We start from the raw sequence: 57,671 nt of genomic DNA on the forward strand, positions 1-57,671 counted from the left end.
TCACCACCATCATGACCATGATCACGACCATCACCACCACCACGGCCTGTCCGATCATCATGACGTGACGGTGCAGTCGGTCTCGCTGCGCGGCGGCGAGCTCGATCCCAACCGGTTCTTCCCGTGGATCCAGTCGGTGACCCAGACCCAGGGGCCGAACATTCTGCGCCTCAAGGGCATTATCGCCTTCAAGAACGACCCCGAGCGCTATGTCGTGCAGGGCGTTCACATGATCATCGAGGGCGATCACCAGCGCGCATGGAAGGATGGCGAGGCCCGTGAAAGCCGGCTTGTGTTCATCGGACGCGAACTCGACCGCGACAAGCTTGAGAAGAGCTTCCGCGCCTGCGAGGCCAAGTCGTAATGCCGAGCGTCGCGCCCTTCGACATCGACGACCATGTCATCGCCGCCGCCTTTCTTGGCGGCGTGCCGTTTTTCGCCACCGCTTCCGGCACGATCCACAGGCTGGACGAGGGCGAGAAGGTCACCGAGGCTCATGACGGACTGCTGACCTGCATCCGTGATCCCTTCAGCCGCTCGCTGATCACCGGCGGCGAGGATGGCCGCGTGCTGCGCATCGGCGCGGATGGCGCGATCACAGAGCTTGCCAATGAGCCGCGCAAGTGGATTTCCGTCGTCGCCGGCGGCCCCCAGGGCGCGGTGGCCTATGCCGTCGGGCGCGAGTCGCGGGTGATCGTCGATGGCAAGACTGTGAATTTTCCGGAAGAGCGCAGCGTCGAGGGCATCGCTTTTGCGCCGAAGGGCTTGAGGATTGCCGTTGCCCGCTATGATGGGGTCAGCCTGCGCTGGGTCGGCGGGGCCGCGCCCGCGATCTGGCTGCCGTGGAAGGGGGCGCATCTTGGCGTGACCTTTTCGCCCGACGGCCGTTTCCTCGTGACCACCATGCAGGAAAACGCGCTGCATGGCTGGAAGCTCGACGGCAAGCCGAAGGACGGCTTTCGCGACATGCGCATGAGCGGCTACCCCGCCAAGGTCAAGTCATGGTCGTGGAGCCCGCGCGGAAAATGGCTCGCGACCTCCGGCGCGCCGGCGGCGATCGTCTGGCCGTTTTCCGGCAAGGACGGTCCGATGGGCAAGGGCCCGCTGGAGCTCGGCACCCGCTCCGATATTCTCGTCACCCAGGTCGCGTTTCATCCGAGCGAGGAAATGCTCGCGATCGGTTTTATCGACGGCATGGTGCTGGCGGTCAGGATTTCGGATGGCAAGGAGGCGCTGCTGCGCCGGCCCGGCAAGGGCGCGATCTCCGCGCTTTCCTGGGATGACGACGGCAAGCGGCTTGCCTTTGCCTCGGAAGCGGGCGATTGCGGTATTATCACGATCGCGGATTGAGACCGCTCAGCTTTTCTAGAACCTCTTCGGCAGAAACAGGTCGGGCGTAGAAAAAGCCTTGCGCGGCGTCCGCTCCGTGGGCACATATCCAGTCCGCCTGGGCCTGATCCTCGATCCCCTCGGCAACCGTCTTCAGCCCCAGAGCCCGACACAGGTTGATCGTGGAAACCACGATTTCCTCGCTCTGCCGGTCGCTGCCGACGCCGGCGATAAAGCTGCGATCGATCTTGACTCGGTCGAAGGGCAGTTCGCGAAGCTGCCTCAGGCTCGAATAGCCGGTGCCGAAATCATCGAGCACGACCCGCACGCCGCGCTCCTTCAGCTTGCGGATGCAGCGGCGCGTCGCCACGACGTCAACCACCAGCGCGTCCTCGGTGATCTCGATCTCAAGTCGCGCGGGCGGAAAGCCATGCCGCGAAAGCTGCGCGAACAGCTTTTCTGCGAAATCCTTGTCGGAAAGCTGGTGAGGCACGACATTGACGGCGATCGCCGGTGCGCCCGGCCAGCTTCTGGCATCACGGCAAGCCTGCTCGAGCACGGACTCGAACAGGTCCTGAATGAGGCCCGAGGCCTCGGCAAGGGAAATGAAATCACCGGCGCTCAGAAGACCGAGTTTTGGATGCCGCCAGCGCGCCAGAACCTCCACAGTGCCGACATCGCCTTTCTCGCAGCTTCGAATCAACTGGTAGAATGGCACGATCTCGCCGTTGGCAATCGCATCCTTCAGCTCGAGCTCCAGCATCTGATGATCGCGCTCGGCATGAATAATATCGGGATCGTAAACCACGAACCGCCGGCGCCCATCCTCCTTGGCCTTGTACATCGCGGCATCGGCCTTCTTCAGCAGCATCTCGCGATTCTGCCCGTCGCGCGGATAGACGGCGATGCCGATGCTCGCCGAGGGCGTCAGCGCGCGCCCCAGCAGCATCATCGGTTGCCCGACGGCGGCAAGCAGCCGCTCGGCGACCTGCCCGATCACCGCGTCGGAAACATCGCCATCGAGAATCGCGGCAAACTCATCGCCGCCAAGCCTTCCGAGAAAATCCTCCGGCCGCAGGCACTTCTTCAGCCGCTCGGCGACCTCCTGCAGCAGACGGTCGCCAGCCTCGTGGCCGAGATTGTCGTTGATCTGCTTGAACCTGTCGAAATCAATGAACAGCAGCGCAAATTTGTCGGACTTTCGGCGCGCGCGCGTGAGCCGCCTGTCACACTCCTCCTCAAAGGAGCGACGGTTCGGCAGGCCCGTCAGCGAATCCTGCCTGGCAAGCGCCAGCGCCAGCCGCTCGGCCTTGTGGCGCCGGTCGACTTCGGTGCGCAACCGCCGCGACCGCCGCCACAACAATAAAGCCAGAACTATGCTGGCCACCATCAACCCGGTGAACAGTTCGTCGAGTTCCCAGTCTTCATGCGCCCGGGAAAAATCGTGCAGGCGCTCGAAAGAATCCACCGCGATCAAAAAGACCATTACCGCCGCGCCGACAATGCCCATAATGAGCACATCGCTCAGATACTTCCTGTCGAACTTCGGCAACTGCAAAGGCGCGTTTCCTGCTCATCAAGGCGGACATGGCAAAGCTTGAACGTCACCACAGCTACGCCCAATATCGGCTCTGTCGGCCGCTTCGATCAGAAAGACTAGCAGAAAAACGAAAAAAGCCGCAGCATAAACCGCGGCTTTAATACCAATATCTTTAAAGGCTACATCAGGCGGGCAGAACAGTCTGGCCGAGATGGGTCAGTTCGCCCAGCATCTGTTCCAGAGCATTCTTGTGCTCGTGATGGCTTGCTTCGTCCAGCTCCTTGCGCAGCGTGGCGATACGATCCTCGATCGCACCGCTGGCCTCACCGACCGGGACGGCGGTCTCGGCCAGAAGCGTGCAGGATTTGCCCTGGATATCGGCAAAGCCGTGGAACACCAGAAACTGGAGTTCCTTGCCGTCATGGTTCTTGAACTTCACCAGACCCGGACGGATCGCCGCCATGGTGGGCGCATGGTTCGGCATGACCGTCATTTCGCCCTCGGAAGCCGGAATGACGACCGCATCCGTCTCCGTCGAAGCCAGAAGCTTCTCGGGGGTCACCAGTTCGAAAACCAACGTTTCAGCCATAGGGGGTCTACTTTCCGTCTTCAAAGATTACCGGTTGAACCGGGCGGCTTGCGCCGCCCCGCTTCAAGATCAAGCCGCTTCGGCGAGCTTCTTGGCCTTCTCGACGGCGTCGTCGATGGTGCCGACCATGTAGAAGGCCGCTTCCGGAAGGTGGTCGTATTCGCCTTCAACCAGACCCTTGAACGAGCGGATCGTGTCTTCGAGCGAAACCAGGATGCCCGGGGCGCCGGTGAACACTTCGGCCACGTGGAACGGCTGCGACAGGAAGCGCTCGATCTTGCGGGCGCGGGCAACCGTGAGCTTGTCCTCTTCGGAAAGCTCGTCCATGCCGAGAATGGCGATGATGTCCTGAAGCGACTTGTAGCGCTGCAGGGTCGACTGAACCGCGCGGGCCACCTCGTAATGCTCCTCGCCGACGATGATCGGGTCGAGCATGCGCGAGGTCGAGTCGAGCGGGTCAACGGCCGGGTAGATACCCTTTTCAGCGATCGAGCGCGACAGCGTGGTCGTTGCGTCCAGGTGGGCGAACGAGGTGGCCGGCGCCGGGTCGGTCAGGTCGTCGGCGGGAACGTAAATCGCCTGAACCGAGGTAATCGAACCCTTGGTCGTGGTGGTGATGCGCTCCTGGAGCGCGCCCATGTCGGTCGACAGCGTCGGCTGATAGCCCACAGCCGAAGGAATACGGCCGAGCAGAGCCGAGATTTCCGAACCGGCCTGGGTGAAGCGGAAGATGTTGTCCACGAAGAACAGAACGTCCTGGCCTTCATCACGGAAGTTTTCGGCAATCGTCAGACCGGAAAGCGCAACGCGGGCACGCGCGCCGGGCGGCTCGTTCATCTGGCCGTAGACCAGCGCGCACTTCGAACCTTCGGCCGAACCGTTGTTTTCGGCCGGATCGACGTTCACGTTGGATTCGATCATTTCGTGGTAAAGGTCGTTGCCTTCACGCGTACGCTCGCCAACGCCGGCGAACACCGAATAACCGCCGTGCGCCTTCGCGATGTTGTTGATCAGTTCCTGAATCAGAACGGTCTTGCCAACGCCGGCGCCGCCGAACAGGCCGATCTTGCCGCCCTTGGCGTAAGGCGCCAGCAGGTCCACGACCTTGATGCCCGTGACCAGGATTTCCGCTTCGGTCGACTGATCGACATAGGGAGGCGCTTCCTGGTGGATCGCGCGCTTGGTCTTGGTCTTGATCGGACCCACTTCGTCAACCGGCTCGCCGATGACGTTCATGATGCGGCCAAGCGTTTCGACGCCGACCGGCACTTCGATGGGCGAACCCGTGTTCTTGACTTCCTGGCCGCGGACCAGACCTTCGGTCGCGTCCATGGCGATCGTGCGCACTTCGTTCTGGCCGAGGTGCTGCGCGACCTCGAGAACCAGCCGGTTGCCGTGGTTGTCGGTCTCAAGCGCGTTCATGATCGGGGGCAGGTCGCCGTCGAAAGCGACGTCAACGACGGCGCCGATAATCTGCGTCACTCTACCGATAGAGGCCTCAGCCATGATAAAACCCTCTTTTCAAGCTCTTACAGCGCTTCCGCGCCGGAAATAATTTCGATCAGTTCCGTGGTGATCTTTTCCTGACGCTGACGGTTATAGGACAGCGTCAGCTTGTCGATCATCTCACCGGCATTGCGCGTGGCGTTATCCATCGCGGTCATCTTCGCGCCCATCTCGCCGGCAACATTTTCCAGAAGCGCCCGGAAAACCTGCACACGGATGTTCAGCGGCACGATATCGTCAAGGATAGCCTCGGCGCTCGGCTCGTATTCGTAAAGCGCCGCACCCTCGCGCTCTTCCGCATCAGCGGGCGGAGCGGCGGGAATGAGCTGGAGCGCGGTCGGGACCTGCGAGATCACCGACTGGAACTCCGAATAGAACAGCGTGCAGACGTCAAACTCGCCGGCTCCGAACATCTCGATGATGCGGTTGCCGATATCCTCGGCATTTTCGAAACCGATCTTGCGAACGTCACGCAGGTCCTTGCGCTCGACAACGAGGTCGGCGAATTCGCGGCGCAGCGCGTCATAGCCCTTGCGGCCGACGCTGAAGATCTTGACCGTCTTGCCCTCGGCAATCAGCTTGCGGGCATGCAGGCGGGCATGACGAGCGATCTGCGCGTTGAAACCGCCGCAAAGGCCGCGCTCGGCCGTGCAGACCACCAGTAGATGGACGTTGTCCTTGCCGGTGCCCTTCATCAGCGCGGGCACTTCCTCGCCCTCGCCGACAGCCGCCGTCAGGTCAGCCATCACGGTTGCCATACGCTCGGTGTAAGGCCGCGCGTTCTCCGCGGCCTCCTGGGCGCGCCGCAGCTTCGCCGCGGCGACCATCTGCATCGCCTTGGTGATCTTCTGCGTCGCCTTCACCGAGGCAATGCGAAGCTTCAGATCCTTCAATGAAGCCATGGGTGTTCAGTCCCCGTCTGGTGTTACTCGGCCGAAAAATTCTTGGCGAATGCTTCGATGGCGGACTTCAGCTTGGCCTTCAGATCGTCGCTCAGCGCCTTTTCGGTGCGGATCGCCTCGAGAACGTCCTTGGCTTCGCCGCGCATATGCGACAGCAGGCCCGCCTCAAAGGCGCGAACCTTGCCAACCGGCAGCTTGTCGAGATAGCCGTTGACGCCGGCGAAGATCACCGCAACCTGCTCTTCCGTCTTCAGCGGCGAGAACTGCGGCTGCTTGAGAAGCTCGGTCAAGCGCGCGCCGCGGTTCAGCAGGCGCTGGGTGGCGGCATCGAGGTCGGAGCCGAACTGGGCGAAGGCGGCCATTTCGCGATACTGGGCAAGCTCGCCCTTGATCGAGCCGGCAACCTGCTTCATCGCCTTGATCTGGGCCGACGAACCAACGCGCGAAACCGACAGACCGACGTTCACGGCCGGACGGACGCCCTGGTAGAACAGGTCGGTTTCAAGGAAGATCTGGCCGTCGGTGATCGAGATCACGTTGGTCGGAATGAACGCCGAAACGTCGTTACCCTGGGTTTCGATAACCGGCAGAGCGGTCAGCGAACCGGCGCCGCGCTCATCGGAGAGCTTGGCGGCGCGCTCGAGCAGACGCGAATGCAGGTAGAAAACGTCGCCCGGATAGGCTTCGCGGCCCGGCGGACGACGCAGAAGCAGCGACATCTGGCGGTAGGCAACGGCCTGTTTGGAAAGGTCGTCGTAAGCGATCAGGGCATGCATGCCGTTGTCGCGGAAATATTCGCCCATGGCGCAGCCGGCGAACGGCGCAAGATACTGCATCGGCGCCGGATCGGAGGCGGTCGCGGCGATCACGACCGAATATTCCATCGCGCCACGCTCTTCGAGCGTCTTCACGAACTGGGCAACGGTCGAACGCTTCTGGCCCACGGCAACGTAGACGCAGTACAGCTTGTCGGCGTCCGGGCCGTTGTCGTGGATCGGCTTCTGGTTCAGGAAGGTATCGAGAATGATCGCGGTCTTGCCGGTCTGGCGGTCACCAATGACGAGCTCGCGCTGGCCGCGGCCAACCGGGATCAGGGCGTCAATCGCCTTGAGGCCCGTGGACATCGGCTCGTGAACCGACTTGCGCGGAATGATGCCGGGCGCCTTGACGTCGACGACAGCGCGGGTATCGGAGTTGATCGGGCCCTTGCCGTCGATCGGGTTGCCGAGCGCGTCGACAACGCGGCCGAGCAGGCCGGGGCCGACCGGAACATCAACGATGGCGCCGGTGCGCTTGACGACGTCGCCTTCCTTGATCTCGCGGTCGGAGCCGAAGATAACGACACCGACATTGTCGCTTTCGAGGTTGAGCGCCATGCCGCGAACGCCGCCGGCGAACTCGACCATCTCACCGGCCTGGACGTTGTCGAGACCGTAGACGCGGGCAATGCCGTCACCAACAGAAAGCACCTGGCCGACTTCAGAGACTTCCGCCTCGTCGCCGAAATTTTTGATCTGCTCTTTCAGAATTGCGGAAATTTCCGCGGCCCGGATATCCATCAGCCAACCTCTTTCAGTGAAAGCTTAAGTTTGGAGAGTTTCGTGCGCAGCGATGTGTCGATCTGACGCGAGCCCACCTTGACGATCATACCGCCAAGAAGAGACGCGTCCTCGGTGATGTCGAGGGCAACATCCTTGCCCGTCACATCCTTCAGCGCAGTCTTCAATTCCTGTTGTTGTTCTTTCGACAGGGCATGGGCCACCGTCACCTCGGCCGTCACCTCGCCCCGATAGGCCGCGACCGCGCCGCGATAGGCGGCGATCATGCCCGGCAGGACAAACAGACGGCGATTTTTCGCCACGACCTTGACGAAGTTGGCGACATAGCCGCCGATCTTCGCTTTTTCGAGAACGGCCGTCATCGCATTCAACTGCTCCTCAGCGCTGAATGCGGGGCTCATGACCAGACGCCGGAAGTCATCGCTATCCTTGAGCATCTTGTCGATCTGGTCGAGATCGGCGCCGACGGCGTCAATCTTGTCTTCTTCCTTGGCCAGTTCGAACAACGAAGCGGCATAACGCTCCGCGACGCTCGAAACAGAATGGGATAGGTCCGCCACAGGCACAGATTCCCTTTTTTAAAACCGGCAGCAACGGCGGTTGTGGCCGTCGTTGCTGCCCCTTAGAACTTTACAATATCCCCAGGAGAACTGCGGTGATCAAACCCGCCTTTCCCGATAGTCGGGGTCCGTCTAGCACAGGTAATAGCGACTCGCAACACGATCAAAGCCCCTTTGAGGCATTGGCGCGCGTTTCTTGTCACAAACTCCGAAAAGCCCTGTAAAAACGAGATTTTACAGCAACCACAGAAGCACATTTATTCCCCGAAACGGAAACCGTGCCGCAGCGACACATGCAGGAGGCAAATGCGCCGCGCCTGCCGCTTACCCGGTCACGCTATGCCCAGCCAAGACCGTAGAGCAGCATGAAGACCCCGGCCACGGCCTGGCAGGCCAGGAATATACCGCCCTTGATGGACCGGCTCTTGAGCGTCGCCATCCACAAAAGCCTTGTGAGAAACCCGAATATCAGGGCGAGACCGAAGGTGCGGTAGATCATCGGCTGATCGAACAGCAGCGCCATCAGCGACATGGCCGCATAGGTGCCGCCGATCAGCGAGCGGACATGGATCGTTTCGCCATCTTCGACCTTGTGGCCCGAGAACCCGGTCAACGCCATCAGGCGCAGCGGCGCCAGCGCCACGATCAGCCCCCAGATCAGGATCACCACCGCCATGAACAGGGCGACCTGACCCACGAAGCTCTCCGGCCAATAGAAACTCATTACACACCCTCCAGTATTGCGGGACGCGCGCCCGCATCCCTTTGGGGATCATTATCTAGAGAAAGCTCTGCGGGTCAATGTCGACCTGCACCTTTACCGAGCCGCGCGCCCGCGGCCCGTTTTCGAGCATCGCCGCCAGAAACGACTGCATGTCGTCGCCGCGCGCGCCATGCACCAGCAGCCGGAACCGGTAGCGGCCCCGGATCAGGGCAAGGGCCGCCTCCGCCGGCCCAAGCACCGAGATCGAGCGGCTTTGCGGGGCCGCGGCCCGGAGCGCGCGGGCATGCGTCTCGGCCTCGCCGCGCGTTTCCGCCGAAACGATCACTGAAGCAAGCCGTCCGAAAGGCGGCAGGCCGCTTTTTTCGCGCTCGCCGATCTCCCGGGCATAAAAGCCCTCCGCCTCCCCGGAGACGATCGCGCGCATCACCGGATGGGCGGGCTGATAGGTCTGGATCAGGCCGTGGCTCGTGAGCCCCGTGCGCCCTGCCCGGCCGGTCACCTGGGCGAGCAACTGGAAGGTCCGCTCGGCCGCGCGCGGGTCGCCGTTTGCAAGGCCGATATCGGCATCGACGACGCCGACGACCGTCATCAGCGGGAAATTATGCCCCTTCGCCACCAGTTGCGTGCCGATGACGATATCCGCCTCGCCGTTTGCCACTGCCTCCAGCTCCAGCCTGAGCCGCTTGACGCCGCCGGAGAGATCGGAGGACAGAACGATGGTGCGCTTTTCGGGAAAATGATGCTCGACCTCCTCGGCGATGCGCTCGACCCCCGGCCCGCAGGCGACCAGATGGTCGAGCGTGCCGCATTCCGGGCAGGCCTCGGGCACCGGCTCGGCATGGCCGCAATGGTGGCACATCAACTGTCCGCGAAACCGGTGCTCCACCAGCCAGCTAGAACAATTCGGGCACTGGAACCGGTGGCCGCAGACCCGGCAGAGCGTGAGCGGCGCATAGCCCCGGCGGTTGAGGAACAGCAGCGCCTGTTCGCCGCGCCCGACCGCGCCCTCCACCGCCTTCAGCAGCACCGGCGACAGGAAGCCGCCGCGCGCCGGCGGATCGCGCCGCATGTCGATGGTCTTCAGGTCCGGAAGCGCCGCCTCGGCGAAACGTCCCGGCAAATGCAGCCGGTCATAGCGGCCGGCAAGCGCATTGACCTGGCTTTCGATCGAGGGTGTCGCCGAGGCGAGAACCGTCGGGATATCGCCGATCCGGGCGCGCACGACGGCCATGTCGCGGGCGTTATAGAACACCCGATCTTCCTGTTTGTAGGCGGTGTCGTGCTCCTCGTCGACCACGATCAGGCCGAGATCCTCGAACGGCAGGAACAACGCCGAACGGGCGCCGGCGACGACCCGGATGCGCCCCTCAGCCGTCTGCCGCCAGACCTTTTCGCGCATGCGCGGCGCAAGATCGGAATGCCACTCGCCGGGTTTCGACCCGAAGCGGGCCTCGAAGCGCTCCAGAAACGCCGATGTCAGCGCGATTTCCGGCAGCAGGATCAGCACCTGCCGCCCCTGTCTCAGCGTTTCGGCGATCGCCTCGAAATAGACCTCGGTCTTGCCCGAACCGGTCACGCCGTCGATCAGGGTGACGCTGAAGCCCTGCCCGACCGAGGATTTCAGCCTGTCGGCGGCGTCCCGCTGGTCCGCCGACAGTTCGGGTGGGGCGTAATCGGGATCAGCCGCGCCGACGGCGGGCGGCGGCGGCAGAAACACGGTCTCGAACACGCCCTGCTTCATCATGGTCTCGACCACGCTGGCGCTGACGCCGGCGGCGCGTGCGAGCCCGAGCCGCGTCCAGGAGAAGCCGTCCGAGGCCAGTTCCAGAACGCGTTGCCGCGCCGGCGTCATCCGCTCGGGCGTGGTGCCGGTCAGCCTGAGCCCCTCGACCATCGGCTCGGGTTCGAGCGCGGTCGGCGCGCGCACGGCCATGCGCGCGACAAGGCCCGGCGGCGTCAGCGTATAGCCAGCCACCCAGTTAATGAATTTCCGCATCGCCGGGCTGATCGGCGGGCAGTCGAAGACGTGCTCGATGGGTCTGAGCTTCTTCGAGTCCACGGCGCCGGTCTCATCGCCCTCATCCCAGACGATGCCGATCACCTTGCGCGGACCGACCGGCACCTGCACGACGGAGCCGGGTATTACCGCCATGCCATCGGGCACGGCATAGGAATACGGCCCCGCCACCGGCAGCGGCACCATCACCGGCACGCTGCGTGAAGTGGCAGGCGTTACAGGTTTTCCGAAAAGATCAAGCGAATCTGAAGTCATGACTGGCAAGCTTGCCTGCCGACGCCTGGAAAGTGAAGCGGCAAAGCAGATCGCGGCTCAGGCCGCCCCTTCCTCTGCCTCAGCCTTGGGTTCGGCCGGCGGCAGCGCGAAGTCCGCATCCGGATCCTTCGCCAGCGCATGCACCGTATGGTTTTCGAGCGCGGTCGTCACGTCGGCGGCGTCGCCGTGGAGTTCCTCAGGCATGATCATCTTGCCGATGGTGAAATCGAATCGGTCGCCCTTCTTGTTCAGAAGCTCGTGGAAGACCGTCATGTCGCGCAGTTCGGTCGACCATTTGGCGAACCAGTAGAACAGGCCGGAATTGCGCGCCTTCAGATGCACCGGCAGAATCGGCAGGTTGTATTTGCGGGCAAAGCCGATCGCCGAATTTTTCCACGGCCGCTCGTTGAGCTTGCCCTCGGCCCAATAGGCAATGCGGCCGGAGGGAAACAGCACCATCGCCTTTTCCTGCCTGATCGCGTCATTGGTGACCTGCAGGGTCTCGCGCGCCTTGAGTTTGCTCTTGAACTCCTCGCGCCACTCGACCGGGACGATCATCTCGACCAGGCGCGGATTGACGCGCACCGCATCGCGGTTGGCGAAGAACATCATGTCCGGGCGGCGTTCCTTCAGCAGGTCGAACACCGCCACGCCATCGGCAATGCCGGTCGGATGGTTGGACACCATGATGAAGCCGCCGGCCTCCGGAATCCGCTCGCGGCGCTGGCAATGGATGTCCAGCGTCAGCTTTTCGGAGAGATAATTGAAGACCCCGTAGCCGTCCATGGACTGGGTTTCGGTGGCGAACTCGATCGCCTTGCCATAACCGAGCAGGGAATAAAGGAAGGGCCGCATCACCGGCCAGAACGGGCTGTGGACGATTTTCTCGCCGCGCTCGGCGATCAGCGTATCGACGATATGGCCCGGCCGTCCCTGCGAGACAAGCGCCAGCGTCTCGGCAAAATGCGTCAAGGCAGATGAGGAATCACGGCGCGCCATAGAAAGTCCCGTCAATGGTGGAAGGTCTATATCCCAACTCGATATGATAAGACAATGACACCCCCCGCGAAGCATTAGCTTTTTTCTAACGCAATCTAGTGCAGGATTGTCCCCGAACAAGATTTCGTCAAGCGCCGAGGTCATGGCCCGGGCCGGCCGGCGTGGATAAACACCTGTGGATGACGGCAAGCGATCGATGGAAAATGTGCTCATCCCGGCAGACGACGCCCTGATGGCGCTTCGGCGCGACTGGCTCGAAACGCTGGACAGCGAACGGCGGCTCGCCGACCATACGATCAACGCCTATGAGCGCGACACGCGCCAGTTTTTACAGTTCCTGTGCCGCCATGTGGCGCGGCCCGTGCGCCTTTCCGATATCGATGCGCTCCGGCCTGCCGATATTCGCGCCTATCTGGCGTTTCGCCGCAAGGGCGGCGCGGAGGCGCGCACGCTCGGGCGCGATCTCGCCGGCATACGTTCATTCCTGCGCTGGCTGGAAAAGCGCGGGCTTGCCAATGCCGCCGGCGTGCGGGCCATGCGGGCGCCGAAACAGCCGAAATCGCTGCCGAAACCCTTGAACGCCGAAGATGCCCTGGCGCTGTCACGCGCCGACAGCCAGCTTGCGGAGGAGCCGTGGATCGCGGCGCGCAATGCCGCCGTGTTCTGCCTGCTCTATGGCTGCGGCCTGCGCATTTCCGAAGCGCTGGGACTGACGCCCGCCGATTTTGCCGGCGCGCCGGAAAGCCTTCGGATCACCGGCAAGGGCAGCAAGACGCGAATCGTGCCGCTGCTGCCGGCAGCGCTTGCTGCGGTGGACGACTATATCCGCCTCGCGCCCTATCATCTTGCCCCGGACGGCCCGCTGTTTCTCGGCGCGCGCGGCAAGAAGCTGCAAAGCGCGATCATACAGCGCGAAATGCAGGCCATGCGCGGCGCGCTCGGCCTCTCCGACAAGGCGACGCCGCATGCGCTGCGCCACTCCTTCGCCACCCATCTTCTGGCCGCCGGCGGCGACCTGCGCACCATCCAGGAACTGCTCGGCCATGCCAGCCTGTCGACCACCCAGGTCTATACCGGCGTCGACACCGGCCGGCTCTTGGAGATCTACGACCGGGCCCATCCGCGCAAATGAAAGGCCCCGCGGCAGTCAGCCGCAGGGCCTTGAGCTGATCAACAGGCTTTCGGATCAGTTGTTGTTGATATAGCCGAGATCGATCAGCTTCGCCGTCCCGTCCGGCTGCACCTTGTAGGTCTTGGAGGCCGTCCAGCCGGAGCCACCGTTGACCTCGGTGGTGAATATCGTGCCGGGTGCGGAGATGCGGGCGAATTCCTGATCGGCGGTGGTTTGCTTCGCGCCGTACATCGTCGGGTTGAAGGGCTGGGCGGCCAGCGCCGCGCCGGAACCGATCATCAAGGTTGCGAGCGAAAGGGCTATGATCTTCTTCATGACAGTATTCCTCGGTTGTTGAGGCAGGCGGAGACAAACGTCCCGCCGCAGACCGACTGACTACGCCCGATTGCAGCTTTCGGATAATGAATATTTTGTTATTTTAGCATAATTTTCAATATGTTACGATAATTTAACCCGCGCAAAAACCGGCCATCAACACCGGCGGACGTTACTTCGCCGCAATCCGGGTGGGCGACGGTCTGCCGGCCCGGACCCGTGGCGCGCGCGCCGCCGTGACTGCGGCCGCCAGGATGAGCGCCATTCCGGCCATTTCGACCGGCGACGGAATCTGCCCGAAAAACGCGACGCCCCAGACCGCGGCGAAAACCAGATAGGCATTGTCGAACAGGCCGATCACCGGCGCGGGCGCCATGCGATAGGCCCCGGCCACCGAAACCGTGATGATCATCAAAAATGCCGCCAGCAGGCCGAGAACCGCCCAGTCGACAGCGCCGAGCGCGGGCCAGACGCCGAAAATGAAACTGCCCTCGATGCCCGCCCCCGTCATAGAAAGCGCGGCAACAAGCCCGCCGCCGGCGACGACCAGGGCGACGTTCAGGTTAAACGCCATCGCCACCGGCTGCTCCGCCCGGCATCGGCTCCAGGTGATGATGGCGCTCATTGCGTAGCACAGCGCCGCGAGCAGCGGCAGGATGACATAGGGTGATGGCGGCGCAGCCGTCGGGTTGACGGCCAGAAACACGCCCACAGCGCCGACAACCACCGCCGCCGCCCTTCGCAATCCAAGCGGTTCGCCAAGCACGACGCGCGAGAGCAGCGCCATCCAGAGCGGCGCGGTGTAATAGCAGGCCGCAGCCAGCGCCAGCGGTATTTCCGGCAGCGCCGCATAGTAGAAGAACCACATCGCCACAAGGCACAGGCTTCTGAGCGTTACCCAGAGCGGACGCGCCGCACCAAGCCGCCTGTCCCGCGCCCATGCCCACAGGCACAGCAGAAGACCGGCCCCCAGCGAGCGCATGAGGATCAGCTGTCCAAGGCTGTAATGCGCGCCAGTGAGCTTCACCAAAGCGTCGGACAGCGACAGCAGCAGCACCGCAAAGGTGATCAGGGCAATACCGGTGAGCTGGCCGGTTGCGTTCGTTTGTTCGGAAGACATCGCGGCACCAAAGCAGTTTTCACTTGTGGGCGGAAGTGAATTCCGGTGATGTATGCTTCAATGCGACTGATGGAACCGCAAATGCCGCCGAGCCGGCACAAGCGGAATGCCAATTGGAGAGGGGAAACGCCATGACCAGGTTCTGCCTCGCGGCCTTACTGGTGCTTTCAACCACGGCGGCCGCCTTCGCCCATGGCGGCGGCTGCCGCAAGAGCTCGCCGCCCGGCCAGTGCTGCCATATGGAAAAGAAAGTCGGGAAGGTGCACTGCCACTGAGCCAGCACATTATCCGGCGCACTGACAAAAAACCTCCGCCGGTGGCCGGCGGAGGTCTTGTGTTCGGGGCTTTCAGCCGGTCAGAAGGAAATCGCGAAGTTCAGCCTCGCGGTGTGCGACTGGGCCTCGCTGCCAATCTGTCCTTCGTAGGAGATGCCAAGGGTCGACATCGGCGACAGCGCGAAATCAAGTCCGGCTTCCAGCACCGCGGCGTCCTCGTCGAGCGGCAGGCCGGAGATCCCGAAAGCCCCGCCACCCGTAAACGCCACGCTCGCCAACGGGGTCGTGTCGCCATAGGCATGACGCCAGCCGAGACCAACGCGGGCGGTCGCGCTGGTCGCGCCGAGCGCGAAGTCGGTCGCGGCGCGTACGCCAATCGTTGAGAACCAGACATCGCTGTCGGATGCCGCGACAGACAGCGCCGCGGCGCCGCCCGTCTCGGTGTAGCCATCCGTATGCATGTTGACATAGGCAAGGTTCGCATAAGGCTCGAACGCGCTCTCGCCGGCATCGATGCGATATCCCGCTTCGGCAAAGGCCTGGAAGGCATTTGCGTCATAGGATGCCGAAAGCTGATCGGAGAACGCGCCGAAGGCAACCGAGCGATCGCTGTCGACCTCGTACCAGGTGTAGGCCGCGCCCATCCGGATGCCGATAGCGCCGACTTCACCGCCGCCATAGACGCCGAAATGATAGTCGTTGGTACTGCCGCTCGCGCCATCATCGCCGCTGAAGCTGGTGCTGGAATAACCGCCCATCGCGCCGATGCGCCAGTCATTGCCGATCGCGCCATCGATACCGGCAACCAGACCGCCCAGAGAATTGTCGAAGCCGGCGGCATTGCCGTTACCGTCCATCGAGGTCCAGTTGCCGAGCACTTCGCCCCAGGCGGCAATACCGCTGCCGTGGGTCTCGACACCGGTCATCGTCTGATCCTCGCCATAGGCCATGACCGGAACCGGCTTTGCCGCAACACTGTCGAATGCGGCGCGCACGCGGTTGGTCGCCGCATCGCGGATCAGGTTGGTATTCGCCAGGATCGCTGTCCGCATCGTCGCATTGGACGCACCCGACAACTGATCGAAGGCGTCGCGCGCGGCTTCCGCGTTCAGCGAGACGACATTGCGGTAAAGCGTATTCGTCGGGCCGAGCGCTTCAACCGCCCCGCCGGTCGCCTGCTGGTTCGGCGTATCCCCGATCGCCGCGAAATCGACGTCGTTGCGGATGATCGTGAGATCAACCCGGTCGCCGTAATATTCCAGCGTCGGATACAGGAAGGCGAAGTCCGAGACGACATTGTCGAACGTGCCGTTGACGCTGCTGGCGGTGAGGATCGTGTAGGTGGCCGCCGGATCGTAGCCCGAGCCCGGCTCCAGGCCGATATGGGCCGCCGTGCCCCCATTCAGCGTTGCCGTGTCACGCACCGCGATCTGGTCGTGCGCGCCGGTCAGCGGGTCGATCTCGATTTCATAGATCGAGTTCGGCTCGAAGGTGATGTCGCCGGCAACCGTCAGCGTTCCAGGCGAATTGCCCGGCGATACCGTGCCGCCGGTGCCGACCGTCAGGGTGCCCACGGTTCCCGAGCCGCCGATGAACGCGCCGTTCTCGATCGTCAGCGGACCACCGAAGGCGCCGTTGACGATGAGCTTGCCGTCATCAATGCGGGTCGCCCCGGTAAATCCGCTATTGTCACCGGTCAGCGTCAGCGTGGAATTCTCCGACTTGACGATCAGGCCGCTGCCCGAGACCACGCCACCGAATGTCGCATCCTCGGCCACGGCGAAATTCAGGGTGGCGGATGCGCCGACATCGAGATTGCCACCCGGCAGGGTTGCAAGCGTCAGGGCGCCTTCGGAGACGGACGTCATGCCGGCAAAGCCGCTGATATCGCCGGCAAGCGTCAGCGCCGACGCGCCGGATTTCACCAGCATGCCGCTTCCTGTGATCTGGTTCGAAACCACCGTGCCGTCCGCCAATGCGAGTTGCGCCGTGCCGGAAGAACCGACCGCGATCGCGCCGCCCGGCAGGGACTGCAGGCTCAGCGTTCCTTCCGAAACGGAAGTGGTGCCGGTGAAGTCGCTGATATCGCCGGCAAGCGTCAGCGTGGTCGCGCCGGATTTCACCAGCGTGCCATTGCCGTTGATCAGGTTGGAGACGGTCGTATCATCCGCCAGAGCGAATTCGACCGTGCCCGCGTCAACAGCGGTGATCGTGCCGCCCGGCAGCGATTCCAGCCGCAGAGTCCCGTCGGTAACGCCTGTGATGCCGGTGAAACCGCCGATCTTGCCGCTCAAGGTAAGCGTCGAGGATTCCGTCTTCACGATCGTGCCGCCGCCGATCATCGGCCCGGCATAGTTTGCATCACCCGGCAGGGCGAAAATCAGCCCCGTACCGGATTTGACGTCGATACCGTTCTTGCCGGGCAGCGTCTCGTAACGCAGCGCACCGGCATAAATCCGGGTCACGCCGATGAAGCCGCTGTGGTCACCCGTAATCGTCAGGGTGGATTTGCCCTCCTTGCCGAAGGTGCCGTAACCGGTCAGCGCGCCGCCAAAGGTTGCGTCTGCGGCCAGGTTCAGAAGCCCGGTGCCCATGACCCTCATGTCGCCGCCCGGAACTGTGGCGAGACGCAACGTGCCCGAGGACACATCGGTCAGGCCCGTGAATCCGCTGATATCACCGGTCATGTTGAGCGTCGACCCGCCGGATTTCGCAAAGGTTCCGCTGCCGGTGACGGCGCCGCCATAGCTGACATCGCCGCCGTTGAGCTTGAATTCGCCTGTCGCGCCAGCGTCCACAGCAAGGTTGCCGCCGATGACGGACTCCATGCGAAGGGTTCCGGCGGAGACCGTCGCCAGACCGGTAAAGCCGGAAAGGTTGCCGCTCAGCGTCGTGGTGCCCGTGCCGATCTGACGAAGGCTGCCGCCACCGGAAATCGCGCCGGAGAAGGAGGAATCATTGCTGCGGTTGAAGGCCAGCGTGCTTTCGCCGACAAGCAATACGTTGCCGTAACCGATACGGCCCGAGGTGCTGCCATTGCCGACCTGAAGTGTCGAATCCTGAATGACCGTCCCGCCGTTGAAGCTGCTATCGCCGGTGACCACCAGCGTGCCGCCGCCCATGACGCCGAGCGTGCCGGGCCCGGTGATGACGCCGCCATAGGTCAGAGAATTGGAGCGGTTGAAAACGACGGAGCCGTAGTTGCCGATATTGCCTATGATCGAGCCGGTCGTCCCGCCATCGCCGATCCGAAGCTGGGAATTGGCGCCTACGCTGGTCGCGCCGAGGAAAGTGTTTTCGCCAGTGAATGTCTGTGTGCCCCCCATGATGGAGAGGCCGCCATTGCCCGAAATGACACCCGAGAACACGTTGGTGCCGCCATCGATACGCAGGCCGGCATTGCCGAGAATGATCTTGCCGCTGCCCGTAAGCGCCTTGAGGGCCGCACCGCTGGCGGCGGAAATATCCAGCGTTCCGTTGACCGTGACAAGGCTGGAACTCTGAAGCCGGCCCTGGTTCTCCAGCGCCAGCGTTCCCTGCGAAATAATGGTTTCGCCGGTAAAGTTGTTCATGCCCGAAAGGGTGAGCGTTCCTTCGCCGGTCTTGGTGAAGCTGCCCGTGCCGGAGATTGTACGGACAATCTTGACGTCGTTGCCGTTGGTGTCGATCGTGCCGCCGCCCGCCTGGAGCGTGATTGCACGCATCGAATTCGGATCGAACGCCGCGCCGAACTGAAGCGTGCCGCCATTGAAGGTCAGGGCGCCGGCCGGGTTGCCGAGATTGCTGTCCTGGGAGACCGAGACGATGCCGTCATTGAAGAATGTGCCGCCGCTATAGGTGTTGGCGCCCGTAAGCGTCAGCGTGCCGCTTCCATCTTTCGTGACGCTGCCCGAGCCGGAAATGACCGTATCGAATGTCACGTTATCCGTGTGATCGAAGACGACGGTGGAATCGCTCGATGCCAGATAGACCCCCGACGCATTCAGTGTGCCGCTCAAGCCGCCCTTGCCAATCTTCAGAACGCCGCCTTCGCCGGCGAGCCCGGTTCCGACCTGAACCTGACGGTCTCCCGCGGCCCCCGCATTGACAACGCCGCCGCCACTGATTTCCATTATGGCCGCGTTGCCGCCGCCAATGGTGAACTGATAGTTGTTGGCGCCCGAAACAGTGAGTGCCGATCCAGTACCGGCGACGATTGCAGTGCTCTCGCCTGCGGCAGCGTTGGTGGAACCGACAAACAGCCCGTCGACCGTCGCCGTGCCGCCCGAATGGACATGGAACGTTCCGCCGAGGCTGTCCGCCGTCGCGTTGGAACCGACAGTAACCGCGCCGGTGGCGTCCAAGGTTCCATCGACGGCGACGGTCAGGAGGCCATTGCTTTCGATCAGGATATCGCCCGCCTCGCCGCCTGGGGTCTGGATGGCGGCCTGCCAAACGCTTGGGCCGCCCCCAATAATGACCGTTTCGCCGGTCACCGGGATTCCGTCGGTCCAGTTTCCTCCGTCGAACCAGTTGCCGGAGCCTCCCTGCCATGTGTTCGCCGAGGCTGCCTCGGCATCACTGTTGCCCATAACCGCCGCGAAGGCGAGCAAGCTGGCGCCCAAAAGCAGTGTCGACTTGCGTGTGAACCCCATTTCACCCTCCAAGAAAAAGATCGTTAATTTCGGCTTACGGGCTAATAAAATGTTTGCAAGACTTCACGCACCTTTGGGCGCGAAATTATGTTAATGTTACCTAATTGACACATTTTTTACTAAGTATGGCGCGACTAAAAGTGAACGCACCCATACCTGCCGCTGCCGCTGAGAGCCCACAGCGCATCAGGCGATGACGCCGGTGGGTGGTTTGGCGTCAGCGCGCCAGCCAGCCGCCGTCGACCGCCAGGATATGGCCGTTGACATAGGCGGCGGCGGGGGAGGCGAGGAACAGGGCCGCGCCGGCGATATCCTCCGGCTTTCCCCAGCGCCCGGCGGGAATGCGCTCGAGGATTTGCCGCGAACGGTCTTGGTCTTCGCGCAACGCCTTGGTGTTGGCCGTGGCGATATAGCCGGGCGCGATCGCGTTGACCGTGACCCCGTGGGGCGCGAGTTCGTTGGCAAGCGCCTTTGTCAGGCCGGCGACGGCGTGCTTCGAAGCCGTGTAGCCCGGCACGCGGATGCCGCCCTGAAACGACAGCAGCGACGCGGTCATGATAATACGCCCGGAGCCCGCCGCCTGCATCCGCCTTGCCGCGGCCTGAGACAGGAACCAGACGGCGTCGAGATTGGCCGAAAGCACCGCCCGCCAGTCGCTTTCGGGATGCTCGACTGCATCGCCGCGCCGGATCGTGCCGGCATTGTTGACCAGGATCGAGATATCGCCGCCAAGGCCATCCGAAGCGGCCGCGAGCAGCTTTTCCGCGCCGGCGGCGTCAACCGCGCCGAGATCGGCGGACACGCGCGCGAAGGCGCGGCCGGTCTCGCCCACAAGCCGGGCGGTCTCATCGCCCGGGTTGGAGTGCACGGTGATCGCCACATCCGCCCCGGCCTCGGCCAACGCGAGGGCAATCGCCTGACCGATGCCGCTCGCCCCGCCGGTGACCAGCGCGCGCTGGCCTTCAAGGCTGAACTGGTGTTTAAGATAGGCTTCGATGCTCATGGTCGGCTCTCCGGGTGATTGATGACATTACGACAGGATTTGTGTGAAAAGTTCGAGATCGGCGCGCATCCGCTGACGCTCAACGAATGCATCGGCATCCAGCATGAGGGGTTGGTGCTGGAACGGCTGACCTTCGCCACCAGGGACGGCGAAAGCGTGCGCGGCTTTCTTCTGCGCCCGCCGGGCGAGACGCCGGTTCCCGCCATTCTCTACATCCACGCCCATGGCAATGCCTATGATATCGGCGCGGACGAACTGCTGTCCGGCCGCAGGGCGCTGCTCTCGCCGCTCGGCCCGGAATTCGCGCGCCGGGGTTATGCGGTGCTGATGGTCGAGCTGCCGGCCTTCGGCGCGCGCTCCAGCCCCGGCGAAAGCGCCCGCGCCAAGGCGGCGCTGTGGAACGGCAAAAGCCTTGCCGGGCAGATGCTCGGCGAGCAGGCCGCAGCCTTCGACTGGCTGGCATCCCGCCCCGATATCATCGCCGACCGGATCGCCGTTTTCGGCATCTCCATGGGCGCGACCTTCAGCTACTGGCTGGCGGCCGCCGAGCCGCGCATCGCGGCCAGCGCGCATCTGTGCGCCTACGCCGATTACGCCGGCCTGATCGACGCCGGTAATATCGACCTCCACGGCATTTATCTCACCGTGCCCGGCCTTCTCGGCCTCGCCGGCAATGGCGAGATCGCCGGGCTGATCGCGCCCCGAGCGCAGCTCATCGGCGTGGGCGATCTCGATCCGCTGACACCACCCCCAGCCTTCGAGACTGCCTTCGCCCAGACGCGCCGCGCCTATGAAGAGGCGGGGGCCGCGAACCGTCTTGTTCTCGTGCACGAGCCGGAGGCCGGCCATGTGGAAACGCCGGCCATGCGCGCGGCGGTGTTTGCCTTTCTCGACCGTCATATCGGCCTCGCCTGACTGCGAAATGCTCTATCTGTTTGTTTTTGCGCGCGTCCGAACGGAAAACCGATATCCACTTTTCCTGAACACGCTCTAGTTCACCCGCTGCTCGTCGCTGTTGAACAGATGCACCCGCTCGGGATCGAAGCGCAGCGAAACATGGGTCGCCTCGGGATCGACCGCGCCGCCGCCGAAAACGGCCACCAGCTTCTGCCCGCCATCGGTGTTCGCATGCACGACGGTTTCCGGGCCAAGCGCCTCGATCAGCGTAACCTCCGCCTCGATCGCATCCTCGCCGCCCTCCGAGAAATCATGCGGGCGGACCCCAAGCGTCGCGCTTTCGCCGGGCTTCAGCCCGCTATCTTCGCAGGCAATCCGGGCGACGAGCCCGCCCGGTCCCTCGACATGAACGGCATCGGCTTCGACCGACGTGACGGTGACCGGGACGAGGTTCATGCGCGGCGCGCCGATGAAGCCGGCAACGAACAGGTTCGCCGGTCTGTGGAACAGGTCCAGCGGCTTGCCGATCTGTTCGATCCTGCCGGCGCGCATCACCACGATCCGGTCGGCCAGCGTCATCGCCTCGACCTGATCATGGGTGACGTAGACCATGGTGGTCGTCAGCCGCTCGTGCAGGCCCGAAAGCTCGGCGCGCATGGTGATGCGCAGTTCGGCGTCGAGATTGGAGAGCGGTTCGTCGAGCAGGAAGGCCGTCGGATTACGCACCACCGCCCGGCCGATCGCCACGCGCTGCTTCTGCCCGCCCGAAAGCTGACCCGGACGGCGGTCGAGATAGGGCCCGATTTCCAGCATGCGCGCCGCTTCCTGGATGCGGCTCTCGATTTCCGGCTTCGGCATATGGATGTTTTCCAGTCCGAAGGCGAGGTTCTGGCGCACCGTCATATGCGGATAGAGCGCGTAGGACTGGAACACCATGGCAAGCCCGCGATCGGCGGCCGATGCCTTTGTAACGTCCTTGCCGTCGATGATGATCTCGCCGGAGGTGGGCTTGTCGAGGCCGGCGATCAGCCTGAGCAGCGTCGACTTGCCGCAGCCCGACGGGCCCACCAGAACCGTGAACTCGCCATCCGGAATATCGAGACTGATATCGTGCAGGACCTTGAGTTTGCCATAAGCCCGATCAACCTTGTTCAGCGTTATCTGTCCCATGATGGCACCCTATTTCAGTCCGGAACCGGCAATGCCGGAAGTGATGAAGCGTTGCAGGAAGACGAAGACCAGCACGACCGGGATCATGGTCACCACCGTCATCGCCAGGATGTAATGCCACTGGACATTCAGCTCGCCGGCATAGGTGTTGAGCCCGACCTGCAGCGTGTAGACCTCCTTCGAGGACAGCACGACCAGCGGCCAGAGGAAGTCGTTCCAGCGCCAGACCACCGAGAAGATCGCAAGCACCGCCAGCGCGGGCGCGGCCAGCGGCAGCACGATGCGCCAGTAGATCTGCCATTCCGACGCATTGTCCATGCGCGCGGCATCCAGCAGCTCGTCGGGGATGGTCAGCATATACTGGCGCAGCAGGAACACGCCCGTGGGCGTCGCTACCGTCGGCAGGATAACGCCCCAGAGCGAGTTGTAGAGGCCGACGGCGCTGACCACCGAGTAGAGCGGCACCAGCAGCACCGACAGCGGCACCATCAGCGTGCCGACAATCAGCATTAGCACCGCATCACGCCCCCGGAACTTGTATTTCGAAAGCGCAAAGGCCGCCATCGAGTTGGTGATCAGGGTGATCAGCGTGGCCATCAGCGTCACGAACACGGAATTGCGCAGATAGAGCAGGAAGTCATTGCTCTCCAGCGGCGTGACGTAATTCTCCGTGGCAAAGCCGATCTCGCGCACCGGCGTGCGGTCGGCGATATTGACCTTGACGATCTCGCCGGGATTGGCGGGATCGACCATTTGCGCGACGATGCCGATGCGGCGCACTTCCGCCATCACCGGCGTCGAGCCGTCCTCCAGCGTCACGTGGTAGAGGTTAAGCGGCTTGTCGTAGCCTTCGACCTCCACCTGCTGGCTGACATAGGGCAGGATGGTGGGCGGGAACTCGGCAAGCTGCGCCGGCGACTTGAAGGATGAAAACACCAGCCACAGCGCCGGGCCGAACATGATGATCAGTCCGCCGATGAGCCAGACCCAGGTAACGATATCGGTCCAGTGCCAGCCATCGCCGCCGCGCCGGCGGAACAGGAACTTCGAAACGGCACTCATTCGCGTGCTCCCTTCTGTTCGTTGCGCCGCCCAAGGCCGAGCTGCACCAGCGTGAGCACCACCAGCACCAGCCCCATCATGATCGATGCGGCGGCCGCAAGGCCCGGATTGCGCAGCAGCGAGGCGAAACCGACCTCGTAGATATACTGGGTCAGATACATGGTGGAGGTGCCCGGTCCGCCGCCAGTCAGCACATAGACCTCGTCGAAGATCTGCACGGCGCGGATCAGCGACAGCACGATCACCACCAGAAGGTTGGGCATCAAGAGCGGCAGCGTGATGCGCCAGAACACCCGCGCCGGCTTGGTGCCGTCCATCTCGGCGGCCTCGTAGAGATCGCGCGGGATCGCCTGAAGTCCCGCAAGCAGGATCAGCGTGAAGAAGCCCATATGCGCCCAGACCGACACGGAGACCGCAGCCGTGAAGGCCGGCAGGCGCTCGGTCAGCCAGTCATGGGTATCGGCGCCGAATGTGTAGAGAACATAGTTGAGCAGGCCCTGACGCTGCAGGATCCAGCGCCAGATCAGGCCGACGACAACGGGCGACAGCAGCACGGGGAAAAAGAACACCGCCCGCCAGAAGCCCCTGCCCGCGATCTTGCGGTTGAGGATCAGCGCGGTGATCATCGCCGTCAACGTCATCAGCGAGACCTGGAAGAACACGAAGATCGCGGTGTTCTGCGCCGCCTTCCAGAACAGGTCCTCGCGGCAGGTGCCCGGGTCGAGGTAGTTTCCGCAATCGAGAAGCCGGCCATATTGTTCAAGGCCGACAAAGGTCCGGTCGGCCAGGAAATAGGCCGAGCCGGAGGTCATCGAATAGAAGAAGTTCATGACCAGCGGGATCAGCACGAACACGCCGAAGATCGCCATGTTCGGCGCCAGGAAAAACGCCGCCATGCCGCCGGTGCCCGTGGCCCGTTGCCAGACCTTGAGCGGCGGGTTCAAAAGCGCGGCCAGCCACATGACCGGCGCCGTGATAACGGAGCCGGTCATGCGCTTTATGTCGGACAGGTTCGCCACTTTTCCGCGCTTGCCTACTGCTGAACCTTGTCGGCGATATCCTGGTCGATGCGCGTCCAGGCTTCGTCGAGGGTCAGTTCACCGGCCATGACCTGGCTGATGCGGGTGACGAGCGCGCCGTAATAGGCCGATGCCCACTTCCATGCCGGCAGCGCATCGGCGGCGGGCAGCGTTTCCGCCGAGGACTTGACGAAGGCATCGAGCGCCGGGCCGACATTCTTGTCGTCGGTATCCCAGTTCAGGCCGCCTTCGGCAACCACGCCCTTGTGCGCCGGCAGGAACAGGGTGCGCTCGGAGAACTCCTTCACGATCTCGGGGCTCGCCAGATATTCCATGACCTTGGCGACGTCTTCCGGGTTCTGGGTGTATTTGATGCCGACGAGTGCCGCGCCGCCCTTGAGGCCCGAGCAACCGACCGTGCCGCAGGGCGAACCGATCGCCACCCAGTCGAAGCCGTCGCCGATCTTGGTCGAGAGGTTCGCGACCTGCCAGCTTCCCGAATAATAGAACGGGATCTGGGCGTTGATGAAATCATCGGCGGCCGCACGATAGGTGGAGCCGGCGGCCGATACCCAGGTATCCTTCAGCATCAGACCGTCATTGGTCCAGTCGACGAGCTTGGTCGCAAAGGTCTTGGTGCCGTCATCGACCGGCGCCGGCATGCCATCGGGGCCGATATAATTTGCGCCATAGGAAACGTTCGGACCGGAAATGCGGTGGCCGGAACGGTCGATGGCGAAGGCCGCCGCCGTCTGCTGGCTCTTGGCGACTTCGGCCGAAGCATTGACCCAGTCATCCCAGGTGGCCTTGTCGCCCGGCAGATCGACGCCCGCCTGCTCGAACAGCGTCTTGTTGGCGAAGCCGCCGGTGAGCGTGAGCTGGGTCATGAAGCCGGTAATGGCATCGGAGCCGTCGGGACGCATCCAGTCGGCCTGGGCGCCGAAATTTTCCTCCCAGTAACCGGGATCGGAAAGATAGGGGCGAAGGTCAAGCCAGTGATTGGCCAAAGCTTTGAGGTCGGTGACGCGAGCGATATCGGGGCCCTGGCCGGCTTCGAGCTGGATCGGAAGCTGTTCCTGGATCACCTTGTAGGCGACGTTGTCGAGCGTGACGTTGATATCCGGATTGTCCTTCTGAAAGCGGTCGATAAGGTCCTGCATGACCTCGCCCTCGACGCCGTCCGAATACCACATGATGCGCACATCGCCCGCAAACGCCGATGTCGAGGCCATGAACCCCGCCGCGACGATGGACAGAATGCTGACAGCATTTTTCATATCATTTTCCTCCTCTTAACCGGGCCTTCGCCCTTGCCGATCATCGGCATTTGTTACCCACCCCACGGCAGGCGTCTCCAGAGGGCTCTCCCTGCCCTCCGGCAAAACCTTAATCCCGGAACGTCCGCGCCGCGCCCGCGATCGTCCATTCCGACGGGTCGAGCCTGCGGCCCTCCGCCTCGACAGAGCCATCGGCCCCGAAGCGGACCCTGCCATATTCAGGATCGTCGACCAGAATATCGCCATTGGCCTCGTCCACAAGACTGAGGGTTGCAAAATCCTTCTCGATCTCGTTTGCCTTGTCGCACTCGGCCATGCGCACGATCCATGTCGCCTTGCGGCCCGGCGCGCGCAATTCATTGCCCGCCGTCGGTCCGGTCGCGACAAGCGCCAGCCCGGCATCGACCTTCAGCAACACGCAGCCGCCACCGCTCACCGCCAGCGCCGTATCGCGGCCGATGCGGGTCTCGTCGAAGACGGATTGCGGGAACCAGCAATGAGTGAAGTCCGGCTGTTCCTCGGCACATTCGAAACGCGCAATCGCCAGGCCACGATACTGGTGAACGCGCGGCAGCGTGCCCGAGCCGCCCCAATAGGATGGCCGCCCATAGCCCGAATGCAGCACCTCGCCCGGGTGGTTGATCCAGATGGTCGCATCCGGATTGTCGCCAAGGCGCAGATGCAGCACCGTTTCCTGATAGCCCCACTGGTTCCAGCGATAGGCCGCGGCGGTACCAAGCGCGTACGACGCCGTCTTGTAGTGATAAAGCCGCGCGAACCTGTCCTGTCCCTGGGCGAAGGTCCATTCATGCCCTTCGCTGCCGGAAACCGAGGCGATGACCGCAAGCTCTTCCGGTATCCGCAAACCGTGATCGCGCAGGCAAAGCGCCAGTTGCGGCAGGGCGTGGAAGCGCATGCCGTAATTGCCGCGCCCCCAGATCATCCGCGCAATGCCGGAAAGCTCAAGCGTCCGTGAGGCCCGGAGCGTATGTTCATAGGAACGGCCCTGCGCGCCCGTCATGACGCCATGGTGGGCCGAGCGGGCGAGGATCTCGACAAGCCGGATGATGGCCTTGCCCGCGCGCTCCGCTATGTCACGGTCCGGCGCCAGCGCATAGAGCGCGCACAGCCCCTTCAGGTCGATCGGGAAATAGGGCGCGGAATTGAACTCCGCCATCTCCCATTTTTCGAAGTGATCGAGCCAGGCCCGCACCCGTGCGGCGCCGATGACGGATTGCTCATTGCCCGTTCGCTGCGAGCGCGCGAAACGCGCCCCGGGCAACATATCGCCGGCGAGATAGGCGGCCGTATGAAACAAGAGCGCGTGGTTTTCCGAGAAATACCACTGCACGTCATTGCCGGGCTCATCCATCCAGTAGCGATAGTTGAGGATGGCCGCATCGACGCGGTCGCGGACCTTGGCCCCGATATCATCGCCATAGGCGGCGCGGCACCAGAGCAGCGGAACCAGAATGAAATCGGCGCAGTCGTGGCAATCCTCGATCGCCGGCAGCGCGCTTTCGATCATGGCGTCGGTCTCATCGCCGCTCATGCCGGTGGCTAGGCGGGCCAGCGCGCGCACCGTATCGGCCTCGGCGTGGTTCGCGACTTCGCCGAGCGCTTCGGTGATGCGCTCGGGGAGGTTTTCCGGAGCCTTGCCCTGACGCGCCACATGGCAGAGTTCGACACCGAAGACGCGCGAGACAGCGTAATCGCCGCGCGCCAGCGTCACCTTGAAATGGCGGAAATCGGCGGGCAGGTCCGCAGTATCGGCGACCGCGAGCCGGACCGATCCGGCATCAAGCGTCCGCTCGAAGCTCAACGGCTTCTCGATCGACATGAAGTCGCCCTCGATTACCACCTTCGCCGCCACATCGACCGGCAGGCCGGTATCGGCGACGAGCGCCACCTCGCCCGCGCCATAGGCCGGCTTTTCGAAATGCATGGAGGCGAGCATGGCTTCCATCGCATCGGCGACGGGAGCCTCGACCGGGATCGGCAGGGCGTGTTCGACCGCCGGACCGGACAGATAATCGAGCTGGAAATAGTAACGCGCATCGCGCTCGGCCAGATCGTCAAAGACGATGCCGATAACATTGTCGCCCGCTTCAAGCGTGACGGCGAACTCTTCGATGGTCTCGAGATTGCGGCCGTAGGGCGCCATGAAGCCGACCTCGCGGCCATTGACGAACAGCACCGCGCCGCCGCAGGTGCGCAGCGCCAGCCGGGCCTCGCCGGCAGATGCGGCGCGGATTGTCGTTTCCGCGAAGGTTTTAAGCTCGGTGGCGCGGAACCAGAAGCCCGACAGGTCGACGCGCGGCGAGCCGAAGGGCAGCCAGGTGCGCGTAAGGTCCGGCCTTGTCTCGCCGATCACGGGCCGCTTGCCGCGCCGCTCTGCGGCAAACTGCGTCCGGCACGGATATTCGTGCGGGATGAAATTCTTGTGCTTGGTCAGGAAAAAGAAGGGATCCATTTCCCCCTTCATCGGCTGATCGGGCACGTCGTAGCGCGCCTCTTCCGTCGCCGAAAGCCGCCAGTAAACGATCGGCGCGCCCGCTGCAAGCGGACGCCGGAGCGCCCTGTCCGTCTCCATCTGGTTCAACGCCGAATTCATCTGATCTCCCTGATCGCAACCGGATCGACATCGGTATAGGCCTGATTTTCGCCGGTCATGCCCCAGACGAAGGCATAGGGCCCGGTGCCCGCGCCCATATGGATCGACCATGCCGGCGAGATCACGATATCGCCATTGGCGACGACCAGATGGCGGGTATTGTCGGGACGGCCCATAAAATGGAAGACGCGGTCTTCGTCACCGAGATCGAAGTAGCAATAGGCCTCCATGCGCCGCTCGTGGAGATGGGGCGGCATGGTGTTCCAGATACTGCCCGGCGCGGGATCGGTGATCCCCATCAAAAGCAGGCAGGAGGGCGCGACCTCGGGGTGGATATACATGCGCAGCTCGCGCTTGTTGGATTTCGCCTCGTCACCCATTACCAACGGCTTGGACTCGGCCCGCTTGATCAGGCGATGCGGAACATCCGCGCCGGCGGGCACCGAATTCATGTAGAACCGCGCCGGCGGCTTGCCGGCATCGGCGCTTTCTAGCGTTACGGTTTTGGCGCCCCGGCCGACATACAAGATGTCGCGATTGTCGAGTTCATGGCGTTCGCCATCAACTGTGATCGTGCCCGGGCCGCCGAGATTGGCGATCCCCATCTCGCGGGCGTCGAAAAACGCCTCGGTGCCAACCTCGGCCCCATCGCCGAAGGAGAGCGCGGAGGAAGTCGGCACCGCGCCGCCGACGATCATGCGGTCGACATGGGTATAGGCAAACCGGATTTCGCCGGGCGTGAACAGGCCTTCCACCATGAATTCGTCGCGCAGCCGCGCCGTGTCCATGTTGTCGATATCGGCAGGCGAAGCGCCATAAAGCGTTTTCAGCATGCTTTGCTCATCCTTTCATTGCTGTGATGCAGGCCTTCGGCAAGACACAGGATCGCAAGCGCCTGGCCATAGCCTGTCGGCTGCACCGGAATATCGCGATAGAACTGCAGATCGTGACCCATGCGGGTGCCATAGGAGACGTTGGAGACCACGCCGTCATCGCTGATATTTTTCATGACAGCATTGAGCGCCCGCAACCCCGCCGCCTCGCAGCCTTTCGGCCCGAGGCCCATGCGCGCGGCCTTCATCAGCCCGAAGCCGAAGCCGGCCGTCGCCGAGATTTCCTCATAGGAAGACGGGTCGTCGACCAGCGTGGTCCATGCGCCCGACGCCGTCTGGAACTTCAGCAGCGCCTCGATCTGGGTCTGAAGCACGCCGAGAAGATAGGCCTCCACCGACGGCGACAGATCGCAAAGTTCGATCAGTTCGAGAATACCGACCGTGATCCAGGCATTGCCCCGGCCCCAGAGCGCACCGGCGAAATTGTGCCGGCCGGCAAAGGTCCAGCCGTGATACCAGAGCCCGGTTTTCGGATCGGCGAGATAGCGGGCATGAACCAGAAACTGGCGCTCCGCCTCATCGACAAAGCGCCGCTCGCCCGATGCCTGACCGTAGGAAGCCAGGAATAGCGCGACCATGAACAGCGTGTCGTCCCACAATTCATTATCGTTGATCTTGTCGGAAACATCGTGCTGGAAGCCGCCTTCCGGCGTTCGCGGCATGTCGGAAACCACCCGCTCGGCCCAGTCGCGAAGAACCGCCTCGTAGCGCGGCTGGCGCTTGTGACGCCAGATTTCGCTGAGCGCCAGCATCGGCGCGGTGGTGTTGACGTTCATCTTCGGCAGACCCGCCTCGATCCGGCGGTCGTACCAGTCTTCGAGGATTTTCAGATGCGCGTCGTCGCCGGTGTGCCGCCACAGGCGCGCGATCCCGTAGAGTCCGACGCCCTGCGGCCATTCCCAACTGTCGAAGCTGACATAATCGCCGGGCGTACCGTCGAGATTGGGCTCGTTGAAGCGCCCGTCGTGACGCAGTCCCGTCATCCCGCGCACCAGCGCCGACAAGCTGTCGGAAATCTGATCGGCCGTTATCGGCATGTTTCCTCCCGTTCATTCCTCAAGGCGAACTGTTCCACACAAAAAGCTGTTGCGCAATTTGCAAATTTTTTGCAGTTTTGGCGCAAACAGGAGGCATTGACGATTCACGGCAAGCGCGGCAAGCCAAACCGACGGGTCCGGCTGGAGGAAATCGCCCGCAATTGCGGGGTGTCGGTATCGACCGCATCGCGGGCGCTTGCGGGCACCGGCGGGGTGAAGGACGAGTTGCGGGCAAAGATCGTCGAGACCGCGCTGGCGCTTGGCTATGTCAACCCGACATCGGCCGCCGGCCGCCGTATTATCCTGGCGACCTCCAGCGTCGCGATGATCGACCACCAGCGCAACCAGTTCACCTACCACGTTCTCGACGGCCTCAACGAACGGGCCGAGGCGCTCGGCATCGAACTGGTCACCCGCGCGGTCGCCACCCCCGAGGATGAGGCGCAGCTTCTGGCCGAGGGCGAGGCGGACGCCTCCGTTGCCGGCTGCCTGTTTCTGACGCTGGACGATGCGCAGGTGCTGACCCGTTCGGGCGGATTTTCCAAGCCGATCGTGCTGATCAATGGCGACGATCCGGCGATGCGCCACTCCAGCGTGACGCCCTGCAACCGCTCCGCAGCGCGGCTCGCCGCCGACCACCTTCTCAATCTCGGCCACCGCCGTATCCTGTTCCTGATGCATCCCGGCCGGCGGACGATCGAGCGCCGCTTCGAAGGCTGGCGCGATGCGCTGCGCGCTCGCGGCATCGAGGATATCGACGATCTCGTGGTGACGGTCGATGACTGGCTGCCGGAACTTGCAAGCCGCGCGATCGCCGACCGGCTGGAAAAGCGCGGCGCCGATTTCACGGCCGTGCTGACCGCCGGCGACAGCCTGGCCTATGGCGCGATGCTCGCCATCCAGCAGGCGGGCTATCGCGTGCCGGAGGATTTTTCCGTAGTTGGCATGGACGATCTACCACTGTCTGGCTTTTCCGATCCGCCGCTGACGACAATGCATATCCCGATGCGCCACATCGGCTCCGCTGCCCTCAGCCTCCTGCTCGATGATCTCGGCGTCACCCGCCTGCCCGCGCGACGCGTGGAGCTCGCCTGCTGGCTGGTGGAACGCGCTTCAACCGGGCCCGCGCGACCTGGCCGGTAATGCGGGATGGGCTGCCGTGACCTCAATTGATACGTCGAGCAAACGACCCTGATACTTTTTTCACCGCACAGAAAATTGTCAGCGCAGAAACGCGTTTTTTTGTTTACGCAGCCGTTTCGAAAAGACTAGCCAAAGAGCAATCACGGGCCAAAACGGCCGCGATCCTATCAAATTTCTCACGGGAGGCATGACATGCAGGCACTGGTTCTGGAGAAGAAGGGCAAACTCTCGCTGCGCGACTTCGAGGTCGCCACCGCGCTGGGCCCGCAGGATGTACGGATCAAGACCCACACGGTCGGCATTTGCGGCTCCGATGTCCACTATTACACCCATGGCAAGATCGGCCATTTCGTGGTGCATGAACCGATGATCCTCGGTCATGAGGCCTCCGGCACCGTGATCGAGACCGGGTCCGAGGTCACGCATCTGAAGGCCGGCGACCGGGTCTGCATGGAACCGGGCATTCCCGATTTCACCTCGCGCGCGTCCAAGCTCGGCATCTACAATGTCGATCCCGCCGTCAGGTTCTGGGCAACGCCGCCGATCCATGGCTGCCTGACGCCGGAGGTGATCCACCCCGCCGCCTTCACCTACAAACTGCCGGATACGGTGAGCTTCGCCGAGGGCGCGATGGTCGAGCCGTTCGCGATCGGCATGCAGGCCGCACTGCGCGCCCGCATCCAGCCCGGCGATATCGCCGTGGTCACCGGCGCCGGCCCGATCGGCATGATGGTGGCGCTGGCGGCGCTGGCTGGCGGCTGCGCCAAGGTGATTGTCGCCGATCTGGCCCAGCCGAAGCTGGATATCATCGGCGCCTACGATGGCATCGAGACGGTCAATATCAGAAATCGCCCCGCCGCCGAGGCGGTTGCCGAGGCCACCCATGGCTGGGGCGCGGATGTCGTCTTCGAGTGCTCGGGCGCTGCCCCCGCGATCCTCGGCGTCGACAAGCTCGCCCGCCCCGGCGGCGCCGTCGTGCTGGTCGGCATGCCGGTCGAGCCCGTTCCGGTCGATATCGTCGGCCTTCAGGCGAAAGAACTCCGCGTCGAGACCGTGTTCCGCTATGCCAATGTCTATGACCGCGCGATCGCCCTGATCGCCTCGGGCAAGGTCGACCTGAAGCCTCTGATCTCCGATACCCTGCCCTTTGCCGACAGCATCGCCGCCTTCGACCGCGCCGTCGAAGCGCGTGAAACCGATGTCAAACTCCAGATCGTGATGCCGGATTGATCCGCCACCTGCCGGTCCCGCGTCTTGGCGGGACCGGCTTGGGGGCCAAGCGGCCCCTGTTCTGATGAAAAACCTGTTTGCCCCTTCAAAACTGCAAGAAAAGTATAAGCGCCAAATGGTGCTTATCGACCACGCGCCTTCCTGATTGACAATTGGCAGTCAGACGTATTTCGCAGCATTTTCCTCAATTTAGGCCGAAAGTCCGACCGTTTTACGCTGCGTTGCGATATGAGGCTTCTGCATTGCGGCAGCCTCAGGCGTGCTTACAAACGCCACCCTTTCAATTTCGACGAATTCCCGGTCAAAAAAGTATCAGTAAATTTTCCGTGGTGATGTTGAGGCAAACGGTGGCCGCAGCGTAGTGTTTTACCAACGTTGATGCCGTGGAGGGAGCCACGGCAAACGCCGCCAGTCGGCGAGGGAGGATCAGAGGATGCAACCGGATCTGGAGCTTGTTCACATTCGCAAGGGTGAGTCCTTCGCGGCATGGAAGCATGGCTACCCGTTCCGCACCGTCCGCTGGCACTATCACCCAGAATACGAAATCCATCTTGTCGTGGACACCTCGGGCAAGTTCTACATCGGCGACTTCATCGGCGATTTCGGTCCCGGCCAGTTGATCATGACCGGCCCCAACCTGCCGCAGAACTGGATCAGCGATATCGAGCACGACGAAACCGTCCCGTTACGCTCGCTGATCATCCAGTTTCCCGAAAAATTCATCGAGGACGCCTGCGCGGCGATGCCGGAGATGCAGGCGATCCGCCCGCTTTTGGAGCGCAGCCATCGCGGCCTGCTCTTCGACGACGCGACGAGCCGGGCCGTGCGGCCGCTGCTTGAACGGCTGATCGAGGCGCGCGGCATGCAGCGCCTGTCGCTGTTCTGGCAAATCCTCGACATTCTGGCCGAGTCCGAGGATCCGGAAGTGCTCGCAAGCCTCAGCTACGAGCTCGACCTTTCCGATATCGATTCCCGCGGGGTCAATCGCGCCATCGCCTATTTGCGCGAACACCTGACGGAACCGGTGGACGAGAGCGAACTTGCCGATCTCGTGGGACAGAGCCCGAGCGCCTTTTCGCGCGCCTTCAAGCGGCATACGGGCACGACGCTGGTGCGTTATAAGAACCAGTTGCGGATCGATCTCGCCTGCCGGCTTCTTCTCGATTCCGAGGAGATCAAGGTCGCCGAGATCTGCTACGAGGTCGGGTTTTCGAACCTGTCCAACTTCAATCGCCACTTCCTGAAGTTCAAGGGCATGTCGCCCTCGCAATTCAGGACGACGTTTGCGGCCAACGGGGCCCTGGCCATGGCCGACTAACCGCAGAGCAAAAATCGAAATTCAGCAATTCGGGCGACATGGTGTTGTCCGGAAACGGGCGGCTTTTGCCTGCCCTCACCAACGGGAGGACCTGATATGAATATCGTGACCAAGACACTGACCGCTGCAGCGCTCGCCGCGACGACCGCGTTGCCGGCCATGGCCCAGGATGACGGCCTGAAGATCGGCATGACCTTTCAGGAGATGAACAACCCCTATTTCGTCTCGATGAAGGAAGCGCTGGACGAAGCCGCCGCCAGCCTCGGCGCCGAGGTGATCGTTACCGATGCCGGCCATGACGTCGCCAAGCAGATTTCCGATGTCGAGGACATGCTGCAGCAGAATATCGACATTCTTCTGCTGAACCCGACCGACAGCGCCGGCGTCGAATCCGCCGTCAACATGGCCAAGCAGCAGGGCGTGATCGTGGTGGCGGTGGACGCCAATGCCGCGGGCCCCGTCGACACCTTCGTCGGCTCCAAGAACCGCGATGCCGGCTACCAGTCGTGCAAATATCTCGGCGAGGCGCTCGGCGGCTCGGGCGAAGTTGCGATCCTCGACGGCATTCCGGTGATCCCGATCCTTCAGCGTGTCGAAGGCTGCAAGGCCGCGCTTGATGAGTTCGACGGCATTGAGCTGGTCGACGTCCAGAACGGCCGCCAGGACCGTTCGGTGGCGCTGGGCGTGGTCGAGAACATGATCCAGTCGCACCCGAACCTCGCCGGCATCTTCTCCGTCAATGACGGCGGCGCGATGGGCGCTCTGGCGGCCATCCAGGGCTCCGGCAAGGACATCAAGCTGACTTCGGTCGATGGCGCGCCTGAAGCCGTCAAGGCGATCAGCGACGGCACGCCGTTCATCGAAACCACCGCGCAGTTCCCGCGCGACCAGGTGCGCGTCGGCCTTGCCATGGCGCTTGCCCAGAAATGGGGCGCCCGTGTTGTGCCGGCCGAGGTTCCGATCGACGTTCGTGTGGTCGACAGCGACAACGCAGCCGACTTCAGCTGGTAACGTCTCCTCCGGGCCGCCCCCGCGTTCTTCTGGAACCGGGGGCGGGCTTCCTCTTCCATGCTCGGGAAAAGATCATGCTGGAATTGAACGGGATCAAGAAAAGCTTCGGAAAGATCGAGGTCCTGCACGGCGTGGACCTTCATGTCGAGGCGGGTGAAATCCATGCGCTTCTGGGCGAAAACGGCGCCGGCAAGTCGACTCTCATGAAGATCGTCTCCGGCATTTTCCGGCCGAGCGAGGGCGTAATTCGCGTTGACGGAAAAGAGCGCCATTTCGCCGATTATGACGAGGCGATCGACGCCGGCATCGGCATCGTGTTCCAGGAATTCAGCCTTATCCCCTATCTCACCGCCGTCGAGAACATGTTTCTCGCGCGCGAGATCAGCAACCGCTTCGGCCTGCTCGACCGCAAGGCGATGCATAAGCGCGCCCGCGCGATCCTGCGCCAGCTCGATGTCGACCTTCCGCTCGATGTTCCGGTCGGCCGGCTTTCGGTTGCCGAACAGCAATTCGTCGAAATCGCCAAGGCGCTGTCGCTCAATGCGCGGATCCTGGTGCTGGACGAGCCGACGGCAACGCTGACGCCATCGGAGGTCGAGCATCTGTTCAAGGTGATGCGCGAATTGCGCGGCCGGGGCGTCGCTGTCGTCTTCATCTCGCATCATCTCGAGGAGATTTTCGAGATCTGCGACCGCATCACCGTGCTGCGCGACGGCGAGTTCGTCGCCACCTGTCGCGTCGCCGATGTCGATCACGACCGGCTTGTCGAAATGATGGTCGGACGGCGCATCGAAAACAGCTTTCCGGAGAAGCCCGCGCCGAAACCGGATGCCGCCATGCGGCTGGAGGTCAAGGAGCTTCAGTTGCGCATGGGCGGGCCGGTGTCGCAGTTCGAGCTTCGCGAGGGCGAGATCCTGGGTTTTGCCGGGCTCGTCGGCTCCGGCCGCACGGAAACGGCGCTGGCCATGCTCGGCGCGCACCCGGCAAGCCGCTGCAAGATGCTGATCGACGGCGTGGAAACGCGCCTCTCCTCACCGGCAGACGGTCTGGCGCGCGGCATCGGGCTGCTGCCGGAAAGCCGCAAGACCGAAGGGCTGATCACCAGCTTTTCGATCGTCCAGAACATCTCGCTCAACAACTACCGCAAATACCGGGCGGCCCGCTTCTTCATCGACATGAAGAAGGAGATGCTGTCGACGCAAACCGCAATGGACCAGGTCCGCGTCAAGGCACAGGGTCCCCGCGCCCGGGTCGACACGCTGTCGGGCGGCAACCAGCAGAAGGTTGTGATCGCCCGCTGGCTGAACCACGACATGAAGGTCCTGATCTTCGATGAGCCGACGCGCGGCATCGATGTCGGCGCAAAGGCCGAGATCTACCAGCTGATGCGGGAATTCTCGGCCAAGGGTTACTCGATCATCATGATCTCGTCTGAGCTTCCGGAAATCGTCGGCATGTCGGACCGGGTCTGCGTCTTCCGCCAGGGCGGCATCGTCGCGACCGTCGCGGGCGAGAACATCAATTCGGAAGAAATAATGAAGCATGCAACCACCGGGAGGGTTCAACATGTCGCATGATGCAAATGCCAATGCGGCCGACGCAGATGACAAGGCAACCGAAAGAAACTGGAGCGCGCTGCTTCATTCGCCGTTGCTTCTGCCTCTCGCCGGGCTCATTGTCGTCTCGATCCTGATGGGGATCGCCAGCGACAACTTCTTCAGCGTCTCCAATATCTTCAACGTGCTGAGGCAGGTTTCGATCGTCGGCATCCTCGCGGTGGGCATGACCTTCGTCATCCTCACCGGCGGCATCGATCTGTCCGTCGGCGCAGTGATGGCGTTTGCCGGAACGATCGCGGCGGGCCTGATGGTCAATATGGGCATGCCCGGATGGGTGGGCCTTCTGGCCGGCATCGGCGTCGGCATCGGCCTCGGGATCTTCAACGGCGTGCTGGTGGCCTGGGGACGCATGCCGGCGATCATCGTCACCCTTGCCACGATGGGGATCGCCCGCGGCCTGGGTCTGATCTATTCCGGCGGCTATCCGATCAGCGGCCTGCCCTCCTGGATTGCCTGGTTCGGCATCGGGCGGATCGGCAACGTGCCGGTTCCCGTTATCCTGATGTTCATTATCTACGCGCTCGCCTGGGTGCTGCTGCAGCGCACGCCCTTCGGCCGTCATGTCTATGCCATCGGCGGCAATGAGACGGCGGCGAGGCTCTCCGGCGTGAAGACCCAGTATGTGAAATTCGCCGTCTACGCGATCTCGGGTCTGACGGCGGCGCTTGCGGCGGTGGTGCTGACGGGACGGCTGATGTCCGGCCAGCCCAATGCCGGCGTCGGCTTCGAACTCGACGCGATCGCCGCGGTGGTCCTCGGCGGAACTGCGATTGCCGGCGGACGCGGCCTGGTGCTCGGCACGCTGATCGGCGCGGTGCTTCTCGGCATCCTCAACAACGGCCTGAACCTGATGGGAATCAACCCCTACCTTCAGGACGTGATCAAGGGCTTCATCATCCTGCTCGCCATCTATATCGGCCGCGAGTGGCGCTGAGACGGTTTCAAAAACAACAACAAAACGCAGATTCTAGGAGAAAAGAATGTCTGTTTCGCTGGATGGCAAGATCGCCGTCATTACCGGTGCGGCCTCGGGAATCGGGCTTGCCACAACCGAAAAGCTTCTGGCCGCAGGCGCGACCGTGGTCATGGTCGACCGCAACGGGAAGGCGCTTGATGAACTCGTGGCGCGCCTTGGCCCCAAGGCGATCGCCCAGGTCACCGACCTCCTGGATTTCGACAGCTGCAATGCGATGGTGCCGGAAATCCTGGAGAAGGTCGATCACATCGATATTCTCTACTGCAATGCCGGCACCTATATCGGCGGAGATCTGGTCGATACCGATCCGGCCACGATCGACCGCATGTTGAACCTCAACGTCAATGCCGTCATGAAGAATGTCCATGCCGTCGTACCGCATATGAGCGAACGCAAGACCGGCGACATCATCGTCACCTGCTCGATCGCCGGGCATTTTCCCGCCTATTGGGAACCGGTCTATACATCCTCGAAATGGGCCATCACCTGCTTCGTGCAGACCATGCGCCGCCAGATGATCCCGCATGGCGTGCGCGTGGCGCAGGTTTCGCCCGGCCCCGTGGTGTCCGCGCTTCTGGCCGACTGGCCCGAGGAAAACCTGCGCAAGGCCAAGGAAGCGGGCGCGCTGATCGACCCGGAAGAAGTCGCCGACGCGGTCGAATACATGCTGACCCGCAAGCGCACGGTCACGATCCGTGACATGATCGTGCTGCCGACGGCGTTCGACAGGGTTTGATCGGACAGGGTGAGACGCGTGACCAGCTATTTCGTGGGCATTGATGTCGGAACGGGCTCGGCGAGAGCCGGCGTGTTCGACGCTGCGGGCAATCTGCTGGCCACGGCCAAGCGCCCCATCGACATCCACCGCGCGGATGGCGGCATCGTCGAGCAATCCAGCGAACAGATCTGGCAGGCCGTCTGCCAGTCGGTCGCCGAAGCGGTCGGCACCTCGGGCGTCGATGCCGGCCAGATCAAGGGCGTCGGCTTCGACGCCACCTGTTCGCTGGTGGTGCGCGGACCGGACGGTCCGCTGCCGGTCGGCGATCATCCCGACCGGGACATCATCGTCTGGATGGACCATCGCGCGCTTGAACAGGCCGGGCGGATCAATCGCGGACAACACGATGTCCTGCGCTACGTCGGCGGCCGGATATCTCCGGAAATGGAAACTCCGAAGCTTCTCTGGCTGAAGGAAAACCGCCCGGAGACTTTTGGTGCGGCGGAGCATTTCTTCGACCTGACCGATTTCCTGACATGGAAGGCGAGCGGGACAACGGAACGCTCCGCCTGCACCGTCACTTGCAAATGGACCTATCTTGCCAACGAGGGCCGGTGGGATGCGGGTTATTTCCGAGCGATCGGCCTTGAAGAACTCGCGGACGAAGGCTTTACCCGTATCGGCCGGACGGTTGTCGATCCCGGTACGGCCCTTGGCCACGGCCTGACGGCGGAAGCCGCCGAGGCCATGGGCCTTCGCGCCGGCACGGCCGTCGCCGCGGGTCTGATCGATGCCCATGCCGGCGGCATTGGCACGGTGGGCGCCAGCGGCGGGGCCGGCGATCCGACGCGCGCCATGGCCTATGTCTTCGGCACCTCCTCCTGCACCATGACGACGACGCGCGATCCGGCTTTCGTTCCCGGCGTCTGGGGACCGTATTATTCCGCCATGGTGCCCGGCATGTGGCTGAACGAGGGCGGGCAATCTGCCGCGGGTGCTGCGATCGATCAGCTCGTTCGCCTCCATCCCCATTTCGCAGAGGCCGAAACGAAAGCGAAACAGGACGGCAAAAGCCTGCCCGCCTGGCTGGCCGACCGGGCGCTGGCCATTGTCGCCGCGCCGAGCGATGCCGTTCGCCTTGCCGACGACCTGCATGTGGTGCCGGAATTTCTCGGCAACCGCGCGCCCTTCGCCGATCCACATGCGCGCGCGGTTATCATGGGGCAAGGCATGGAGAGCGGTGCGGACAATCTGGTGGCGCTTTATGTCGCCGGCATTTGCGGCCTTGGCTACGGTCTGAGGCAGATCATTGAAACGCAGGCGGAGAATGGCGCGACGATCGACGCGATTTCCGTCAGCGGCGGCGGCGGGGCGCACGCTTTGAGCCGGCAGATGCTGGCCGATGCCACCGGCTATCCGGTCGAGATCACCGCCTGCCCCGAGCCGGTTCTGCTCGGATCGGCCATGCTGGGGGCGGTCGCGGCCGGCAGCTATCCGGACCTGCAAGCAGCGATGCCGGCCATGTCCCGGGTCGCGACGCGATGCCATCCCGCGGACGAACTCTATCGCCGCCTGCATGACAATCGCTATCAGGCGTTTCTGGCCCTGCAGCGCACCGCGCGCGAGATTCGCCAGTCGACAATGGCGCTTCTCGAATAGGCGCAATCACACCGGAGCGGGTCCCGCTCCATATTTTGGTTTAGGAACGCATTTTCGCCACTGGCCGCGAAATGCGGCAATGGAGGCCATCATGCAATTTTCCGGAAAAACCGTCATCATCACCGGCGCGGGCAAGGGGATCGGGCGCGCCTGCGCCGAGCTCATGGCCGCGCGCGGCGCCGAGGTGGTCGCGCTCAGCCGCACCATGAGCGATCTCGAAAGCCTGAAGGCGGAGATCGGCTGCCGCATCGTTCAGGTCGACCTTCAGGACCCGAAGGCCGCCCGCGCCGCCATGGCCGAAGCCGGCACGGCGGATTATCTGATCAACAGCGCCGGCATCAACGTGCTGGAGAGCACGTTCGACATGAGCGACGACGGCTACGAGGCCGTGATGGGCATCAATCTGCGCTCCGCCCTGATCACCTGCCAGGAATTCGCGCGGGCCCGGAGGGCTGCCGGCGGCGGCGGCGCGATCGTCAACATTACCTCGATCGCCGGCCATCGCGGCTTTACCGAACATCTCTGCTACGCCGCCTCCAAGGCCGGCCTCGAAGGGGCGACGCGGGTGATGGCCAAGGAACTCGGCCCCCACAATATCCGCGTCAACGCCGTCGCCCCGACTATCACGCTCACCGAGCTCGCAGTCGAGGCCTGGAGCGATCCGGCGAAGAGCGAACCGATGATGGTGCGCCACCCGCTCGGCCGGTTTGCCGAGGCCGACCATGTCGCCGCCAGCATCGCGATGCTGCTTTCGGATGACTGCGCGATGGTCACCGGCGCGGTGCTGCCGATCGACGGCGGCTTCCTGGCGGTGTGAACTCTGGCCGTTGCTTGCTTCAAACGACCGAAATGCGGTTCCGGATAGGCCGCAAAAGGCGGTTTCCCTTACCGGTTCTCAGAACTTGACACTTAGCAACGCCGTCAGGTTCTGGCTCCGGGCGCTGTCGCCAAACTCGCCAGTATAGGTGATGCCAACGCTGACCCTATCCTGCAACGCGGTTTGCCAGCCGACCGAGAACACCGCATGGTCAACCGCGTGCGGCGTGCCGGTCACGCCGAAGGGATCGCCTCCCGAAAACGCCACCATCGTATCCGAATCGAGATCGCCATAACCATGGCGCCATCCGACCGACGACGTGATCTGGCTCTCATAGCTGCCGAGCGCGAATTCGTGAGCCCCGCTGAGGCCTATCGTGGTGAACCCGGCATCCATCGTCTGCCTCAAAGAGGAGAGCACCGCAAACCGGCCCGTTTCCGTGAACGCATCCGCTTTCTGATGGACATAGACAACATCCAGGAATGGCCCGAACTGGAAAGTGTCGGTGATCTCGAACGCATAGCTGATGCCGCCGAAAAGCTGGAAGGTCCCACCATCAAAGCGGCCCCTGATCCGCTCGGACAGTTGCAGGAATTCGATGTCGCGCCGGCTTACGGCGTCGCGCCAGGTATAGGCCGCGCCGAAATCAACCTCGAAGCCGCTGAAAACGCCGCCGCCATAGACGCCGACCGTAAAGTCGTCGGATATTCCCCTGGCATTTCCCTCGTCGACCCGGTAGCTCGAATGACCGTAGCCGGCAAGCGCGCCAAAGCGCATGTCAGAAAACGCCGCGAAATCGCCGCCGACGAAGACGCTGTTCGATTTCCAGTCATAGGTGCGCGTGCTCTTTTCGTTGGTCCAGCTCGCCCGGCTGCTGATCACTTTCCCTAACCCGGCTCCCCTGTAGATCGGGTCATTTTTGGGTGCGCCTTGGCCGGACGCGACTGTATAGACACTGCCGCTGGTGGTCTCAACCGACGCGCGGGCATCCGTGATCACTGGAGAATTATCATTCTGTGAAAGGGGCTCCGAAGCGGAAGCGACCTCGCATTGCTGCCGATTGTGCCCGGCTGGGATGATGGCGCTGCCGTCGTTGGACACGGTGTTCAACTCACAGCTCTGCGCATGAGCCACGCCTGACTTTACGGGAAACGCGCCGCTTTGGAAAAAAAGGCAGCCCGTTACCGCTGCACCGACGACCATGCGGAAGGGTCGTCGGTGCAGCGTTTGAGGCTGTTGTCTCAATGCGAGAACGGAACCTTCCCTGTGCTGCGCTATGGCCATCAAAATACCTCCGGCAACATGCCGACAACGGCAGCCGCAATCCGCATAGCCTAAATTTTCGTTATACTACTTGTATCTTCGATATGATCTATTTTATATTTATATTTATTCGATTTCAACAATATTAATTATTTATTTACTTTTATATTATAAGTAATTAAATGTAATTTAAACATGTATACAGTTTCTGTTATTACTCGCTCTATGCCCACGAAAATACTAGCGCATACCGGACCGGCGCCATGAAGGCGCGTACGAGACCTACGGCCTATTGAAGAACTTACGGACCGAAAGCAGTTTCCGTTTTTCCTGGAAGCGCTTGGGAAAAGCAGATTGGGAGATGAGAGACTCAGTCGCAGGGGGCCAGCATCAGACGATTGGCGAGCTCGGCACCAAGACTTCGGTGATCGGCACGGTTATCGCCAGCAAGATGACAAACACGAGCGCGTTATCGGCGTCGGCAATCATGACGGGCGCGGAAGCGGGCGAGTTCGCGCTCGCTCGGCGTCTGGCCGGTATAGATCCTGACATATTCCGAAGCGCGGCTAACGCGTGTCGCGGTATCCTCCGCGACCTGCAGCGAGATATAGCCGATCTGCACCAGATAGACCGCGTGCGCCCGCACATCGGCCTCCTCCGGCGTGAAGCCGAAGCGGACGAACAGCGCCTTGATGGCCGCGATCCGCCTCTCATCCGCGCTGGCGACGCGGGCCATGACATCATTGGATTGCGCCGCCCAGCCGCGGACCGAAAAATCGAGACGCGGATCGAAATCCGTTTCCGCGATGAACACGCTGATCAGGTTAAGGATGGCCTCGCTCAGGGTTTCGGCATAGGCATCGCAGGCGTCGATCAGCGCGCCGGTATTGGTCTCCTCCCAATGTTCCAGAATCGCGTCCAGCAGCGCCGCACGATCCTTGAAGAACCAGTAGAAGCTGGTGCGTGAAAGCGCGAGTCGTTCGGCCAGCGGCTGGATCTTGACCGCATCGACCCCTGTTTCGACAAAGACCTGCCGGGCCGCATCGAGCCACAATGCGCGCGAGCCGCGCCAGCCTGCAGTGTTTTCCGTTTCAGCATCCATGCGCCGCAGACTAGCCGCAAGACGCCGCCGGAACAAGAAGAATAGACGTATACGTCGAATAACTTGACAGTTATGTACATTTATGGCGAACTTCCTCCAACCAGAGGAGACCGTCATGCATAATGATCCGCTGCTGCAGCCCTACCAGCTCAAGCACCTCACCCTGAAAAACCGCATCATGATCTCCTCGCACGAGCCGGCCTATCCGGAAGACGGCATGCCGAAGGGGCGGTATCGCGCCTATCACGTCGAGCGCGCCCGCGCCGGCGTGGCGCTGACCATGACCGCCGGTTCGGCATCGGTGGCGCGCGACAGCCCGCCGGTGTTCAACAATATCCTCGCCTGGAAGGATGAGGTGGTCGGCTGGATGCGGCAGCTTGCCGACGAGTGTCACTTGCACGGCTGCGCGGTGATGATCCAGCTCACCCATCTCGGCCGCCGCACCCGCTGGGACAAGGCCGACTGGCTGCCGGTGGTCTCCGCCGGCCACGAACGCGAGGCCGCCCACCGCGCCTTTCCGAAAAAGGCCGAGGACTGGGATATCGCCCGCCTGATCAAAGACTATGCCGATGCCGCCGAGCGCATGCAGGCCGCCGGTCTCGACGGCATCGAAATCCAGGCCTATGGCCACCTGATGGACCAGTTCTGGTCGCCGCTGACCAACGAGCTGGATGCGCCCTATGGCGGCTCGCTCGACAACCGGCTGCGGTTCACCTTCGAGGTGCTGAACGAAATCCGCAGGCGCGTCGGCCCGGATTTCATCGTTGGCGTGCGTTATACCGGCGATGAACGGCTGGAGGGCGGGTTCGACCGCACGGAAGGCCTCGAAATCTCGCGCCGTCTGAAGGACAGCGGGCTTGTCGATTTCCTGAATGTCGTGCGCGGCCATATCGATACCGATGCCGGGCTGACCGACGTTATCCCCGTGCAGGGCATGGCCAGCGCCCCGCATCTCGATTTCGCCGGCGAAATCCGCGCGGCGACCGATTTCCCGACCTTCCATGCCGCCAAGATCCAGGATGTCGCGACTGCCCGCCACGCCATTGCCAGCGGCAAGCTCGACATGGTCGGCATGACCCGCGCCCATATGACCGACCCTCACATCGTCGCCAAAATCATCGCCGGTGAAGAAGAGCGCATCCGCCCCTGCGTCGGCGCGAACTACTGTCTCGACAGGATCTATCAGGGCGGGCTCGCCTTTTGCGTTCACAACGCGGCGACGGGCCGCGAGGAAACCATGCCGCACGCCATTCCGCCGGCTGACAAGAAACGCCGCATCGTGATTGTCGGGGCGGGGCCGGCGGGCATGGAGGCCGCGCGCGTTGCCGCGGAACGCGGGCACGACGTGATCGTGCACGAGGCGGCGAACGATCCCGGCGGCCAGGTTCGCCTTGCCGCCCAGAGCGAGCGCCGCCGCGAGATGATCTCGATCATCGACTGGCGGCTTGCCGAATGTCGCCGGCTTGGCGTCACCTTTCATTTCAACAGTTTCGTCGTTGGCGAAGCGGTGCTTGCGGAAAAACCCGATATCGTCATCATCGCCACCGGCGGCCTGCCGCATACCGATGTGACGGGCGCGGGCGACGACCTCGTCGTCTCCGCCTGGGACATCCTGACCGGCGACGTCAAACCCGGCCAGAACGTGCTGATCTATGACGATGCCGGCGACTATCCGGGGCTTCAGGCGGCCGAGAAGATCGCCGAAACCGGCGCGAAGGTGGAAATCATGACCCGCGACCGGTCCTTTGCACCGGAGGTGATGGCGATGTCGCTCACGCCCTTCATGCGCGCCCTGCAAAAGCGCGACGTCACCTTCACCGTGACATGGAAATTGCAGCGCGTGGAACGCGACGGCAACCGGCTTCTGGCGACGATCGACAGCGATTACGGCGGCGTGACCCGCACCCGTTCGGTCGATCAGGTGATCGTCAACCACGGCACCCGACCGCTCGATGATATCTATTTCGAACTGAAGCCCGGATCATCCAATCTCGGCGCGGTGGATTACGAGGCGCTGGTGGCCGGCAATCCGCAGTCCGTAAAAGGCAACCCGGACGGCGCCTACCAGATCTTCCGGATCGGCGACGCGGTGTCAGCCCGTAACATCCACGCCGCGATCTACGACGCCCTCAGGCTGGTGAAAGACCTATAGAGCAAACGCCGCGATCAAGCGGATTTTTTCAGGTACTCCTCATCCGTTGAGGGGAATCCATCGGCGTTGAGGCCGGGATCGGATAGTCGCTCGGCGAGGGTTCGCGCGGCACGAGGCTTGGCACTATGCCCTCCGCGCTCAGCCGTTCGAGCTGCTGCCACAGCAGCGTGCGCACGGCGCGCACCGCGGCGGAGTTGGGACGGTCCTTGCTGGTGATGACGAACATCTGCCGGGTGAGCGGGAGGTCGGGGATCTGCCGTATGAAGAGCTTGCCCTCGCGCACGCCCTCCAGCATGCCCGCCCGCGGCATGATCGTGTAGGCGTAGCCGCAGGCGAGCAGCTTGCGCAGCAGCGAGGAGCTGTCCTGCCGGGTGCGCAGGTTCAGGTGCAGGCCGCGATCGAAGGCGACCTGATCGATGGTCCTGTGGGTGAGATGCCCCTGTGACGGCAGCACCAGAGGCGCGCGGCAGGCCTCGGCAAACGAGATCGGCCCCGGCTGGTCGAGCGGCGTGCCGATGCCGCCGGCAAAGATCATCTCGTCAATATAGGCGAGTTCGGCCTTGACGTTCGGCATGGATTTCGCCCCCGGCACGATGCCGACATCGACCTGCCCTTCCCGGATCAGTTGGGCGGCCGGATAGCTCATCGCGCGGCGCACCGTGATCTTCACATCGGGAAACAGCGCCTCCGCGCGCATCATCAGTTCCGGCGCCAGAAGGTTGGCGATGGCAGCCGCGATCACCACCGATACCTCGCCTGCCGGCACCTGGCTGGCATGCTTGACGTCCAGCCTGGCCTGCTCGAAATCGGCGGAGATTTTCTTGGCGTAGTTCAGGAACATCTCGCCCGCCGGCGTGAGCTCCATCCCGGTCGTGCGGCGGTGAAACAGCGTCGCCCCCATCGCATGTTCGAGATTGGCGACAAGCTGGCTGAGCGCCGGCTGCGCAACGCCGAGACTGCCCGCCGCTTTCGACAGCGATCCCGCCTGGGCGATCTCGATAAAGGTGTTCAGATTTCTGAGCTTCATGCGCCGGTATAATAAAAGTCTTATACCCGGTGGTCAATCTTTGAGTTATTCAAACCTCCCGAACTCCCGTAAAGGTAGCGGCAAAATAACGCCGGAATAACCGGTTGGGAGGGAAAACATGAAAAAGGCAGAGCTGGTTTCCGGCTTCGTGCTGATGGCATTCGGTATTCTATTATGGCTTGTGCTGATACCCTGGCAGATCGCCGAGGCGCCGACGGCGATCATATCGCCGCGCATGATGCCGCGTCTGTGTGCGGCCATTCTTGTCGTGCTGAGCCTGGTGCTGATCGTACAGTCGCTTCTGTCGCTGCGGCTGGAACGCGCTGACAGCGGACCGGTCTTCAGCCGGAACGAGATCGTCGCCACGCTCGGCGTCGTCGCTCTCTTCTCCGTCGCCACGCTGCTGTTCATCTACACCGGGCCGCTGCTGCCGGGGCTGATGATCATCATCCTGCCGATGCTGGCACTGGGCGAGCGGCGGATCGCCATGCTCACCCTGCTGCCGGCCGGCCTCATGGGCGGGGCCTGGCTGCTTTTTTACATCGTGCTGGGGACGAGCTTCCAATGATCGATACATTCTTCGCTCCGCTTGCGGCCGGTTTCGCGTCGATCGCCAATTTCTGGACGCTGCTTTATGTCTGCTTCGGCGTGGCTGTGGGGTACGCGGTCGGCGCCATCCCCGGGCTCGGCAAGGGCACAGCCACGGCTATCCTGATCCCGGTGACCTTCTATCTCGAACCCGTTTCCGCCATCGGCCTTCTGATCGGTATCGCCAAGGGCTCGACCGCCGGCAGCGCGATTTCGGCCATTCTCATGAACACGCCCGGCGAGCCGTCCTCGGCCGCCACGGCCTTCGACGGTTATCCGCTGGCCCAGCAGGGCAAGGCTGGCAAGGCGCTGAAGATGGGGCTTTACGCCTCGGTGATCGGCGACCTGATCTCGACCCTTTGCCTGATCGCTCTGGCCGCGCCGCTGGCCCAGTTCGCGCTGGAGATCGGGCCGGTCGAACAGTTTGCCATCCTGCTGTTCTCGCTGACCTTCATCGGCGCGCTGGCGGGCAATTCGCTGGTCAAGGGCCTGATTTCGGGCACGCTCGGCCTGCTGGTGGCAACCGTTGGCATGGAGATCGAAACCGCCGTGCCCCGTTTCACCTTCGGCCGATTGGAACTGTTCGACGGACTGTCGCTCATCCCCGTCGCCATCGGCATGATGGCGGTCTCGGAAATGGTCCTGCAAATGGCCAACCACCGGGAGCTCGATCGCCAGGTCGCCGAAATCCGCGTCTCGAGCGATCCGGACGATAGCCGGGTGACCGGTCGGGAATGGCGTCGCTGCCTGCCCGTGATCCTGCGCGGCACCGGGATCGGTGTTTTCGTCGGCATCCTGCCCGGCCTTGGCGCAAGCGTCGCCTCGTTCATGTCCTACGGCGCGACCGCGCGCATGTCGAAGACCCCGGAACGCTTCGGCAAGGGTGCGATCGAAGGCGTCGCCGCTTCCGAAAGCGCGGACAATGCGGTGGTGCCTTCCAGCTTCGTGCCGCTTTTCGCGCTCGGCATCCCCGGCTCGGTGATCGCTGCGATCCTGATATCCGCCTTTGTCATTCACGGCATTACGCCCGGACCGCTGATGTTCGTCGAGGACGCGGAAATCGTCCAGAGCCTTTACGCGGCGATGATCGTGGCAAGCTTCGCGCTCCTGGCGATCGGCCTGATCGGTCAGACGTTTTTCGCCTGGGTGATCCGCTCACCGATGCGGGTAATTGCGCCCGCCGTCCTGTTCTTCTGCATGATCGGCTCGTTCATGCAGGGCGGCGGTCTGTTTGGCATCGGGGTGATGGTGATCTTCGCGGTGTTCGGCGTTCTTGCGAAGAAACTCGACTTTTCCTTCGTCACCTTCCTGATCGGCTTCGTCATCGGGCCGTCGCTGGAACTGACTTTGCGCCAGACGATCCCGCTGCTCGACCGGGACGTGACCAACCTTGCGCAGCATCCGATTGCGGCCGTGTTCATCGGCCTGACCATCGCGCTTATCGCGATCCTGGCGCTGGCCGAAATCCGGCGCCGCACCCGCGCGGTTCTCGCCCTATCCGAAGGGTCCGTCGCATTCAATGAAACTGGGAGGAACTCATGACCATACTGAAGAAACTCGCCGCCGCCGCGGCCTTCGCCACGGCGAGCCTCGCCGCAGGGGCAGCGCTTGCGGCAGACTATCCGACGAAAGCGATCACCGCGCTGATCGGCTACGGGGCCGGCGGCGGCACCGACACGATCGGCCGGGTCCTGTTCGAGGAGATGAAGGAGACCCTCGGCCAGCAGATCATCGTGGTCAATCTGCCTGGCGCTGCCAGCAGCGTCGCAGCGCTCAAACTGAAAATGGCGAAGCCGGACGGCTACACCCTGATGCTGGCGCCATCGACCGCCGTTGCCACCAACCAGATCTGGAACCCGGCCGCCGACTACGAAGTCGACGACTTCACCATGATCGGCTCGATCGCGGCCTACCAGCCGGCCTTCGCCGCGCCCATGGATCGTCCCTACGACACGTTCGACGAATTCGTCGCCTTCGCCAAGGAAAACCCCGGCGCCAAGGTCGCGACGATCACGCCGGCCTCGAAGGTGCAGCTTGAGCTGGTTGCCAGGCAGGAAGGGCTGGAGCTGAATTTCGTCCCGGTCAAGGGCGGCGCCGGCATGATCAGCGGTCTGCTCGGCGGCGATTTCGATATCGCCTATAGCGGCGGCGCGCATCAGAAATACCCCGACAAGATCAAGACGATCGCCTCGACCGGTGAAGAACGCCTGGTGGCGAGCCCCGACATCAAGACGATGAACGAATATGGCTACATGTCGAGCTACGGCTCGAAACTGGTTCTCGTCGGCCCGGCCGGCATGCCTGAAGATGTCGTCGCAACCCTTGAGAACGCCCTGCTGGAGGCCGGCCGCACCGAAAGCGTCCGCCAGGTCATGGCCAATCTCGACTTCCCGCCCGTCGAGAAGGGGTCGGCCGAGCTTATGGAAGAGGTCAAAGCGGCCCACACGGCCGAGCTCAAGCTCAAGGAGGCCGTTTCGGCGCCCAACTGACCATCATGCCCGGGGCGCGATGGTCGCGTCCCGGAATTTTCGGGAGTATTATCCGTGTTCGAGCCCCTCAAAGGCCTCCGCGTCATCGACACCAGCCACGTTCTTGCCGGTCCCTATGCCGGCTATCAATTGGCCTTGCTGGGGGCCGACGTCATCAAGATCGAAGTGCCGGGCATCGGCGACTGGACCCGCAAGGGCGGCCAGCTGCCCGAACTGAACGAAGCCGGCATGGGCCTGTCCTACATGTCCCAGAATGCCGCCAAGCGCTCGCTGGCGCTCGATATCAAGACGCCGGAGGGGCGCGACATTCTCAAGCGCCTGACCGCAAACGCCGATGTGTTCATCGAGAACATGCGGCCGGGCACAATGGCGCGCAACGGGCTCGGCTATGAAGATATGAAGGCAGTCAAGCCCGACCTGATCTATTGCTCGATCTCGGCCTTCGGCCAGGACGGCCCCTACAGCCGGCGGGGCGCCTATGACCATGTGATCCAGGGCATGTGCGGCATCATGGGCACCACCGGAACCCGGGAAAGCGGCCCGACAAAGGTGGGCGCGCCCTATGTCGACTTCGCCACCGGGCTCAACGCGGCCTATGCCATCTCGGCCGCGCTCCATCAAAGGCGGGCGACCGGCGAAGGCGTACATCTCGACGTCGCCATGCTCGACACCTCGATGATGCTGATGGCCTCGCTGCTCACCAGTCATCTCAGCTCCGGCTGGAAACCCGAGCCGGCGGGCAATGAAGCCTGGAGCCGAAGCCCGACATCGGGCTGCTTCCAGACCGCCGACGGCTTGCTGATGGTGGCGGCAAACAATATCCGCCAGATCGTGCCGCTGCTCGAAACGCTGGGCCTTGCCGAGCTTGCCGAGAAGACGCGACGCGACCCGACGGCTGCCAGGGACGAACTGAACGGGCTGCGACTGACCCTTGAAGTCGCCCTCAAGACCCGCTCGGCCAGCGAATGGGAGGAAGACCTCAACGCCGTCGGCGTCCCCGCCGGCAGGGTGCGCAATCTCTCCGAAATGCTGGCCGAGGAACACGCCGCCGCCCGCCAGCTCACCACGCCGATAGAGGCAGTGCCCGGCACCACCGTCCATGTCCCGACGGCGGGCTTCAAGGCCAACGGCGCCGCGATCGCCCCGACCACGCCGGCCCCGCGCCTCGGCGAGCATTCGCGCGAAGTGCTGGGCGAGCTTGGTCTGACGGATGAGGAGATCGACGCTCTGGAAGAAGCCTCGGTCATCGGCACGAGCGCGACGTCCGGGGGCCGGTCGGGTGAGCCTAACTGGCGCTGAGGCCGGAGAGGTTCTTCGCCGGGCGTCGGCACCGCTTTCGTGTGCGCGGCGGCAGATCTGGGCGCGGGAAAAGCCTTCCACGGCCCAAGGGCCAGCTTGTGCGAACAGGCCGGAGTGGCTACCGTTGGGCATGAAGAACAAAAAGCCAAGGCCCGGGCCGGGCCGCCCTTCCAGCATGGAAGACCCCTATCGCGTGATTTGCGACGCCGCGGCGGCGCTGTTTGCCGAAAAGGGCTTCGACAACACATCGCTTCAGGATGTAGCAACCGCGGTGGGCGTCACCAAGGCCGGTCTTTATCACTATTTTCCGACTAAGCAGGCGCTTTTCGAGGCAATCGTGCTGGACACGCTTCGGGACCTGCATGCGGGCGCGGTTGCCGCCATCGCCGCCCATGATGGCTACCCCGACAAGCTGACCGCCTTCATGACCGCGCATGCGCGGTATTTCTCCGAGCATGGCGAACGGTATCGGGCGAGTTTCTTCGGTCGCGGCGGCGGCGGTGAGCGCGCCAACCTGACCCCGGACGAGCGCGCCATGCGCAAGGCCTATGCCCGGCTACTGGAGGACGTGGTGAAGGCCGGCGTGGACGCGGGCGCGATCACGGTTTCCGATGTGCCGACCTTCGCCAGAGGCGTGCTCGGCATGCTGAACTGGATGGCACGGTGGTATCGCCCCGACGGGCGGCTCACCGCCGCTGAAATCGCCGAATCCTACGCCCAGATATTGCTGGCCGGCGCCCTGCCCCGATAGGCCCATGCCCATCCCAACGGATTGACATGTTGCTCGGCATAATTTATTACCGGCCAGACGGTAGTTAAATATGTCATGGCTTTACAGGGATGGGCGCGACATGGGAAAGACCGAACCCTCGGGCGGTTATCTTTCGAAGGAAGATCAGCAATTTCGCGAGGAAATGCGCACCTTCTTTCAGGAGAATATCCCCGCTGAAATCCGCGCCAAGGTCAGCGCGGGTCAGCCGCTGGCCAAGCAGAATTTCGTGACCTCGCAGCGCATCCTGAACGCTCACGGCCTGGCGGTGCCGAACTGGCCGCTGGAATGGGGCGGCAGGGACTGGACGCCGGTCCAGCGCTATCTCTACATCGAGGAACTGCAGTTCAACGCCGTGCCGCTGCCCCTGCAGTTCAACTGTTTCATGGTCGGGCCGGTGATCGCCGCCTTCGGCAATCAGGCGCAGAAGGAGAAATTCCTGCCGCGCGCCGCCAATCTCGATGACTGGTGGTGCCAGGGCTTTTCGGAACCCAACGCCGGCTCGGACCTTGCCTCGCTGACGACAAGGGCGGTGCGCGATGGAGACGACTATATCGTCAACGGCCAGAAGGCCTGGACGAGCTACGGCCAGTACGCCAACTGGATCTTCTGCCTTGTCAGGACGGATTTCGAGGCCAAGAAGCAGCGGGGCATCTCGTTCCTGCTCATCGAACTCGATACGCCCGGCGTGGAAATGCGGCCGATCATCACCATGGACGGCCGACACGAGGTCAACGAGGTGTTCTTTACCGACGCGCGGGTGCCGGCCGAAAACCTGGTCGGCGAGGAAAACCGCGGCTGGGACTATGCCAAATTCCTGCTGGCCAATGAACGCTCCGGCATCGCCCGGATTGGCCTTTCCAAGGAACGCGTGGCGCGTATTCGTCGCCGGGCGCAAGACAACGGCGTCTGGGACGATCCTCTGTTCCGCTCGGAGGTCATCAAGCTTGAAATCGAACTGAAGGCGCTGGAAGTTGCCCAGATGCAGATATTGGCGCGCGCCGGAGAGAGCCAGGGCCGGCCGGACCCGGCATCATCCATCCTCAAACTGCGCGGTTCACAGCTTCAGCAGCGCGCCTCCGAACTTCTGATGGAACTCGAGGGCGTGGCGGCGTTGCGCGCGCCGGGTGATGTGGCCGATCCGTATCTTTCGGCGGAGGAGGACCTGGCGGCCGCTGCCGCACTCAACAATTATCTGAATTTCCGGAAGGTTTCGATCTATGGCGGGTCGAACGAGATTCAGAAGAACATCATCGCCAAGACAATTCTGAATCTGTGAGGCGCACATGGAAGCTTTGACCGACGAAGAACGGATGCTGTGGGACAGCGTGGCCGGCATCCTCTCGGAAATCGCCGATCCGGCAGACCTGTGGCCGCAACTGGCCGAACTCGGCATGCTCGGCCTCACGCTCCCGGAAAGCGCCGGCGGGGCGGAGCTGGGTCCGCAGGCACTGATGGTGTTTGCCCGCGCCTTCGGGCAGGCCGGTCTCGCCACGCCATTCTTTGCGTCGGAAGCCCTTGCCATGCCGCTGCTTGCGCAATGGACGGATCGTCCGGAGGTCTTGGCATTGCTGGGCGATCTTGTCAGCGGCGCGCGCATCGCCACCCTGGCGCTCCACGACCTGAAGCCGGTTGTTGCGCGGCGCGTATCCGACGCATTTGCCCTCAGCGGCGTCAAGATGGTCGTGCCGGCAGGGGCGAACGCCGACATCGTGATCGTGAGCGCGATGCTTGACGACCGCCCAGCGCTGTTCCTGCTCGATCTCCCGGCCACGCCGTTGACAAGCACCCCTTATATGCCCGCCGGCCCGGCGGCCGATGCCGACATTGCGCTGGATGGCGTGACCGTGGCGAAAACGGCGCTTATGGCCGAGGGCGAAGAGGCCGTGCGATTGATTGCCGAGGCGGAAGCGCGCAGCCAGTTGATCACCTGCGCGGAAATGCTGGGCGGCATGGAAAAGCTGCTGGAGCTGACGGTGGACTATCTGCGCGACCGGCGACAGTTCGGCCAGTCGCTATCCGGCTTTCAGGCGCTGCAGCATGCCGCGGTCGACATGTATGTCGAGCTGGAAACCGCGCGCGCCATGCTGGATTTCGGCGGTCGGATGTTTGGCGCATCTGACGGTGAGCGGGCGGCGGCGCTGGATGCCGTGAAGCTGAAAATGAACGCGGCGGCAAAGCTGATCGGTGAGAGCGCCGTTCAGCTTCATGGCGGCATCGGCATGACCGAGGAGAGCCTGACCGGCCGCATCTTCGGGCGTCTGACCACCCTGCGGATCAGCGCCGGCGACAGCCGAAGCTGCATGAACCGGCTGCTCGCTGGTGATCGCAGCGTCGCGCTGGCCTGACGGCATCATTGAACACAATTGAACTTGCAGGGGAGGCTGCGTGAGATGAAGGTGGATATCGAGAAATTCGGCAGGATCGCGGTCATCACCATTGACCGCCCGCCGGTGAACGCGTTGTCGCAGGCGCTGCGGAAGCTGATAGAGGCGCGGCTGGACGAGGCGGCGGGCGATGAGGCGGTCAAGGGCGTGGTGCTGGCCTGCGCCGGGCGCACCTTCGTTGCCGGGGCCGATATCGAGGAACTGGGCGAGGTCCGGCCGCCGACGCTGCACACGGTGATCGACAAGCTCGAAGCGCTTGGCAAGCCGAGCGTTGCCGCGCTGCACGGCACCGCGCTTGGCGGCGGGCTGGAACTGGCGCTCGGCTGCACCTTCCGCGTGGCTAACCGCGATGCGCGTCTCGGCTTGCCGGAGGTAAAGCTCGGCCTGTTGCCGGGCGCAGGCGGCACGGTGCGCACAACCTATCTGATCGGCGCGGAGGCGACGCTGAAACTCGCCGGTAGCGGCAATATGATGGGCGCGGAAGCGGCACAGGGCATCGGTCTTGTGGATGCTGTCTTCGACAACGATCTGGTCGCCAATGCGATCCGGTTCCTCTCCGACAGGATTGATGCCGACGATATTCCGCCACCTGTGAGCCGCCGCCGCGAGGCGATGCCGGCATGCGACTCGCAGGCGCTGGACAAGCTGACGGCCGAGCTCTGCCGCAAGGCGCGTTCATCCGCGCCCGAGTTGGCGGCGCAATCGGTGCGCAATGCGCTGACGCTCTCCTTCGAGGATGCGATGGCCGAGGAACGGCGTCTGTTCGAAACCGCGACCCAAAGCGACCGGTTCGGCGCGCTGCGCCACCTGTTTTTCGCCGAGCGGGCGGCGGCGAAACCTTCCGGCGATGTCGCCGAAGCTGAGCCCCGCGCGGTGCAGTCCGTCGCCGTGATCGGCGCGGGCACGATGGGCAGCGGTATTGCCATGGTGTTCGCCAATAGCGGTTTCGACGTAATCGTGCGCGAGACCGATGAAGCGGCGCTCGCGCGCGGCATGGAACGTATCGCGGACACGTATGAGCGCTCCGTCAAGCGCGGGTCGCTGAGCGCGGAGGAGGCTGGCAGGCGCAAGGCGCGGATTGCAGGCACGGTCGCGATCGCCGATCTGGCATCCGCCGATCTGATCATCGAAGCGGCGTTCGAGGATATGGCGGTCAAGAAGACCATTTTTGCCGAGCTTGATGCCGTGGCGCGGCAGGGCGCGATCCTTGCGACCAATACATCCTATCTGGACGTGAACGAGATCGCGCGCGCGACCACGCGCCCCGCCGATGTGCTTGGTCTACATTTCTTCTCGCCGGCCAATGTGATGACATTGCTGGAAATCGTGCGCGGCGCCGAGACAGCGCCCGAGGTTGTGGTGACGGCGCTCAAGGTTGCCAGGCGGCTCGGCAAGCAGCCAGTGGTGGTCGGCGTCTGCCACGGCTTTGTCGGCAACCGCATGCTGCAGGCCCGCAATGCCGCGCTATCGCTACTGCTGCTAGAGGGCGCGTCGCCTGAACAGATCGATGCCGCCTTCCGGGCCTTCGGCTGGCCGATGGGCCCCTGCCAGATGCAGGACCTCGCCGGGCTCGATATCGGCTGGCGAAACCGCAAGGCGCTGGGCAAGGCCGACGCGCTGCCCGACCGGCTCTGTGAATTGGGCCGCTTTGGCCAGAAGACGGGCAAGGGCTGGTATCTTTACGACGACAGCCGCAAGCCCCTGCCCGATCCAGAGGTGGATGCCATTATCGCCGGGATTGCAGAAAAGAGCGGCATCGCGCGGCGGACGATCACCGATGCCGAGATCATAGACCGCACGCATGGTCCGATGATCGCGGAGGGGCGACGCATCCTCGATGAGGGCATTGCGGCGCGCAGTTCCGATATCGACGTGGTGTGGACGCACGGCTACGGTTTCCCCCGCGATCTTGGCGGGCCGATGTACTGGGACGATCATTTGCGCGAGAGCGCGCAGGAAAAAAAGAAGGTGTAACATGGGTGATGCGCACGGGCCGGAACTCGGCCGATTTGTCTGGGACGATCCGTTTCTGCTGGAAAACCAGTTGACGGATGAGGAGCGCATGCTGCGCGACGGGGCCAATGCCTTCGCACAGGACAGGCTTCAGAGCCGGGTGATCTCGGCTTACGCGAATGAAACGGTCGACCCGTCGATTTTTGCCGAAATGGGGGAAATGGGCCTGCTCGGCGTGACCCTGCCGGAGCAATATGGCGGCGCGGGTGCCGGTTACGTGGCCTATGGCCTGATCGCCCGTGAAATCGAGCGGGTCGACTCCGGCTATCGCTCGATGATGAGCGTTCAATCCTCGCTGGTCATGTATCCGATCCACGCTTACGGCTCGGAGGAGCAGCGCAACAGATATCTGCCCAAACTTGCCTCCGGCGAATGGATCGGCTGTTTCGGGCTGACCGAGCCCGATGCCGGGTCGGATCCGGGCGGCATGAAGACCACGGCGCGCAAGACCGATGGCGGCTATGTGCTGAACGGCGCGAAGATGTGGATCTCCAACGCCCCGATCGCCGATGTCTTCGTCGTCTGGGCGAAGTCTGAGGCCCATGGCGGCAAGATCCGCGGCTTCGTGCTGGAAAAGGGCATGAAGGGCCTCAGCGCGCCCAAGATCGGCGGCAAGCTCAGCCTGCGCGCCTCCGTCACCGGCGAAATCGTCATGGATGGCGTCGAGGTCGGCGAGGATGCGCTGCTGCCCAATGTCGAGGGCCTCAAGGGTCCCTTCGGCTGCCTCAATCGCGCCCGCTATGGCATTGCGTGGGGCGCGATGGGGGCGGCCGAGTTCTGCTGGCACGCCGCGCGGCGATATGGGCTTGACCGCAAGCAGTTCGGCCGGCCGCTCGCCCAGACCCAGCTCTTCCAGAAGAAGCTGGCGGACATGCAGACCGAGATCACGCTCGGCCTTCAGGCGGCGCTCAGGGTCGGGCGGATGCTGGAGGAGGGCGATGCCGCGCCGGAGATGATCTCGCTGATCAAGCGCAACAATTGCGGCAAGGCGCTGGAGATCGCCCGCAACGCCCGCGACATGCATGGCGGCAACGGCATTTCCGAGGAATTCCAGGTCTTCCGCCACATGGTCAACCTCGAAACCGTCAATACCTATGAAGGCACGCATGATGTGCATGCCCTGATCCTGGGCCGCGCCCAGACAGGCCTGCAGGCGTTTTTCTAGCGCACATGCCAATAACGGCGGCAGAACCACGGCCCGGATAGCTCAATTGGCAGAGCCTCGGCTTGAAAATCCGGTCGTCCGTGGTTCGAAATCCGAATTTGGACACGAGTTTTCGTCTTGAGTAGAAGCAATTGGCAACAGTCGAAAGGATTGCTTCGCGAATTTGGGAACGTCCTCGACCCTGCAGCGTTTTGTGATCAGAAGGCGGCCTGCGAAAGGCCCTGCCACAACGACAAATCAGGAGGACACCATGCCTGGTATCACCCAATCCAAGATTCTTATTCTGGCCACCAATGGCTATGAGCGCTCTGAGCTGCGCGTGCCGCTCGATAGTCTGAAGCAGAAGGGCGCGGCCGTGACCATCGCGTCCCTCGAAAAGGGCCCGATCAAGAGCTGGGACGAGAAGGACTGGGGCGACAGCGTCGATGCCGATCTGACGGTCGATGACGTCAAAGTCGAAGACTATGATGCCATCGTGCTGCCCGGCGGGCAGATCAA

48 protein-coding genes (2 of these 48 running past the window's edge) are annotated in these 57,671 nt (G+C 63.2%); 25 read left to right on the top strand and 23 right to left on the bottom strand.

Annotated elements, in window-relative coordinates:
* Both K7H91_RS04805 and K7H91_RS04810 read left to right on the top strand, forming a co-directional pair.
* Positions 1 to 364, top strand: partial view of a CobW family GTP-binding protein gene (locus K7H91_RS04805; RefSeq protein ID WP_230719074.1) — the end only. Its footprint begins 710 nt before the window's first position; the window shows 364 of its 1,074 coding nt (coding positions 711-1,074); its start codon lies off the left edge, out of view; its stop codon occupies positions 362 to 364.
* Positions 364 to 1,350 (top strand): WD40 repeat domain-containing protein, encoded by a 987-nt coding sequence (locus K7H91_RS04810; protein WP_230719075.1) that lies wholly within the window; start codon positions 364 to 366, stop codon positions 1,348 to 1,350. The genes K7H91_RS04805 and K7H91_RS04810 overlap by 1 nt, the downstream gene beginning before the upstream one ends.
* Here the strand turns inward: K7H91_RS04810 and K7H91_RS04815 are convergent.
* The 9 genes from K7H91_RS04815 to K7H91_RS04855 all read right to left on the bottom strand — a co-directional run bounded on the left by K7H91_RS04815 (position 1,334) and on the right by K7H91_RS04855 (position 11,980).
* Positions 1,334 to 2,887: a putative bifunctional diguanylate cyclase/phosphodiesterase gene (locus K7H91_RS04815; RefSeq protein ID WP_230719076.1), complete on the bottom strand. Its 1,554-nt coding sequence runs from the start codon at positions 2,885 to 2,887 to the stop codon at positions 1,334 to 1,336. The genes K7H91_RS04810 and K7H91_RS04815 overlap by 17 nt on opposite strands.
* A 166-nt stretch (positions 2,888 to 3,053) precedes the next feature.
* Entirely contained in the window at positions 3,054 to 3,458 is a 405-nt protein-coding gene (locus K7H91_RS04820; RefSeq protein WP_230719077.1) for a F0F1 ATP synthase subunit epsilon, read from the bottom strand.
* Positions 3,459 to 3,527: 69 nt separating this feature from the next.
* Positions 3,528 to 4,964 carry a F0F1 ATP synthase subunit beta gene (gene atpD / locus K7H91_RS04825; RefSeq protein ID WP_230719078.1) on the bottom strand — a complete coding sequence of 479 codons (1,437 nt, stop codon included), beginning with the start codon at positions 4,962 to 4,964 and terminating at the stop codon, positions 3,528 to 3,530.
* A gap of 23 nt (positions 4,965 to 4,987) precedes the next feature.
* A complete protein-coding gene (locus K7H91_RS04830; RefSeq protein WP_230719079.1) occupies positions 4,988 to 5,866 on the bottom strand; it encodes a F0F1 ATP synthase subunit gamma in 879 nt (292 codons plus the stop codon).
* A gap of 23 nt (positions 5,867 to 5,889) precedes the next feature.
* Entirely contained in the window at positions 5,890 to 7,425 is a 1,536-nt protein-coding gene (gene atpA, locus K7H91_RS04835; RefSeq protein ID WP_230719080.1) for a F0F1 ATP synthase subunit alpha, read from the bottom strand.
* Positions 7,425 to 7,991: a F0F1 ATP synthase subunit delta gene (locus K7H91_RS04840; protein WP_230719081.1), complete on the bottom strand. Its 567-nt coding sequence runs from the start codon at positions 7,989 to 7,991 to the stop codon at positions 7,425 to 7,427. The genes atpA and K7H91_RS04840 overlap by 1 nt, the downstream gene beginning before the upstream one ends.
* 331 nt (positions 7,992 to 8,322) lie before the next feature.
* On the bottom strand, positions 8,323 to 8,709 hold the full coding sequence (locus K7H91_RS04845) for a hypothetical protein (RefSeq protein ID WP_018062866.1): 387 nt from the start codon (positions 8,707 to 8,709) through the stop codon (positions 8,323 to 8,325).
* Positions 8,710 to 8,764: 55 nt separating this feature from the next.
* On the bottom strand, positions 8,765 to 10,981 hold the full coding sequence (locus K7H91_RS04850) for a primosomal protein N' (protein ID WP_230719082.1): 2,217 nt from the start codon (positions 10,979 to 10,981) through the stop codon (positions 8,765 to 8,767).
* 57 nt (positions 10,982 to 11,038) lie between these two features.
* The gene (locus K7H91_RS04855; RefSeq protein WP_230719083.1) at positions 11,039 to 11,980 is read right to left on the bottom strand and encodes a GNAT family N-acetyltransferase; all 942 of its coding nucleotides are present in this window, start codon (positions 11,978 to 11,980) and stop codon (positions 11,039 to 11,041) included.
* 196 nt (positions 11,981 to 12,176) lie between these two features.
* Between K7H91_RS04855 and K7H91_RS04860 the strand changes: the two genes are divergently transcribed.
* Entirely contained in the window at positions 12,177 to 13,112 is a 936-nt protein-coding gene (locus tag K7H91_RS04860) for a tyrosine recombinase XerC (RefSeq protein WP_230719084.1), read from the top strand.
* A 54-nt stretch (positions 13,113 to 13,166) separates the two neighbouring features.
* Here the strand turns inward: K7H91_RS04860 and K7H91_RS04865 are convergent, their stop codons facing one another.
* Both K7H91_RS04865 and K7H91_RS04870 read right to left on the bottom strand, forming a co-directional pair.
* Positions 13,167 to 13,427 carry a hypothetical protein gene (locus tag K7H91_RS04865; RefSeq protein ID WP_230719085.1) on the bottom strand — a complete coding sequence of 87 codons (261 nt, stop codon included), beginning with the start codon at positions 13,425 to 13,427 and terminating at the stop codon, positions 13,167 to 13,169.
* Positions 13,428 to 13,599: 172 nt separating this feature from the next.
* Positions 13,600 to 14,547 (bottom strand): DMT family transporter, encoded by a 948-nt coding sequence (locus tag K7H91_RS04870; protein ID WP_230719086.1) that lies wholly within the window; start codon positions 14,545 to 14,547, stop codon positions 13,600 to 13,602.
* 131 nt (positions 14,548 to 14,678) lie between these two features.
* Here K7H91_RS04870 and K7H91_RS04875 point away from each other — a divergent pair, with 131 nt between their 5' ends.
* Positions 14,679 to 14,822: a hypothetical protein gene (locus K7H91_RS04875; RefSeq protein WP_230719087.1), complete on the top strand. Its 144-nt coding sequence runs from the start codon at positions 14,679 to 14,681 to the stop codon at positions 14,820 to 14,822.
* An 80-nt stretch (positions 14,823 to 14,902) separates the two neighbouring features.
* Here K7H91_RS04875 and K7H91_RS04880 read toward each other — a convergent pair whose 3' ends face one another.
* Positions 14,903 to 19,456, bottom strand: a complete 4,554-nt coding sequence (locus K7H91_RS04880) for an autotransporter outer membrane beta-barrel domain-containing protein (RefSeq protein WP_230719088.1) — start codon at positions 19,454 to 19,456, stop codon at positions 14,903 to 14,905.
* 217 nt (positions 19,457 to 19,673) lie between these two features.
* Entirely contained in the window at positions 19,674 to 20,459 is a 786-nt protein-coding gene (locus K7H91_RS04885; RefSeq protein ID WP_230719089.1) for an SDR family oxidoreductase, read from the bottom strand.
* A 21-nt stretch (positions 20,460 to 20,480) separates the two neighbouring features.
* On the opposite strand from K7H91_RS04885, the gene K7H91_RS04890 reads away from it, so the two are divergent.
* Positions 20,481 to 21,374, top strand: coding sequence for an alpha/beta hydrolase family protein (locus K7H91_RS04890; protein ID WP_230719090.1), 894 nt, complete (start codon positions 20,481 to 20,483; stop codon positions 21,372 to 21,374).
* A 75-nt stretch (positions 21,375 to 21,449) separates the two neighbouring features.
* On the opposite strand, the gene K7H91_RS04895 is transcribed toward K7H91_RS04890, so the two are convergent.
* From K7H91_RS04895 to K7H91_RS04925, 7 genes are all read right to left on the bottom strand, one after another.
* Positions 21,450 to 22,526, bottom strand: coding sequence for an ABC transporter ATP-binding protein (locus tag K7H91_RS04895; protein ID WP_230719091.1), 1,077 nt, complete (start codon positions 22,524 to 22,526; stop codon positions 21,450 to 21,452).
* 9 nt (positions 22,527 to 22,535) lie between these two features.
* Positions 22,536 to 23,588: a carbohydrate ABC transporter permease gene (locus tag K7H91_RS04900; RefSeq protein ID WP_230719092.1), complete on the bottom strand. Its 1,053-nt coding sequence runs from the start codon at positions 23,586 to 23,588 to the stop codon at positions 22,536 to 22,538.
* Positions 23,585 to 24,550 (bottom strand): carbohydrate ABC transporter permease, encoded by a 966-nt coding sequence (locus K7H91_RS04905; protein WP_419197446.1) that lies wholly within the window; start codon positions 24,548 to 24,550, stop codon positions 23,585 to 23,587. Before K7H91_RS04905 ends, K7H91_RS04900 begins: the two co-directional genes overlap by 4 nt.
* 71 nt (positions 24,551 to 24,621) lie before the next feature.
* Positions 24,622 to 25,884, bottom strand: a complete 1,263-nt coding sequence (locus K7H91_RS04910; protein ID WP_230719094.1) for an ABC transporter substrate-binding protein — start codon at positions 25,882 to 25,884, stop codon at positions 24,622 to 24,624.
* Between the two features lie 109 nt (positions 25,885 to 25,993).
* On the bottom strand, positions 25,994 to 28,498 hold the full coding sequence (locus tag K7H91_RS04915; RefSeq protein WP_419197445.1) for a hypothetical protein: 2,505 nt from the start codon (positions 28,496 to 28,498) through the stop codon (positions 25,994 to 25,996).
* Complete coding sequence (gene kduI, locus K7H91_RS04920; RefSeq protein WP_230719095.1) at positions 28,495 to 29,331, bottom strand: 5-dehydro-4-deoxy-D-glucuronate isomerase; 837 nt, start codon at positions 29,329 to 29,331, stop codon at positions 28,495 to 28,497. The genes K7H91_RS04915 and kduI overlap by 4 nt, the downstream gene beginning before the upstream one ends.
* Positions 29,325 to 30,428 carry a glycoside hydrolase family 88/105 protein gene (locus K7H91_RS04925; protein WP_230719096.1) on the bottom strand — a complete coding sequence of 368 codons (1,104 nt, stop codon included), beginning with the start codon at positions 30,426 to 30,428 and terminating at the stop codon, positions 29,325 to 29,327. Before K7H91_RS04925 ends, kduI begins: the two co-directional genes overlap by 7 nt.
* A gap of 96 nt (positions 30,429 to 30,524) precedes the next feature.
* Here K7H91_RS04925 and K7H91_RS04930 point away from each other — a divergent pair, with 96 nt between their 5' ends.
* The 9 genes from K7H91_RS04930 to K7H91_RS04970 all read left to right on the top strand — a co-directional run bounded on the left by K7H91_RS04930 (position 30,525) and on the right by K7H91_RS04970 (position 40,919).
* Positions 30,525 to 31,571, top strand: coding sequence for a LacI family DNA-binding transcriptional regulator (locus tag K7H91_RS04930; RefSeq protein WP_230719097.1), 1,047 nt, complete (start codon positions 30,525 to 30,527; stop codon positions 31,569 to 31,571).
* A 192-nt stretch (positions 31,572 to 31,763) separates the two neighbouring features.
* Complete coding sequence (locus K7H91_RS04935; protein WP_230719098.1) at positions 31,764 to 32,801, top strand: NAD(P)-dependent alcohol dehydrogenase; 1,038 nt, start codon at positions 31,764 to 31,766, stop codon at positions 32,799 to 32,801.
* Between the two features lie 433 nt (positions 32,802 to 33,234).
* Complete coding sequence (locus tag K7H91_RS04940) at positions 33,235 to 34,119, top strand: AraC family transcriptional regulator (RefSeq protein WP_018062891.1); 885 nt, start codon at positions 33,235 to 33,237, stop codon at positions 34,117 to 34,119.
* 96 nt (positions 34,120 to 34,215) lie between these two features.
* Positions 34,216 to 35,130: an ABC transporter substrate-binding protein gene (locus K7H91_RS04945; RefSeq protein ID WP_230719099.1), complete on the top strand. Its 915-nt coding sequence runs from the start codon at positions 34,216 to 34,218 to the stop codon at positions 35,128 to 35,130.
* A gap of 74 nt (positions 35,131 to 35,204) precedes the next feature.
* Complete coding sequence (locus tag K7H91_RS04950; protein WP_230719100.1) at positions 35,205 to 36,707, top strand: sugar ABC transporter ATP-binding protein; 1,503 nt, start codon at positions 35,205 to 35,207, stop codon at positions 36,705 to 36,707.
* The gene (locus K7H91_RS04955; protein WP_230719101.1) at positions 36,697 to 37,683 is read left to right on the top strand and encodes an ABC transporter permease; all 987 of its coding nucleotides are present in this window, start codon (positions 36,697 to 36,699) and stop codon (positions 37,681 to 37,683) included. The genes K7H91_RS04950 and K7H91_RS04955 overlap by 11 nt, the downstream gene beginning before the upstream one ends.
* Positions 37,684 to 37,729: 46 nt before the next feature.
* Entirely contained in the window at positions 37,730 to 38,461 is a 732-nt protein-coding gene (locus K7H91_RS04960; RefSeq protein ID WP_230719102.1) for an SDR family oxidoreductase, read from the top strand.
* An 18-nt stretch (positions 38,462 to 38,479) separates the two neighbouring features.
* Complete coding sequence (locus tag K7H91_RS04965) at positions 38,480 to 40,102, top strand: FGGY-family carbohydrate kinase (protein ID WP_230719103.1); 1,623 nt, start codon at positions 38,480 to 38,482, stop codon at positions 40,100 to 40,102.
* A 91-nt stretch (positions 40,103 to 40,193) separates the two neighbouring features.
* Positions 40,194 to 40,919 (top strand): SDR family oxidoreductase, encoded by a 726-nt coding sequence (locus K7H91_RS04970; protein ID WP_230719104.1) that lies wholly within the window; start codon positions 40,194 to 40,196, stop codon positions 40,917 to 40,919.
* 78 nt (positions 40,920 to 40,997) lie between these two features.
* On the opposite strand, the gene K7H91_RS04975 is transcribed toward K7H91_RS04970, so the two are convergent.
* Both K7H91_RS04975 and K7H91_RS04980 read right to left on the bottom strand, forming a co-directional pair.
* Positions 40,998 to 42,203 (bottom strand): autotransporter outer membrane beta-barrel domain-containing protein, encoded by a 1,206-nt coding sequence (locus K7H91_RS04975; protein WP_230719105.1) that lies wholly within the window; start codon positions 42,201 to 42,203, stop codon positions 40,998 to 41,000.
* A gap of 448 nt (positions 42,204 to 42,651) precedes the next feature.
* Positions 42,652 to 43,284, bottom strand: a complete 633-nt coding sequence (locus K7H91_RS04980; RefSeq protein ID WP_230719106.1) for a TetR/AcrR family transcriptional regulator — start codon at positions 43,282 to 43,284, stop codon at positions 42,652 to 42,654.
* Between the two features lie 115 nt (positions 43,285 to 43,399).
* Between K7H91_RS04980 and K7H91_RS04985 the strand changes: the two genes are divergently transcribed.
* The gene (locus K7H91_RS04985; protein ID WP_230719107.1) at positions 43,400 to 45,436 is read left to right on the top strand and encodes an NADH:flavin oxidoreductase; all 2,037 of its coding nucleotides are present in this window, start codon (positions 43,400 to 43,402) and stop codon (positions 45,434 to 45,436) included.
* A 28-nt stretch (positions 45,437 to 45,464) separates the two neighbouring features.
* On the opposite strand, the gene K7H91_RS04990 is transcribed toward K7H91_RS04985, so the two are convergent.
* A complete protein-coding gene (locus K7H91_RS04990) occupies positions 45,465 to 46,463 on the bottom strand; it encodes a LysR family transcriptional regulator (protein ID WP_230719108.1) in 999 nt (332 codons plus the stop codon).
* Between the two features lie 118 nt (positions 46,464 to 46,581).
* Here K7H91_RS04990 and K7H91_RS04995 point away from each other — a divergent pair, with 118 nt between their 5' ends.
* From K7H91_RS04995 to K7H91_RS05040, 10 genes are all read left to right on the top strand, one after another.
* Positions 46,582 to 47,031: a tripartite tricarboxylate transporter TctB family protein gene (locus K7H91_RS04995; protein ID WP_230719109.1), complete on the top strand. Its 450-nt coding sequence runs from the start codon at positions 46,582 to 46,584 to the stop codon at positions 47,029 to 47,031.
* The gene (locus K7H91_RS05000; RefSeq protein WP_230719110.1) at positions 47,028 to 48,593 is read left to right on the top strand and encodes a tripartite tricarboxylate transporter permease; all 1,566 of its coding nucleotides are present in this window, start codon (positions 47,028 to 47,030) and stop codon (positions 48,591 to 48,593) included. Before K7H91_RS04995 ends, K7H91_RS05000 begins: the two co-directional genes overlap by 4 nt.
* Entirely contained in the window at positions 48,590 to 49,540 is a 951-nt protein-coding gene (locus K7H91_RS05005) for a tripartite tricarboxylate transporter substrate binding protein (RefSeq protein ID WP_230719111.1), read from the top strand. Before K7H91_RS05000 ends, K7H91_RS05005 begins: the two co-directional genes overlap by 4 nt.
* Before the next feature lie 54 nt (positions 49,541 to 49,594).
* Positions 49,595 to 50,839, top strand: coding sequence for a CaiB/BaiF CoA transferase family protein (locus tag K7H91_RS05010; RefSeq protein ID WP_230719112.1), 1,245 nt, complete (start codon positions 49,595 to 49,597; stop codon positions 50,837 to 50,839).
* 130 nt (positions 50,840 to 50,969) lie between these two features.
* Complete coding sequence (locus tag K7H91_RS05015; RefSeq protein WP_230719113.1) at positions 50,970 to 51,590, top strand: TetR/AcrR family transcriptional regulator; 621 nt, start codon at positions 50,970 to 50,972, stop codon at positions 51,588 to 51,590.
* A 100-nt stretch (positions 51,591 to 51,690) separates the two neighbouring features.
* Complete coding sequence (locus tag K7H91_RS05020) at positions 51,691 to 52,887, top strand: acyl-CoA dehydrogenase family protein (protein WP_230719114.1); 1,197 nt, start codon at positions 51,691 to 51,693, stop codon at positions 52,885 to 52,887.
* Positions 52,888 to 52,894: 7 nt separating this feature from the next.
* On the top strand, positions 52,895 to 53,956 hold the full coding sequence (locus K7H91_RS05025; RefSeq protein ID WP_230719115.1) for an acyl-CoA dehydrogenase family protein: 1,062 nt from the start codon (positions 52,895 to 52,897) through the stop codon (positions 53,954 to 53,956).
* Between the two features lie 45 nt (positions 53,957 to 54,001).
* Positions 54,002 to 55,969 carry a 3-hydroxyacyl-CoA dehydrogenase NAD-binding domain-containing protein gene (locus tag K7H91_RS05030; protein WP_230719116.1) on the top strand — a complete coding sequence of 656 codons (1,968 nt, stop codon included), beginning with the start codon at positions 54,002 to 54,004 and terminating at the stop codon, positions 55,967 to 55,969.
* 1 nt (position 55,970) lies between these two features.
* Entirely contained in the window at positions 55,971 to 57,173 is a 1,203-nt protein-coding gene (locus K7H91_RS05035; RefSeq protein ID WP_230719117.1) for an acyl-CoA dehydrogenase, read from the top strand.
* A gap of 250 nt (positions 57,174 to 57,423) precedes the next feature.
* Positions 57,424 to 57,671: the beginning of a type 1 glutamine amidotransferase domain-containing protein gene (locus K7H91_RS05040; RefSeq protein WP_230719118.1), read on the top strand. The gene runs 313 nt beyond the window's last position; only the first 248 of its 561 coding nucleotides appear in the window; the start codon lies at positions 57,424 to 57,426; the stop codon falls past the right edge of the window.

It is taken from the genome of Martelella mediterranea (assembly GCF_021021415.1).
Taxonomy (GTDB): Bacteria; Pseudomonadota; Alphaproteobacteria; order Rhizobiales; family Rhizobiaceae; genus Martelella; species Martelella mediterranea_C.

Bases quoted from the DNA above. Each gene is read 5' to 3' on its own strand.
- K7H91_RS04810 (WP_230719075.1), top strand. From the start codon at position 364: ATGCCGAGCGTCGCGCCCTTCGACATCGACGACCATGTCATCGCCGCC.
- K7H91_RS04820 (WP_230719077.1), bottom strand. From the start codon at position 3,458: ATGGCTGAAACGTTGGTTTTCGAACTGGTGACCCCCGAGAAGCTTCTG.
- atpD (WP_230719078.1), bottom strand. From the start codon at position 4,964: ATGGCTGAGGCCTCTATCGGTAGAGTGACGCAGATTATCGGCGCCGTC.
- K7H91_RS04830 (WP_230719079.1), bottom strand. From the start codon at position 5,866: ATGGCTTCATTGAAGGATCTGAAGCTTCGCATTGCCTCGGTGAAGGCG.
- atpA (WP_230719080.1), bottom strand. From the start codon at position 7,425: ATGGATATCCGGGCCGCGGAAATTTCCGCAATTCTGAAAGAGCAGATC.
- K7H91_RS04845 (WP_018062866.1), bottom strand. From the start codon at position 8,709: ATGAGTTTCTATTGGCCGGAGAGCTTCGTGGGTCAGGTCGCCCTGTTC.
- K7H91_RS04850 (WP_230719082.1), bottom strand. From the start codon at position 10,981: ATGACTTCAGATTCGCTTGATCTTTTCGGAAAACCTGTAACGCCTGCC.
- K7H91_RS04855 (WP_230719083.1), bottom strand. From the start codon at position 11,980: ATGGCGCGCCGTGATTCCTCATCTGCCTTGACGCATTTTGCCGAGACG.
- K7H91_RS04860 (WP_230719084.1), top strand. From the start codon at position 12,177: ATGGAAAATGTGCTCATCCCGGCAGACGACGCCCTGATGGCGCTTCGG.
- K7H91_RS04865 (WP_230719085.1), bottom strand. From the start codon at position 13,427: ATGAAGAAGATCATAGCCCTTTCGCTCGCAACCTTGATGATCGGTTCC.
- K7H91_RS04870 (WP_230719086.1), bottom strand. From the start codon at position 14,547: ATGTCTTCCGAACAAACGAACGCAACCGGCCAGCTCACCGGTATTGCC.
- K7H91_RS04875 (WP_230719087.1), top strand. From the start codon at position 14,679: ATGACCAGGTTCTGCCTCGCGGCCTTACTGGTGCTTTCAACCACGGCG.
- K7H91_RS04880 (WP_230719088.1), bottom strand. From the start codon at position 19,456: ATGGGGTTCACACGCAAGTCGACACTGCTTTTGGGCGCCAGCTTGCTC.
- K7H91_RS04885 (WP_230719089.1), bottom strand. From the start codon at position 20,459: ATGAGCATCGAAGCCTATCTTAAACACCAGTTCAGCCTTGAAGGCCAG.
- K7H91_RS04890 (WP_230719090.1), top strand. From the start codon at position 20,481: ATGACATTACGACAGGATTTGTGTGAAAAGTTCGAGATCGGCGCGCAT.
- K7H91_RS04895 (WP_230719091.1), bottom strand. From the start codon at position 22,526: ATGGGACAGATAACGCTGAACAAGGTTGATCGGGCTTATGGCAAACTC.
- K7H91_RS04900 (WP_230719092.1), bottom strand. From the start codon at position 23,588: ATGAGTGCCGTTTCGAAGTTCCTGTTCCGCCGGCGCGGCGGCGATGGC.
- K7H91_RS04905 (WP_419197446.1), bottom strand. From the start codon at position 24,550: ATGTGGCTGGCCGCGCTTTTGAACCCGCCGCTCAAGGTCTGGCAACGG.
- K7H91_RS04910 (WP_230719094.1), bottom strand. From the start codon at position 25,884: ATGAAAAATGCTGTCAGCATTCTGTCCATCGTCGCGGCGGGGTTCATG.
- K7H91_RS04915 (WP_419197445.1), bottom strand. From the start codon at position 28,498: ATGAATTCGGCGTTGAACCAGATGGAGACGGACAGGGCGCTCCGGCGT.
- kduI (WP_230719095.1), bottom strand. From the start codon at position 29,331: ATGCTGAAAACGCTTTATGGCGCTTCGCCTGCCGATATCGACAACATG.
- K7H91_RS04925 (WP_230719096.1), bottom strand. From the start codon at position 30,428: ATGCCGATAACGGCCGATCAGATTTCCGACAGCTTGTCGGCGCTGGTG.
- K7H91_RS04935 (WP_230719098.1), top strand. From the start codon at position 31,764: ATGCAGGCACTGGTTCTGGAGAAGAAGGGCAAACTCTCGCTGCGCGAC.
- K7H91_RS04940 (WP_018062891.1), top strand. From the start codon at position 33,235: ATGCAACCGGATCTGGAGCTTGTTCACATTCGCAAGGGTGAGTCCTTC.
- K7H91_RS04945 (WP_230719099.1), top strand. From the start codon at position 34,216: ATGAATATCGTGACCAAGACACTGACCGCTGCAGCGCTCGCCGCGACG.
- K7H91_RS04950 (WP_230719100.1), top strand. From the start codon at position 35,205: ATGCTGGAATTGAACGGGATCAAGAAAAGCTTCGGAAAGATCGAGGTC.
- K7H91_RS04955 (WP_230719101.1), top strand. From the start codon at position 36,697: ATGTCGCATGATGCAAATGCCAATGCGGCCGACGCAGATGACAAGGCA.
- K7H91_RS04960 (WP_230719102.1), top strand. From the start codon at position 37,730: ATGTCTGTTTCGCTGGATGGCAAGATCGCCGTCATTACCGGTGCGGCC.
- K7H91_RS04970 (WP_230719104.1), top strand. From the start codon at position 40,194: ATGCAATTTTCCGGAAAAACCGTCATCATCACCGGCGCGGGCAAGGGG.
- K7H91_RS04975 (WP_230719105.1), bottom strand. From the start codon at position 42,203: ATGGCCATAGCGCAGCACAGGGAAGGTTCCGTTCTCGCATTGAGACAA.
- K7H91_RS04980 (WP_230719106.1), bottom strand. From the start codon at position 43,284: ATGGATGCTGAAACGGAAAACACTGCAGGCTGGCGCGGCTCGCGCGCA.
- K7H91_RS04985 (WP_230719107.1), top strand. From the start codon at position 43,400: ATGCATAATGATCCGCTGCTGCAGCCCTACCAGCTCAAGCACCTCACC.
- K7H91_RS04990 (WP_230719108.1), bottom strand. From the start codon at position 46,463: ATGAAGCTCAGAAATCTGAACACCTTTATCGAGATCGCCCAGGCGGGA.
- K7H91_RS04995 (WP_230719109.1), top strand. From the start codon at position 46,582: ATGAAAAAGGCAGAGCTGGTTTCCGGCTTCGTGCTGATGGCATTCGGT.
- K7H91_RS05000 (WP_230719110.1), top strand. From the start codon at position 47,028: ATGATCGATACATTCTTCGCTCCGCTTGCGGCCGGTTTCGCGTCGATC.
- K7H91_RS05005 (WP_230719111.1), top strand. From the start codon at position 48,590: ATGACCATACTGAAGAAACTCGCCGCCGCCGCGGCCTTCGCCACGGCG.
- K7H91_RS05015 (WP_230719113.1), top strand. From the start codon at position 50,970: ATGAAGAACAAAAAGCCAAGGCCCGGGCCGGGCCGCCCTTCCAGCATG.
- K7H91_RS05020 (WP_230719114.1), top strand. From the start codon at position 51,691: ATGGGAAAGACCGAACCCTCGGGCGGTTATCTTTCGAAGGAAGATCAG.
- K7H91_RS05025 (WP_230719115.1), top strand. From the start codon at position 52,895: ATGGAAGCTTTGACCGACGAAGAACGGATGCTGTGGGACAGCGTGGCC.
- K7H91_RS05030 (WP_230719116.1), top strand. From the start codon at position 54,002: ATGAAGGTGGATATCGAGAAATTCGGCAGGATCGCGGTCATCACCATT.
- K7H91_RS05035 (WP_230719117.1), top strand. From the start codon at position 55,971: ATGGGTGATGCGCACGGGCCGGAACTCGGCCGATTTGTCTGGGACGAT.